Raw genomic sequence first — 57,671 nt, 5'->3', positions numbered from 1 at the left:
AATTGATAAAACCTGTCGGGTTTGCTGCTTTAAAGAAATAGTAATATTTCATTCCGTAGGAATGTCTCGTCGGTAGATATAATTTGATCTGGATGAGTTTACGTTCCATAGGAACGTTTGGTTAGAGAACAAATTATTATTGAGGTTAATTTCGTAAAAACAGGTGTCCCTACGGGACACAATGCAATACATTGTTTTTTTTGCTACCGATGAAATATTCCTACGGAATATAAACAATATAGGGATATTATTTTTGGTTAATTGATAAAACCTGTCGGGTTTGCTGCTTTAAAGAAATAGTAATATTTCATTCCGTAGGAATGTTTCATCGGTAGATTATAATTTGATCTGGGTGAGTTTACGTTCCATAGGAACGTTTGATTATAGGATAAATTATTGTTGAGGTTAATTCCGAAAACAGGTGTCCTACTGAATACAATTTATCACATTAATTTTTTTAGACCTATCAAATATTCCTGACGGAATACCGAATACAACATCATTTGAAATAATAAACAAAAAACCTAACAGGTTTTAAAACCTGTTAGGCTTGCTATTCGTTATAAAACTTAATTTTTCTTAATGTCTTAATGGTGGAAAAAAGAAAACCTAAATTTTCTTTCTCATTCTCGCAACCGGAATATCAAGCTGCTCACGATATTTTGCAATCGTTCTTCTTGCAATGGGATATCCTTTTTCTTTCAAGATTTCCGCCAATTGATCGTCTGGAAGCGGTTTCTTTTTGTCTTCTTCTTCGATTGTATTCTTCAGAATTTTTTTGATTTCCAAAGTCGAAACATCTTCACCTTGATCATTTTTCATCGCTTCAGAGAAAAATTCTTTGATTAGTTTTGTTCCGTATGGTGTTTCAACATATTTACTGTTCGCTACACGCGAAATTGTCGAAATATCCAAACCAACCATATCCGCAATATCTTTCAAGATCATTGGTTTTAGTTTGGTTTCGTCACCATCTAAGAAATATTCTTCCTGATAATGCATAATTGCATTCATCGTTACAAATAGTGTTTCCTGACGCTGTCTAATCGCATCGATAAACCATTTTGCAGAATCTAGTTTTTGTTTGATAAATTGAACAGCATCTTTTTGAGCCGATGATTTATCACGAGAATCTTTATACGTCTGCATCATTTCCTGATAATCCTTAGAAACATGCAGGGAAGGAGCATTTCTCCCGTTTAAAGTCAATTCAAGTTCGCCATCAACAATTCTGATCGCGAAATCAGGAACCACATTTTCAGTTACTTTATTGTTTCCAGTGTAAGATCCACCTGGTTTAGGGTTTAGTCTTTCAATTTCGTGAATTGCTTTTTTAAGCTGTTCGTTAGAAACGCTGTATTTCTGTAGTAGTTTATCGTAATGTTTTTTCGTAAAAGCATCAAACTGATTTTCGATAATATCGATCGCTAGATCAACATATTCAGTTGGTGTTTTGTGTTTTAACTGAAGCAGTAAACATTCCTGTAAATCTCGTGCGCCAACTCCAGAAGGTTCTAATTCGTGAATCACGGTCATCATTTTTTCGACCATTGCTTCATCAGTATAAATTCCCTGAGTAAAAGCCATGTCGTCTACAATATCTGGAACGCTTCTGCGGATGTAACCCATATCATCAATACTTCCAACAAGGAATTCGGCGATTTCGCGTTCTTCGTCGTTTAAAATAAAAGTATTCAGCTGATTGATTAAATCCTGATGAAAACTAATTGGCGAAGCAAAAGGTGTTTCGCGTTCCTCGTCTTCACTGTAATTGTTTACTTGCGTTTTGTAATCTGGCGTATCGTCGTCGCTTAAGTATTCGTCAATGTTAATATCGTCTGCTTCGATTCTGTCAGATTCTGCATCATCATAATCGTCGTAGTCTTCATTGGCAAATTCATCTGCTTCGTATTCATCTTCTTTTCCAGCTTCCAAAGCCGGATTTTCGTTCATTTCTTCTAATAAACGCTGTTCAAAAGCTTGCGTAGGCAATTGAATTAACTTCATCAGCTGAATTTGCTGTGGAGATAATTTTTGGGATAATTTTAAATTTAAAAATTGCTTTAGCATATTTTGGGTTAAGAGTTTTGAGTTAAAAGTTAGGAGTTGTCGTACCCGTAGCCTATAACTTAAAACATTTTAATATTTCTCTTAAATGATTATGAGTCAAGATTTAACTCCTAACTCATAACAAATAACTCATAACTTCTATTAAAATTCCGCACTACCAGGAGTTCTTGGGAAAGGAATTACGTCTCTAATATTTGTCATTCCTGTTACAAACAATACCAAACGCTCAAATCCTAATCCGAAACCTGCGTGAGTGGCAGAACCAAATCTTCTGGTGTCTAAATACCAGTATAATTCTTCTTCGTCGATGTTTAAAGCTTTCATTTTTTCAACCAAAACATCGTAACGCTCTTCTCTTTCAGAACCTCCAACGATTTCTCCAATTCCAGGGAAAAGAATATCCATTGCACGAACTGTTTCTCTTCCTGGTTCTGTGTTGTCGTTCAAACGCATGTAAAACGCTTTAATATTTGCTGGGTAATCGTATAAAATTACAGGGCATTTAAAGTGTTTTTCAACCAAGTAACGCTCGTGTTCAGATTGTAAATCAGCTCCCCATTCGTTAATTAAGTAGCTGAATTTTTTCTTTTTATTTGGAGTTGAATCTCTTAAAATATCAATTGCCTCAGTATAAGAAACACGTTTGAAGTTGTTTTCTAAAACGAAGTTTAGTTTTTCCAACAAACTCATTTCGCTTCTTTCAGCCTGTGGTTTTGATTTTTCTTCTTCTAAAAGTCTTCCTTCTAAGAATTTCAAATCGTCTTTACAGTTGTCTAAAGCATATTTGATTACGTACTGAATAAAATCTTCAGCCAAATCCATGTTGTCATCAAGATCGTTGAAAGCAACTTCTGGCTCAATCATCCAAAACTCAGCCAAGTGACGAGAAGTGTTTGAATTTTCTGCTCTAAACGTTGGTCCAAAAGTATAAATCTGACCCAAAGCCATTGCGAAAGTTTCGCCTTCTAATTGTCCCGAAACCGTTAAGTTCGTATGTTTTCCGAAGAAATCTTTTTTGAAATCAATGTTTCCTTCTTCGTTTTTTGGAAGATTATCCAAAGGCAGAGAAGTTACCTGAAACATTTCTCCAGCACCCTCAGCATCAGCACCAGTAATAATTGGCGTGTTTACATACACAAAACCTTTATCTTGAAAATATTTGTGAACTGCATAAGACAATACCGAACGCACACGCATAATTGCTCCAAAAGCATTTGTACGTACACGTAAGTGTGCATTTTCGCGTAAAAACTCCAAAGAGTGTTTTTTAGGCTGCATTGGGAATTTCTCCGCATCAGAATCTCCAAGGATTTCCAATTTAGAAACCTGAATTTCGTATTTCTGACCTGCACCTTTACTTTCGACCAAAGTTCCAATTACAGAAACCGCAGCTCCAGTTGTGATTCTTTTTAAAATCTCTTCTGGTGTATTTTCAAAATCAACAACACATTGTATATTATTAATGGTAGAACCGTCATTAAGCGCGATGAACTGATTATTTCTAAAAGTTCTCACCCATCCTTTTGCATTAACCTCCTGAAGCGTCGTAGTACTGTTTAATAAGTCTTTAACCTTTGTGTGTCTCATTTTAATTTTAGATTTATAGATTGCTGATTTTAGATCAAAATAAAACCAGTGTTTTTTATATCGAATTGCAAATATAAACGATAATAATTAATTTTTGAAGCTGTTTCCTGCTCTTCGCTGTATCTTTCTGTTTTTAAAGAAAAAACAGAAAGGATGCCGCTTCGATCAGGGCTAGGGCAGTCGTTTTTAAAAGAACTTTTTGTTTCTCATCTTTGTCATTTTGATCCAAAGGCTTCGGCATGGAAATGACAAACGATTCTGAGATTAAGTGTTATTCCATAACTAAGAGATAAAACCGTCTCCAAAAAACATTGTTGCTAAAATTGCTATTAATAATGAAATGGCAAATGCATTACGAGTTTGGTTTTTTACCAAAAGATTAGATTTTTGTAAAATGAATTTTATTATAATTCCTCCAATCATTGTATAAATAAAAATTGACAAAAAAAGAAATATGATATGGATGAACGTTACAAATCGCGCTAATCCATATTGTCCTTCGGCTAAACAATTGCTGCTATATAAAAGAAGAAATGCAATTGCTGTAATTCTTTTTTTTAACATTGTAATTCGTGTCAATTTGTGAAATTCGTGTCAAAAAAAATTACTTCTCTAAACTCTCCAATTCCTCTTTCTTAGTTTTCTTCTTTTCAAAAGTCAAAACCAGCGAAGGCAATACAACTAAATTAGCAAACATTGCAAAAGCCAGCGTACAAGAAATCAATCCTCCAAGTGCAATGGTTCCGCTAAAGCTTGATAAGGTAAAAGTTGCAAAACCTAGAATTAAAACTACAGAGGTATAGAATGTGCTGATTCCAGTTTCTCTTAAAGCACTAAAAACTGATTTTTTTACTTTTCCATTACTTTGAAGCAAGTCATGACGATACTTCGCCATAAACTGAATTGCGTTATCAACCGAGATTCCGAAGGCGATACTAAATACTAAAATCGTAGACGGCTTTAACGGAATTCCCAAATAACCCATTAGTCCAGACGTAATACAAAGTGGCAAAACATTTGTAATTACCGAAGCCATTACCATTTTGAACGAACGGAATAAATACAAAATTAAAACCGCGATCGTTAAAATTGCAAAAATTAAGGATTCGATTAAGTTTTCAACCAGATAAGAAGTTCCTTTTTGGAAAACCAATGCTTTTCCGGTAACAGTAACTTCGTAACGATCTTTTGGGAAAATTTCATCAATTTTAGAATGTAATTTTTTCTCGACTTTCGCCATTTCATCCGTTCCGATATCCTTCATGAAAGTTGTGATTCGCGCATATTGGCCAGTCGAATCAACGTAAGCTTTCATTAAATTTTCTTTACTGTTTTTAGTTGCATTTTTAGCATAACTCAAAATAAAAGTCTGCTCCTGCGAAGTCGGCAGTTGATAATATTCAGGATTTCCATTGTAGAAAGCCTGTTTAGAATATTTAACCAAATTTACAATTGAAACTGGTTTTGCCAATTCTGGAATCTCAGAAATTGTATTTTGCAATTCGTCCATTTTACGAATAGTCGAAGCTTTCATAACACCTTTTTTCTTTTTGGTGTCAATCATAATTTCTAATGGCATCACACCATTAAACTCTTTTTCGTAAAATAAAATGTCTTTAAAGAAAGAAGCGCTTTTTGGCATTTCACCAATCAAACTTCCTGAAACTTTCATTTGAGAAACACCGATTACACTAAAAACCAAAAGCAAGCCATAAATGATATAAACATATTTACGTTTTGTTCTCACTAAATCTTCTACAACATTCAGCAAAGTCGAAATGTAGGTTTTAGTCAAATGGTATAAATGTTTTTCATTTGGCAATGGCATAAAACTGTATACAATTGGCACAATAAAAAGCGTCAATAAATAAACAGATATTACATTGATTGAAGTTACTAAACCAAATTCAAAAAGTAAATCGTTTCCAGTAATCATAAACGTAGCAAAACCAATCGCTGTTGTTAAATTCGTCATTAAAGTAGAAACCCCAATTTTTGAAATAACGCGTTGTAATGCTTTTGCTTGATTATTGTGTAATTTAATTTCCTGCTGGTATTTATTGATCAAGAAAATACAGTTTGTAATTCCGATTACAATAATTAACGGCGGAATAATCGCAGTTAAAATTGTGATTTTATAACCAAATAACCCAAGCGTTCCAAACGACCAGATTACACCAACGATTAAAATACAAATTGAAATGAATGTCGCTCTAAACGAACGGAAAAAGAAAAAGAAAATCAAAGAAACGGTAAATAAAGCCGCACCGATGAACAATCCGATTTCGCCTTTCATATCGGCAGCATTGATCGTTCTGATGTATGGCATTCCTGAAACCTTAAGGTCAATTCCAGTTGTTTTTTCGAATTTATCGATTTTCGGAACTAAATTTTCAAGAATAAAAGTCTTTCTTTCTGCGGTATTTACCAGTTTTTTATTGATGTAAATTGCAGAACGAACGCTGCCACTTTCTTTATTAAATAAAAGTCCTTCGTAAAAAGGTAAATTATGAAACAAATCGTATTGAACACTTTTTAAATAAGCTGGATCTAAAACTTTGCTTTGATCGATAAAAGGCGTTAAAACAAATTTTTCGTTAACCGTATCTTTTTCAAGCTTTTTTAAATCATTTAAGGAAACTACCAAATCAACTTCTTTAGATTTTTTTAAACCTGTCATCAATTCATTCCACGCCGCATAATTTTTTGGCGTAAAGAATTTAGGATCTTTAAAACCAATAACGACAAGGTTTCCTTCTTCACCAAACTTATCCAAGAATTTTTGGTATTCTTTATTCGCAATATGATCTTTAGGAAGCAAGTTTGCTTCGGTATAAGTCATAGCTAGGTTTTTCCATTGAAAACCAAGGAAAATCGTTAAAGCTGATAGGACAACTAGAATTGTTATTCTGTTCTTAAGTATAATTCGGGCCAATTTCTCCCAAAATCCAACTTGAATCGCGTTTTTCATAAAATCTTTAAAAATGGTTGCAAATGTAGTGAAAAGTGCTCGAAATCATAAATAATCGATTGTATTTTACTTAACGTTAACACAAAAACTCCAATTTATGATTTGTGATATATTTCTTTCTTTTTGCGGTTTACTCATAAGCTTTTCTCATATTTGCACTAATTAAAACGAAGAATTTAAAAATTAGTATAAGTGCTCAACCTGTTCAATATTGTTCTGGTTGCTGAAAAATAAAAACGATAACAAAATGCAGGATAACAATACCACAACTTTTATTTTCTTAGCAATTCTGTTGCTCTTGATCGTCATAATTTGTTTTATGATGTATCAATTAATGCAGACTAAAAAAGCAAAAGAAGATGCAGAAAAAAGTTTTTATGCTTTAGAGGTAAAGGTGAATGATCTGCAGCTGGAGAATCTGGAGTCAAAATTAAATCCGCATTTATTCAAGAATATTCTAAATTCAATTCAGTCGCATGCATATCAGACTTATTTTGCTTTAGATAAACTCGCCAATGTTTTGGATTATATTCTATACGAAAGCAAAAAGAAATTTGTAACGGCAAAAGAAGAGATTGATTTTGCGTTGAATTTAATCGAAATCAATAAAATCAAAATCAGTCCACTTTTTGAATTAAAAGTTAAAACTAATATTAATCAAGATGATAAATTATACGATCAGCCACTATTGGCGCCGTTAATTTCAATTGATTTAATCGAAAATGCTTTTAAACATGCCGATCTTCAAAGTGCAGATGCTTTTATTTCTGTTGTTTTTGAGTTTAAAGACAATGCTTTTTTTATGACGGTTTCGAATAAAATCTCCGATAAAAAAGTGCTCAAAAAGGAGCGAAGCGGTTTTGGACATGCCACTCTGGAGCATCGTCTTCGAATTATTTATAAGAATAATTTCAAACTCGATAAGTTTATAGAAAACGATGTTTATATTGCTCATCTAAAAATTGATTTACTTGAATACAAAACTGAAATGCTTGCTTCTGGACGATGAGCTTCCTGGATTAACGTACCTTAAAATGCTTTGTGAACAAATTCCTGAACTGGAAATTGTAAAAACGTATAATAATCCGCAGAAACTTTTGTCTGATATTTCAGATCTGGATTTTGATCTCTTAATTTCTGATATCGAAATGCCAGGCATGGACGGTTTGCATTTGGCTGAAATGCTCGATGATAAATTGGTCATTTTTTGTACGGCTTATAAAGATTATGCCGCAGATGCTTTTAATATAGATGCAGTAGATTATATCACAAAACCTGTAAAATTGGAACGTCTGCAAAAAGCAGTCTCAAAAGCTTTTGAACGTTTTGATAAACCAGATTCGGCTAAAAAATTCATACAGTTGAATACAGATAAAGGAAAAACTTTGCTGTATTTTAATAAAATTCAATATATCAAAACGGCTGTAAGCGACAGCCGTGACAAAACGGTTCTGCTTTCTGACGGAAGTTTTCTGAATTTAAAAAACGTAAAATTCGACACCCTTTTAAACGAATTACCCGAAGCCGATTTCTGCAGAATAAATAAGAAAGAAATTGTGGCAGTAAAGGCAATAAAATTCTTTAATCATAATGAAATTGTATTGCATCATCTAGAAGAAAAAAATAAAAACACGACTTTAATTTTAAGCGAAACCTATCGTTCTGATTTTTTGAAGAAAGTGAAGATATAGAGTTATTTATGTGTCAGGCTGAGCGAAGTCGAAGCTTTGTTCTCGAAATAAAGCCTTAGATTCCATTCACATTGCTAGTAGATTTTTGTTGAGCTTTAGAACTTATTACAAAGTTTTTCCGACTTGTTACATACATTGAAAATTAGCAGGAAATTTGTTTTTTCACTTGAAGCTCACTTCTGATATTTGCGGCAATAAATTAAAAGAACGAGTTATGAATAACATTAAAAACTCTTTATTCTACGTAACAATTATTGGAGGTTTTACCGCTCTAATATATTGGATAATTTCAAAAGGCGCAGCATTAGAAGTTGGACGCGATATCGTCAAGAAAAAAATAGAAAGTAATCATTGGAATGATTTCCTTCATTCTATGGTCGAAAATTTACAGCATCCGCTGGCTATTTTATTGGCGCAAATCGTGACTATTATTTTAGTAGCGCGTTTATTTGGATGGTTTTTTAGAAAAATCGGACAGCCATCTGTAATTGGAGAAATGATTGCCGGAATTGTTTTAGGGCCATCTTTGGTCGGAATGTACTTTCCAGAATTCTCTGCGGCTTTATTCCCAAAAGAATCATTAGGAAATTTACAATTTTTAAGTCAGATTGGTTTAATTCTTTTCATGTTCGTTATCGGGATGGAGCTGGATTTGAAAGTGCTTAAAAACAAAGCACACGATGCAGTTGTTATCAGCCATGCCAGTATCGTAATTCCGTTTGCTTTAGGATTAACATTGGCCTATTTTATTTATCACACTTTTGCCCCAATTGGTGTTGAGTTTTCTTCTTTCGGATTATTTATGGGAATTGCCATGAGTATTACTGCATTTCCGGTTCTAGCCAGAATTGTCCAAGAGCGAGGCATGCAGAAAACAAAACTCGGAACTATTGCCATTACTTGTGCAGCGGCAGATGATATTACTGCTTGGTGTATTTTGGCAGTTGTAATTGCTATCGTAAAAGCAGGTTCATTTACAAGTGCATTATATGTAATTGGTTTAGCGATTCTTTATGTAATTATTATGCTGAAAATCGTTCGTCCGTTTTTAAAGCGTGTCGGAGATTTAAATTCAACAAGAGAAAGTTTAAATAAACCTGTTGTTGCTATCTTTTTTATCACACTTTTAATCTCAGCATATGCTGCAGAATTAATTGGAATTCATGCTTTATTTGGAGCTTTCCTTGCAGGAGCAATTATGCCTGAAAATAATAAATTCAGAAATATATTTATTGAGAAAGTAGAAGACGTTGCCATAATTGTATTATTGCCTTTATTCTTTGTGTTTACAGGTTTGCGTACGCAAATTGGTCTTTTAAATGATCCTGAATTATGGAAAATCACAGGATTAATTATAGCTGTTGCTGTTGCTGGTAAATTTTTTGGAAGTGCGTTGGCAGCAAAATTCGTGGGACAAAACTGGAAAGATAGTTTGGCAATTGGAGCTTTGATGAATACAAGAGGTTTAATGGAGCTTGTAGTTTTAAATATTGGCTATGATCTTGGAGTTTTGTCAACAGAGATTTTTACCATGATGGTAATTATGGCTTTGGTAACTACTTTTATGACAGGTCCGGCTTTAGATTTTATAGGCTTTATTTTTAAAGACAAAGCGACGAATGTACCGCAAGAAATAGGAAGTAAAAGCAAATATAAAATCCTGCTTTCGTTTGCAACTCCAGAAAGAGGGAAAAAACTTTTAAAAATTGCCAACAGTTTGGTTAAAAAACAACCAGACAATTCGATTGTAACAGCAATGCACTTGTCTTTAAGTACAGAAATTCACTCTTTTGATGTAAAAGATCATGAGCGTAAAATGTTAGTTCCAATTATCGAAGAATCCAACCGATTGAATCAAAATATTGTGAGTCTTTTTAAAGTTTCTAATGATATAGATACGGATATTATTGATTCGGCAAACCAAGGAGAATATGACTTATTATTGGTTGGTTTAGGACAATCTATTTTTGATGGAACTCTACTTGGAAAGATTCTTGGTTTTACAACCCGAATAGTAAATCCAGATCGTTTAATCGATAAATTCACAGGAAAAGAAGGATTGTTTGAAAATTCTCCTTTTGACGAAAGAACCCGTCATATTATTGCAAAAACGAGAATGCCGGTTGGTATTTTTATCGATAAAGATTTTGAAGAAATAAATCAGGTTTTCATGCCTGTATTCAGTAGAGAAGATGCTTTTTTAATTGATTATGCTAAAAAACTAATCAATAATAACGGTTCGCAGATTACAGTTTTAGATGCCAGCGGTGAAGTAAAAAATACTCGCGATATTCAGGAAACTATCCGATCTATAGAACAGATTGCGCCAAATCATATTATGATTATGCATGACAGAACCATTAAAAAAGAATTTTTAGATGGTCAAGACTTAATGATTATAAGTTTAGACAGCTGGAAAAAATTAATTGAATCTCAAAGTACTTGGCTGAACAATACACCTTCAGTTCTGATTTTGAAACCATAAATTTTTTAATAAAATATCAATTCTTTGAAATTCCAAATTCCAATTTTTATGATTGGGGTTTGGTTTTTTTTTTGAGGTAATATTATAGAGATAAATTATTTATTATAAATATAATTATTAATATTGTAGGAATATTCTTTTTTAAACATATTTATGGGAACTTTTGATGATACTCAGCTTTATAAATTATTATTTGAAAAGGATTTTTCGAAGATTAATGAATTCTTAGAAAAATTTGGTTTAGACAGTGTTGATAGAGAGGGACGAACCTTTTTAATGTCAGCTGTGATTGATGGTAATGAAGAAATGGTAAAAGACCTTTTGATTCTCGGTTGTGGCATAAATAATCAGGATAGTAAAGGTTTGACCGCATTGCATTTAGCTGCAATTAATGATAAAGTTGACGCTTTAAAAGTGTTGCTTTCATTTAATGCTGATGTAAATATTGTTGATGATAGTGGTAATTCAGCATTATGGCGTGCTGCCATGGAATTAGAGAGCGATTCGGAGATTATTAAAGTTTTATTAGAAAAAGGATCTGATATTAATTTAGAAAATAAGCATGGTGTTTCTCCTAAAGATTTATTAGAGTGATCTTTGTCAAAGTTAAAACTTTGACAAAGGTTTTTGATGTGCCTTTTGTAATGAACCACGGTATTTTGCGATCCTTCGTGAGGATGACAAGCATATCGTAAAAATGGAATTTGGTCCGGAAGCCTCGGGATAAAAATTTGAAATTTAATTCTTAAAGTCCAAGATCAAGTACATAAGAAATCTTAACTGCAATATTGTCTTCAAACTTCAATAATTGGTTTGGGCCATAACGATAGAATCCGCCGAGACCAAAACCTTTGTAGATTTTGTTTAGCTCAATTCCCGATTCAAAATAACCTTTATCAAGTGTTTTGTAATCGGGTCCAACATGTTGTTCTGGTTTTTCCATATTTCCCCAAGCCATTCTGGTTACTAAAACTAGCGACGGACGAACTTTTCTCATAATTTTAATACGGTCAAAACCATGCTTGATCTGAAACATAAGATATTGACTAGAGAAGAATTCATTAAAATACATGGTTTCAAAGGCATTTCTTCCTGCAAAAGTAATACGCTGAATAACAGTTTCTTTGGTTAAATTATTTGGAGAAGTGTTATACAAATGAGTAATAGGAACATCTCCCATTGCATAACCTGCCTGCAAAAGCAAACTCGTCTTCTGGCGATTTAAATATTGTTTTTCGTATTCGGCTTTAAAATCTATTTTGCTGAAAGTAAAATCATTATCAAATACATTTGGTAATGACTGTGTGTATTGAAACGTAAACCTTGGAAATTTTTTATCTGTTTCATTTCTTCCCGTTGGAGTCTGCATAAACTCGCTGAAAGGCGCCCATACAATCGACAGCATTGCTGTAGTCATTACATAGCTGGAATATAATTTTCCGTCATGATTAAAAAGATAATCAAATTTAGGTTCAATATAATTTCGCGAAACTTCTAAAACTGCTTCAGTTTTTGGAATAAATTTAGTCTGGATATTACCTCGCCATCCTGAATATTCGTAAAATGTACTAATATTAATTGGCCGCGGGTCATAAATTTTAAACACACGTTTGTCTACACTGAAAACGGTACTTGCAATTTCCCGTACGTCATCAGCATAATAACCATTCAGCCAGGTGTTGGTATATTTATCTAATAAAACGCCGGCTCCCACACTGTATTTAAAAACACCATCTTTGGTTCCGTACGCCGTATAACTTTCAAGTCTGAAGTTTTTCGAAAAGCGATCATTTGTAATTCCGCCTAAACCAATTCGGAAACCTTCATAATTATTAAAACTTATAATCTTCTTTAAATCCAGATCAACAGGACCAATAGGATAGAAACCATTAATAATTTTTCGGCCTATTCCTAAACGCTTTTCAACTCTATTGCTCACCGAAAGACTGTCTAGTAATAAATATGTTTTTTGGCTTTTTAAGTCAAGATTTTCTTTGCGGTAAGCTTCCCAAAACGATTCAGGTTTTTTGGCCGCATCGTCTTTAATTTCGATATAAAGCGATGGATTTTTTATAGCAGTATTGGTGTTGACACGAATATCGAAACTATTACTTTCTGAAAGTAAATAGGTGAAATCTGAAGCCACTTTTTTTCTGGGTTCAAAATTTTCTTCAACATCTCCGTCAAACTGAATTGTTCCTCCTAAAATTCTAATATCATCGTCATTTTTTCCTTTTACAATTTTGAATGTCGTATTGCTTTGGAACCAAATTTTTTCTTTCGGAATATATTCAAATTCGTGAATACCACTAATATCCAAAACACCTTTAATTCGCATTACCGCTTTCGCGACAGCAAAATTTTCTTTATCAATATACAATACACCTTCTAAGCCAGAAGATTTTCGCTTGAGTTTATTTTTGAAATAAATCATATACGTGTCGCGGCCTTTTATGCTGACAGTATCTAACAATTTATAATTATAACTCGATGGCGCTTGATTAGAAATCGGATTTTCATATTTCGTTTCAAACAATTCGTACTTCGGATCGTAGATGGAAATCGACTGAAGATTAAATGCCAAAACTTCGTAAATAGGCTGTTTAAAACCTGCTATTTTGGTGCCAAGAACAGTTTCTTTTAATTTGTTATTTCCAAATTGATATTCCGAAACTTTCTCGGTTTGAAATAAATGCTGTCTGCTTACAATTTCTCTAAACTTATAATCAGAAGAATCAACATTGATGATTTTCTTATTTAAATCTTTGTAAGACGCAGTAGAGTCGATTCTGCCGTCTATCGAATCCGGATTGGCAGTTACAATAAGTTTGTTGTATGTTTTGTACTCAAAATTATTGAGTTTTTTCTGCGGATCATTTAGCGGTTTATTGGCAATAACTTTTCGAATTATTGTCAATGCAGGATTTTCATTAGAAACCACAACTTCTTTCAAATCATCTGTCTGCTGTACAAGCGAAACGGCATAAAAAGTTTTATTGCTGATTAATGCAATAGTTTTAGTTTGAAAACCAATATAAGATACTGATAGAGTTGTAGCAGATGTGCTGATTTTAAAAATAAATTTACCATCAACATCTGTAATAGTATTGTTGTTTTCTGAGGTGGTAATTGTAGCAAACGGAAGAGGTTTGTTGTTTGAATCGGTTACGATTCCGTTTATTTGAAATTGCGCTTGAAGAGTAAGCGTAAAAAACAAAGTCAAAAAACAAAATAGCTTCATACAGAATGATATAGTTTCAAAAACGAAAAGAATTTAATTTTCGTATGCAAAAATAACAATAAAAAAATCCGTCTGGTACTATTCACCAGACGGATTTTTTAAATATCTCAGATCTTTGATTACACTTTCATGATTTCGGCTTCTTTTAAAACCAATAATTCATCAATTTTTTTAATAAAAGCGTTTGTCAAGTTTTGAACTTCTTCTTCAGCAGATTTGCAAATGTCTTCAGAAGTTCCTTCTTTTTCTAATTTTTTGATTTCAGTATTTGCATCTTTACGAGAGTTACGAATACCAATTTTAGCATCTTCAGCCTCAGATTTTGCTTGTTTAGCCAAATCACGACGACGCTCTTCTGTCAATGGCGGTACGCTGATAATAACCATATCACCATTGTTCATCGGGTTAAATCCGATGTTTGCAATTAAGATAGCCTTTTCAATTGCTTGCAGCATATTTTTTTCAAATGGCTGTAATGTAATTGTTCTAGCATCTGGAACGCTGATTTTAGATACCTGAGAAAGCGGTGTTGCAGATCCATAATAATCTACAAAAACACCTCCAAGCATTGCTGGAGAAGCTTTTCCTGCACGAATATTAAGAAATTCTTTCTCTAAGTGTGCAATAGTACCATTCATCGATTCTTCAGTACTTTCTAAAATAAAGTCTATTTCTTCAGTCATTTTTTTTTTAGTTTTCAGTTTTCATTCTCAGTTTTCAGTTAAAGTCTTATTTATGCGACTGTAAACTGTTACTGATGACTATATATTAACTACAGTTCCTATGTTTTCGCCTTCGCAGATTTTCAACAAGTTTCCAATTTTATTCATATCGAAAACTACGATTGGTAATTTGTTTTCTTGACTAAGGGTAAATGCAGTAGTATCCATTACATTTAATCCTTTTTTAATTACGTCGTCAAACGAAATAAAGTCAAATTTTACTGCAGAAGCATTTTTCTCAGGGTCAGAATCATAAACACCGTCAACACGAGTTCCTTTTAAGATAACATCAGCATTAATTTCGATTCCTCTTAAAACTGCTGCAGTATCTGTTGTAAAATATGGATTTCCGGTTCCGGCACCAAAAATTACGATTCTGCCTTTTTCTAAGTGGCGGTCTGCTCTTCTTTTAATGTATGGTTCTGCAATAGATTCCATTTTTAAAGCAGTCTGCAAACGCGTTTTCATTCCTTTATCTTCAAGAGCACCTTGTAAAGCCATTCCGTTAATTACAGTTGCAAGCATCCCCATGTAATCACCTTGAACTCTATCCATTCCAGAACTTGCTCCAGCAACTCCTCTAAATATATTTCCTCCTCCAATAACAATTGCAATCTCTACTCCTTTACTGTGAATCTGCTTAATTTCATCTGCATATTCGGCTAATCTTTTTGGGTCTATACCGTATTGTAAATCACCCATTAGCGCTTCGCCGCTAAGTTTTAGAAGAATTCTTTTATATTTCATGTGTGTGTCGCGTTAATTTGTGCAAATATAGACATATTCTGATTTTTAGAAATAATGTTTGTAAAATAATTTTGGGTTCACTTTATTATTCAGATTTTTTATTTTTGTAAGAAAAAACTAAAGATAGAAAGATGTTAATATCAGGATTCGATAATGATGATGTTGAGAGAGATATCAAAAATATTCAAAATCAATATGGTTTTGAATTTCCGGAGCAATACAATAATTTTTTACTAAAATATAATGGTGGAAAAACACCAGAAACAAGTTTTAGAATTAATAAAATCTCATCAGATATTAAGGGATTGTATGGAGTTGCTAAGGCAGATCCATTTTATAATTATAAATTTTATTTAGATAAACCATTTTTTTTAAACTTTTTAGCTGATGGTTTTGTTCCAATTGGTCATAATATTTTTGGAGATTTTATTTTGATTGGAATTGGAGAAAATAACATGGGTAAAATATTTTTTTATTACCACGATAGAGCAGGGAAATATATTGAATTAACTCAAAATTTTATACAATTTATTGAGAAATGTAAAAGTACTAAAATAGGGAAAATAAGATCAATTGAAGAACGGATAGAAGACATGAGAATACTTGGAAAAGAGGATAAAATTACCCCTGAAAAACTTCAAGGCTGGCAGGATGAAATAGATAGTTATGCTAACCTAAAACAAATAGAATTGGTTATTTAAAAGTTTAATTATTTTAGAATTAAGATTAAATATTGTTTGAAATCTGACAATTGTCATTATCCTCGTCTTTCTAAATTTTGTATTTTTATTCTATCCTAAAAATCAAACCAATATGAAAAGCATCGTAGCCAAAGCATTATTCAACAGTCATTCTTATGCTGAATACAGAAAATTAGTAACCGATTTATTGTCTGAAGGAAAGTCGACAGGAAACGAACAATCGGAAAGTTTGACTAATTATTCCAAATTAAACGAAGCGAGAATGAACAGACTGGAGAAAACCATACAAATTGCAGAACCTATTATTGATAAACTACAACATTTAGATAATCATTACATTTGGCTGGTACTTTCTGAAGGCTGGTGCGGCGATGCAGCGCAGATTCTTCCCATTTTAAATAAAATGGCTTTGGCTTCAAACAAAAAAGTGGATCTAAGAATAGCTTTGCGTGATGAAAATGATGATTTAATGAATCAATATCTTACAAATGGCGGAAGGGCAATTCCTAAAGTAATTGTTATTTGTAAAGAAGCCGGAATTGTTCGTGCCGATTGGGGACCAAGACCAAAAGGTGCCGCTGAATTAATGGCAAATCACAAAAGAGAGGTTGGCCCAATTGATGAAAAGATAAAAACAGATTTACAATTGTGGTATTTGGCAGACAAAGGAATCTCGGTTCAAGAAGAATTGCTTGAAATTATGGAGAATATTAAATATAATCGACTTTGATTTTGGTAATGTGTTGATAACAAATAATTTGGTTGATAAAATTATCTTAAAGTGTTTTTATTTTACTTCTTATTTTGTAACTTAGTAAATATAATCCCACTTCTATTATAACTTTCTGATTTACTCTTTTTATTGGTGTTTATTTATTGTCTAACATTAAAATACACTATTATGAAAAAGTTATTTGAAAGATTTTATGATTTCTTTTCTCAATTCTTATTTGGAGGGAAAAATGTGCCTCACTATTAACTCAAAGAATCAGTATGAGATAATTGTACTATTTGTTTAAAGAGTTGGCACATTACTATTTTCAAATTTGTAATGTGCTATTTTTTTTTTTTTACTGCAGGCTTTCCTCGAAAAGAGTAATATCAATCGCATTTTTTACATCGTAATTGCCAATTTTGGTGCGGCGTAATACAGTTAAATGTGAACCTGAATTCATCGCTTTCCCGAAATCGTAAGCTAGAGAACGAATGTAAGTTCCTTTACTGCAAACTACTCTAAAGTCGATTTCTGGCAGTGCAATTCTTGTAATTTCAAATTCATTAATAGTAGTTTTTCTACTTTCAATTTCTACAGATTCTCCAGCACGCGCATGCTCGTATAAACGAACTCCGTCTTTTTTAATAGCCGAAAAAATAGGCGGTTTTTGATCTATTTCTCCTAAAAACTGCTTTACTGTTTCGTGAATCAAAGCTTCATCGATATGATCTGTTGGAAAAGTCTGGTCGATTTCTGTTTCTAAATCGTAAGATGGAGTAGTGGCTCCAATGTAAAAAGTTCCCGTATATTCTTTTGCCTGACCTTGAAGTTCAGAAATTCTTTTGGTGAATTTTCCAGTACAAATCAATAAAAGTCCAGTCGCCAGCGGATCTAAAGTTCCGGCGTGACCAATTTTGAACTTTTTAGGAAGTCCAATTTTATTAATTAAAAGGTATTTTAATTTATTGACAGCTTGAAACGAACTCCATTTTAATGGTTTGTCAATCAATAAAACTTGTCCGTCTAAATATTCTTCAGGTGTCATTATATGATGGTAAGCGGGTGAATGAAAAAGTGAATCAATAATAAAATGATTCCAGCTAAGATTCGGTAATAACCAAAAACTTTAAAGCCATTTTTAGTTAAGAATCCGATGAAAGTTTTAATGGCCAAAAGTGCTACAATAAAAGCAACAATGTTTCCGATAACAAGCATGTTAATTTGATCGTGAGACAATTCAAATCCTGCTTTGTAATAATCGTAACATTTTTTTGCTGTTGCCCCTAACATAGTAGGAACTGCTAAGAAAAATGAAAATTCAGCAGCAGAAGTTCTTGTTAGTTTTTGTGACATACCACCCACAATACTAGCGCCGCTTCGTGAAACTCCAGGAATCATTGCCAGACATTGAAATAGTCCAATTTTAAAAGCTTTTGCATAAGTAATCTCAGTTGAGACTTCAGGATCGTTTGGTTTGTTGAACCATTCGTCTACTTTCAATAAAATAATTCCTCCAATCAAAAGTGAAATAGCAACTGTAACGGGATTTTCTAATAAGCCGTCAATAAAATCACTTAAAAGTAATCCTAAAACCACTGCAGGAATAAAAGCAACTAAAAGTTTAAAGTAGAAATCAAATGTTTGAAAGAAACGTTTGAAATATAAAATTACAACCGAAAGTATAGCACCAAGCTGAATTACAATTGTAAAAAGTTTAGTGAAATCGTCATGAGCGATTCCAAAAAATGAAGAGGCAATAATCATGTGTCCAGTTGAAGAAACAGGTAAAAATTCTGTAATTCCTTCAATAATGGCAAGAACGATAGCTTGTAATGTATTCATTTAAATTAGATTTTTAGATTTTAGTCCCGAAGCGTCGGGATAGACTTTTAGACTTTTTTAGAAAAGATTAATCTAATAATCTAAGATGTCTGAAAATTCTAAGTAGTCTAAGAAAGTCTATTTAGATTTTTTGAAAATAGAATAAATCGTAATTCCAAAACCGATTAAAACAGTTGTCGGTGCTAAACGGATACGTCTAAAACTAAAAATATCTTCGTTAAAAACATTCGGATCTTTACTTCCTCCGCCAGACATTAGAATAAATCCTAATGCAATAACAGCAATACCAATTAATAAGATTTTATAATTGATGCCGTCAAAAAGGAATTCCTGTTTTGGCTGTTCCTGAGCTTGTTCTTTGTTATTGTTGTTGTTTTTCATTTTGTCATTGCGAGGTACGAAGCAATCTCACCCTCTTTTGAGTTTATTTTTATCTAAAACAATCTAAAATCTAAAATTAATAAAGATCGTCAGTTCTTAAATTCAAGAAACGTTGTGTTGCAAAATGTGTGCTGATCCAAGTAATCAAAACACCTAATCCGAAAACAGCAACTAAAACCAAAGCGATTAAAACTTTGTCTTCTAAAATTCCTAAACCAGGGAAATTAGTTTCTACATAAATTAAAAGTGCAATCAAGGCGATAATTGCCAAACCAGCGCCCAGCATACCTAATTTTACACTTCGCATTACAAATGGTTTACGAATAAATGCTTTGGTTGCTCCAACCATCTGCATAGTTTTGATGATAAAACGATTAGAGTGAATTGATAAACGCAGTGAACTATTGATTAATAAAACAGCAATTATAGTAAGGAAACCACTGATTATTAAAATCCACATACTAACTTTTTTGATGTTGTCATTTACCAGATTTACCAATTGTTTGTCATAAACAATATCCTCAATCATCGTATTTTTTTTCAAATTACTTTCAATCTCTAAAATGCTGTCTCTTTCTACATAATCAGCTTTTAAGTGAATGTCGTATGAATTTAATAACGGATTTTCTCCTAAAAAAGTTAGAAAATCTTCTCCAATAATATCGGTATGTTCTTTGGCTGCTTTTTCTTTAGAAACATAAGCAAAAGATCTAGCGAATGGTGCTCTTTTCAATTCGGTATTAAAAGCTTTGATGACGCTGTCATTAGCTTCATTTTTAAAGAAAACGGTCATGGCGATTTTTTCTTTAAAATCGTTGGCCAGTTTTTTAGAATTAATAATGAATAATCCCAGTACTCCCAAAAGGAATAAAACCAAGAATACACTTAATACAACCGAAAAATAAGAGGAAATTAACCTGCGCTTTTGAAATTTATCAAAGTTAGAACTCATAGTTTGCTTAAATTATGTGGTAAAAATAATAAAGAATTTCTTTATTTAAAGTTAATAACGAACTTTTATACTATAAATGTACAATTTGATATTGAATAAAAGTTTATTTAACTGCAAACAAGAATAAGTTTTTTTAAGATTACTTATCGGAGGGCATAAAGCAGATTTTACCGCAAAGTACTCAAAGTAATTTAAATTGTATAAAACACAAAGCTGCGCAAAGTTCTAGCGGCATAAAGCTTTGTGAACTTATATGTTTTGAATCTACCGCTAAATAAAAACCTTAGCGAACTTTGAGGTTGAAAAAAACGGTGAACCTTAAAATTTACTTTCAAAAACTACATGAAATGCGACTCAATATTAAGTATTTTTAATAATTTGAATAAGTATTTTGATATTTTATTTGTTTGTCTATGAAATGCTTTGGTACAAACCACAATAAATGTAAATTTGCGGCTAATTAACTAGTGAAAAGCCTTAGAACCTTAGTCACTTAGAATCTTAGTCACTTAGAAATGAAATACAATCCAAACGAAATTGACGCCAAATGGCAAAAATATTGGGCAGAAAATCAAACTTTTGCAGCAAAAAATAACTCTGAAAAACCTAAACATTATGTACTCGATATGTTTCCTTATCCATCTGGAGCGGGATTACACGTTGGGCACCCGCTGGGTTATATAGCTTCAGACGTTTATTCTCGTTTCAAAAGACATCAAGGTTTCAATGTTTTGCACCCGATGGGTTACGATAGTTTTGGATTACCTGCAGAACAATATGCAATCCAGACAGGACAGCGTCCAGAAGATACAACGCGCGTAAATATTGACGGTGGTGTAGACAAAGAAGGAAAACAAATCGCAGGATATAGAAAACAATTAGATAAAATCGGGTTTTCGTTTGACTGGAGTCGTGAAGTGCGAACTTCAAATCCTGATTATTACAAACATACGCAATGGATTTTTATCCAATTGTTCAATTCTTGGTATTGCAAAAAACAAGGAAAAGCATTTGATATTTCAGAATTAATAACTGTTTTTGAAGAAAGTGGAAACGCATTAGTTGAGGCAGTTTGCGATGATAACGTAGTAATTTTTACTGCTGATGAATGGAATTCTTATTCTGATGATCAAAAAGAAAAAATCTTGTTGCAATACAGAATGACGTATTTGGCAGAAACCGAAGTAAACTGGTGTCCAGGCTTAGGAACTGTTTTGGCAAATGACGAAATTGTAAACGGAGTTTCAGAACGTGGAGGCTTTCCTGTTATAAGAAAAAAAATGACACAATGGAGTATGCGAATTTCTGCTTATGCCGAACGCTTGCTTCAAGGCTTAAATGATATTGACTGGAGCGAGTCTATAAAAGAATCACAAAGAAACTGGATTGGAAAATCAGTTGGTGCGTTGGTGACTTTTAATGTGAAAAATCATAACGAAGTTATCGAAGTGTTTACGACAAGACCTGATACTATTTTTGGAGTAACGTTTATGACTTTGGCTCCAGAACACGATTTGGTGGCTAAAATTACAACTCCAGAACAAAAAGCTGCTGTTGAAGCCTATATCGAAAAAACAGCAAAACGTTCTGAGCGTGAGCGTATGGCGGATGTAAAAACTATTTCAGGAGTATTTACGGGTGCTTATGCTGAACATCCATTTACAAAAGAAGCAATTCCAGTTTGGATTGGGGATTATGTTTTGGCAGGTTACGGAACAGGTGCTGTAATGGCGGTTCCTTGCGGAGACGAAAGAGATTACGCTTTTGCTAATTTCTTTAAAGGTCAAAAAGGAATGCAGGAAATCAAAAATATCTTCGCTAATGTTGATATTTCTGAAGCTGCTTATGGATCAAAAGATAATGTTGAAATCGCTGGTTCTGATTTCTTAAACGGGTTAAACTACAAAGAGGCGACAGCAAAAGCGATTTATAAATTAGAAGAGATCGGACAAGGAAAAGGTAAAACAAATTACCGTTTGCGTGATGCCGTTTTCTCTCGTCAGCGTTATTGGGGCGAACCATTCCCAGTTTATTATGTAAACGGATTGCCAAAAATGATTGATGCGCAACATTTACCAATTATTTTGCCAGAAGTAGAAAAATATTTACCAACAGAAGATGGTCTGCCTCCATTAGGAAATGCAGCAGTTTGGGCTTGGGATACAAAACAAAATAAAGTTGTCGATACTGATTTAGTTGATAATGTTTCGATTTTTCCTTTAGAATTGAACACTATGCCAGGTTGGGCGGGAAGTTCATGGTACTGGATGCGTTACATGGATGCACACAATGAAAATGAATTTGCAAGTAAAGAAGCATTGGCTTATTGGGAAAATGTAGATTTATACATTGGTGGAAGCGAGCACGCAACAGGTCATTTATTGTATTCTCGTTTCTGGAACAAATTTTTAAAAGACAAAGGTTTTGCTCCGACTGAAGAACCATTCAAAAAACTGATCAATCAGGGAATGATTTTGGGAACATCTGAGATGATGTTGAATACTTATTTGACGCAACCAAATTTCAATGGAACGGAAGAAGAATGGAATGATCTTTTGAAACATCCAGAACTTACAAATCATTTTGTGAGTGCTGATGCTATAGATGAATTTTTAGAAGAATATAAAGGCTTTGCATATCCTTCTTCCGAAAGAAATGTAGATATAAATCTTGCAAAATCATCTGAATTAGATGTGCCAGCATTTTTGAAATGGAGACCTGAATTTGAAAATTATAAATTTATATGTAAAGGTGGTTTTTGGCAAAATGGAATTTTTACAAGAACAAATCCTGGATCTGATAAGTTTAAAACAAAGTCAGTTGTTGAGAAAATGTCCAAATCAAAATGGAATGTTCAAACTCCAGATGAGGTTTGTGAAGAATACGGTGCTGATACATTGCGTTTGTACGAAATGTTCTTAGGCCCGTTAGAGCAGGCAAAACCTTGGAATACTGCTGGAATTTCGGGAGTTTTTGGTTTCTTAAAAAAAATATGGAGATTGTATTTTGATGATAATGGCTTAATCGTAAATAACGACGAACCGACAAAAGACAACTTAAAATCATTGCATAAAACAATCAAAAAAGTTGCAGATGATATTGAGAATTTCTCTTTCAATACTTCTGTTTCTCAATTTATGATTTGTGTGAATGAATTGTCTTCTCAGAATTGTCATTCGAGAGCAATTTTAGAACCTTTAGCAATTTTAGTTTCACCATACGCACCTCACATTGCTGAAGAATTATGGTCGCAATTAGGACATACGACTTCTATTTCTGAAGTTGCTTTCCCAATTTTTGATGAGAAACATTTAATTGAAACCAATAAAGAGTACCCAGTTTCTTTCAACGGAAAAATGCGCTTCACAATCGAATTGCCTTTGGATTTAACCAAAGAACAAATCGAAGAAATCGTAATGAAAGACGAAAGAACTCAAAAACAGTTAGATGGAAAAACTCCGAATAAAGTGATTATTGTTCCTGGGAAAATAATTAACCTAGTCGGTTAATTATTTTAAAATTCCAATATTAAAAATTCCAAATTCCAATTTTACGATTGGGGTTTGGGATTTTTTTTGCGCAATTATTTTTCCGCCACGAATTACAGTAATTTCCACAAATTTCACCACAAATACTCATAGTTTGTCATTTCGATCCCGAGGCTTCGGTAGAGAAATCTTCGCAAGTAACTCTACAAAGATTTACGATTTTCTTTATGGAGCTTCTAGCTTGGTCTTCGACTTCGCTCAGACTGACAATATGTATAGTTTGTCATTTCGAGGAACGAGAAATCTCCACAAGGAACTCGATAAAGATTGGCGATTTTGAATGTGGAGCTTCTCGCGAAGATTTCTCCTTCGTCGAAATGACAAAATCGTGGATTCTCTATGCTTATTTTGAACAAATTAAGCAAAATTAAATTCGTGGAAATTCGTGTAATTCGTGGCAAAAAAAAACTTTGCGACCTTGCGCCTTTGCAAGCAAAACAACCTAGCGTTCTTTGCGTAAACCTTCGCGCACTTTGCGGTTAAAACCCGCACTAACATTGGCGTTTTAAATTTTTTTCATTAAAAATTTAAAAACTTTTGTAACATTTTAATAGTCGTCGTATCAAAAGCATGGATCCGATTTAATTAACAACTTAAAACTATTAAAAATGAAAAAGTATATCATCTTAATTATCGCATTCTTATTCTCTGCATTATGTATCAATGTTTTTGCACAAACAAAATCATATCCTTTTGACGTTATCAAAACAGGAAAAGGAAAACAATCTATAATATTCATTCCAGGATTTGCTTCTTCTGGAGAAGTTTGGAACGAAACCAAAGCAGCTTTCGAAAAAGATTTTACTTGTTACACACTTACAATGGCTGGATTTGCCGGAGTAAAACCACAACCAAATCCTTCATTCGAAAACTGGAAAGTAGGAATTGCTAATTACATCAAAGACAATAAAATCGAAAAACCAATTTTAGTTGGCCATAGTATGGGAGGAGGATTGGCGCTTGCAATCGCATCTGATTATCCAGATTTAATTGGTAAAATTGTGGTTGTTGATGCATTGCCATGTCTGGCAGCTTTGAGCGATCCTTCTTTTAAATCAAAAGAAAATAATGACTGTTCGCCAATGGTTACTCAAATGGCAGCAATGAATGAAACGCAGTTTTATGATATGCAGAAACAAACGATGCCGAGACTTTTGCAAGATTCATCAAAATTAGAAATGGTTGTAGACTGGAGCGTCAAATCAGATCGAAAAACTTTTTCGGAAGTGTATTGTGATTTCTTTAATATCGATTTGAGAGAAAGAATTGCAACGATAAAATGTCCGTCATTAATTTTATTAGAATCTTATTTTATAAATTTAAAACCGGCAATCGAAGGGCAGTATAAAAACTTGAAAACAGCTAATTTTCAATATGCGGATAAAGGTTTGCATTTTATAATGTACGATGACAAAGATTGGTATTTGGCACAATTAAACTCTTTTATAAAATCTTAAAATGGAATTCGAAGATATCTACAAAACATATTGGGATAGAATTTTTAGGCTTTGCATGGGTTTTGTAAACGATTATGACGCCGCGCAGGATTTGACTCAGGAAACGTTTATAATTGTCTGGCAGAAACTGGAAACCTTTAGAAATGAATCTTCTATTGGAACCTGGATTTTTAGGATTGCTTCTAACAATTGCCTGAGGCAGATCGAAAAACAGAAACGTTTTCCAAAATCAGAACTGCCTGTTCATCTTTCAGAAGAAAAACAAACTTCATTAGAACCTCAAATTCAGTTTTTATATAAATGTATTGCTGAATTACCCGAAACAGAACGTATTATTATTTCGCTGGAATTAGAAGATGTAAAGCAGACAGAAATTGCCAAAATTGTTGGACTTTCTGATGCAAATGTGCGAGTAAAAATTCACAGGATAAAAGAAAAATTGACCGAAAAATTTAAAGAAAATGGACAACGATAACAATATAGATTTTAAAGATTTATGGAAAAAACAATCTGTAAGTCAGCCAGATATGAAGGATTTGCTGGCAAGAGTAACAAAATTTAAAAAAGCAGGATTAAGAAGTTTATGGATTGTTAATATATTGCTTTTGGCTACCTGTATGTTTATTGTTTGTATTTGGATATATTATCAACCGCAATTTATTTCGACTAAAATCGGAATTGTCATAACGATTCTGGCCATGGTGATTTATTTATTCACCTATAATAAATTACTGAGCAAGTATAAAAATATTGAAGCCACACAAACCAATCAAGAGTATCTTCAAAATTTAATTATAATTAAAAAGAAACAACAATTTCTGCAGACCAAAATGATGACGTTTTATTTTCTGGTGCTTACAGTTGGTATTTGTTTATATATGTATGAATATGCCAGTAGAATGACGCTTTTAGGAGCTGGTTTAACGTATGGTATTACTTTATCATGGATGTTGTTCAATTGGTTTTATCTTCGCCCGAAACAAGTCAAAAAACAGCAGGAGAAAATAAATAGTCTAATTGAGAAGTTTGAAGAAGTGAACAATCAATTAGAGTTATAAAAAAAGAAGCTTCGTAATATTACGAAGCTTTACTTTTTACCAAAAAACTAAAATCTAAATTTTAAAGTAAGATTTATAGAGGAAAAACGTAAGGAGTAAGAGATAAAACAATTATTCCGTCGCTAGTTGCTGTTGCAGTTAGTTCGTTTTGCAATTTTCCGCCAACATAAATTTTACCAGTTAAAGTTTGTCCAGCAACTCCGCCATATCCACTTGCGCTTAATGATGCTCCCATAGATTTTGCTTCAGCTGTAAATTCTTTAGTCCAAGGAAGCTTAGTAATGTCTTCATTTAATGCGTTCCCGCCTTTTTCAAAATAAACAGTAGATAATGTTCCTGTGTAATTTCCAGTTATTTCATATTTTACATCTCTTGAAGCTGTTCCAGTGTTATTATCGTCATTGTCGCTGCTGCAAGAAACTGCTGTAAAAGCAAGAGTCAATACAATTGCTAAAGTTTTTAAAATCGATTTCATAATAAAATTCTTAAATTAATATTCATAGTCAAACAAAATTAGACCCTTACTAAAGAGATATCAATACCTGATAAAATGTATTTTTTATTACCTGATATCAGGTAAAAGAGCTAATTTTTTTTTGAAAGTCGTTAAGCTTTAATAACTTTGAGTAAATACCCATTTATGAAGAAAATCTACGCCTTTATCTTTTTTTTATTTTTTTCTGCTATTTCCAATTCACAAGTAATCCTTTCATTAGATGACGATACGGTTTACATTGACAGTATTGTTAAGTCTACAAAAAATGTAAAGTCCGACAGCATTAAAAGTTTGAACAGTTTTAGACTGTCCAAATTATTTTTAATGGTTCAGGATGCCAAAAAATCCAAAGAATACCTCGAACAAGGAAATAGATTAAAAACAAAATTTCCTTTCTTACGGGATATTTCGCTTTATTATAACGCTTACAGTTTTATTGAAAAAGGCGATATAGATGGTTTCGAAAAAGCCTTATTAGAAGCCAATGAAAAACTTAAAAAATACCGCTATAAAGAAGCTTATAGGATTCGGGCAATTATACTTCAGAATTATGGCATTATGCAGCAGCGCAAGAATAATGAAAATGCTTATATGCGTCTGTTGGTGAATGAAGCAATTCCTATTGCCAAAAAAAGCGGTGATTATGAGTTAATCAGTGGTTTAAATAAAGCCGTTGCTATTATTTTTATGAATAATGGCGAAAGGGAAAAAGCTGCAGAATATCTCGATCAAGCCCAAAAATATATCGAAAATACTACTAAAAAGTCTCCGACGCTTGCAGAGTCTAAAATGGAAACTTATATCATAAATGCAGAGAATTTGGTAGAACTTAAACATTTTTATGATGCTAAAAGTATACTCGATAAAGCTTTTTTGACTTTAAAAAAATATCCAGAATCGAATTTGAATGATTCTTATTTTTATGCAGAAGGAATTTATTATGCTAAACAAAATAAACACAATGAAGCATTAATAAGTTTTGAGAAAGGTATAAATTCCTCTATAAAACATGGTAACTCTATCGCATTAAACAGATTAAAATTTGCGGAGTATGAAGTGCTTTTTAAACTCAAAAATTACGATAAAGCCAAAAGTAATCTAGAATATCTGGTGCAAAACACACCATTCATTGTCGACAAAAAAAATTATTATAAAGAATTATCGAAAGTTTATAATGCGACAAAAGAATACTCCAAAGCCTATTCGTATTCGCATAAATACAATGTTATAAATGATAGTTTGAACGATGCCAATCTGAAAAATGAAATTATAGAACTCGAGGCAAAATATAAAAAAGCAGAAAGTGAGAAAAAAATCTCTTTACTGCAGTCAGAAAATGAAAAAGCAGTTTTACAAGTCAATAATAATCGATTAAACACAATGCTTTTTGCAGCGCTTTCGTTTTTATTGTTCCTAATAGTTTTGTTTTTATGGATTTATAATAACTATCAAAAAAAGCTGAGCTTTCAGAAAGAAGTCAATTTGCAGCAAGAATTATCAGCGCTGGAAAATCAACAGAAATTATCGATTTCAAATGCATTGATTCAAGGTGAAGAAATCGAACGAAAGAGAATTGCCAGAGATTTACACGATGGATTAGGAAGTATGCTTTCTGGCTTGAAAATGCATTTGAGTCTTGTCAACCGAGAAAATAACGAAAACAGTTCGAACATTAATGAAATGCTAAACGACTCGATTAAAGAGCTTCGTAATATTTCTCAGAATTTAATGCCCGAAAGTTTAATGAAATTGGGACTTGAACATGCGTTGAAAGATTTGTGTGTTTCTCATTCTACTTTAGAAACTGCGGTTGAGTTTCAGTATTTAATTAAAAAATCAAAATTTCCACAGCATTTTGAAATTATGATTTATCGCATAATACAGGAACTTCTAAATAATGCTTTAAAATATGCTAAAGCTTCACAAATTTTAGTTTCCTGTTCGCAGAATAAAGATGTGTTCTTTATTACTGTAGAAGACAATGGAGTAGGATTTAATGTAAAACACGCCGAAAAAAGAGAAGGTATGGGACTGCGAAATATTAAAAACCGCGTCGCATTTTTGAATGGGAAACTAGAAATTGATTCGGTTGTCAATAAAGGGACTTCAGTATATATTGAATTAAAAATTTAAATCCAGACTATATAAATGATACATAAAACAGTAATTGTAGACGATCATCCGATTGTGATTTCGGGAATAGCAGGTTTGTTGTCGGATTTGGATGCTATTAAGATCGTAGAAAAATTTGAGTCGGGAGTATCTCTTTTAGAATATATCGAAGACAATAAAGTTGATCTTATCTTAATGGATATTTTCCTGCCGGTTATAAATGGCGTTGACTTGTGTAAAACCATTAAACAAAAACATCCTAAAATTGTAATTATCGGTATGAGCAGTCAATCTGAAAGAAGTCTGGTAATGCAGTTTATTCAAAATGGAGGGAATGGCTATATCTTGAAAAATGCCTCTTTTGATGAATTTAAAAATTGTATTTATAAAGCTATTGAAGGTGAAATTGTTTTTAGTGAAGAAGTAAAAACCATAATCAGCCAGCCTTTATCTGAAGACTTAGAACGCATTCCAGGTTTAAGCAGAAGAGAACGTGATATTGCATTATTGCTTTCGCAGGGAAAATCGACTCAGGAAATTGCAGATGATTTGTTTTTGAGTTTTTTGACAGTTCAAACGCATCGTCGAAATATTCTTCAAAAATATAAAATGAAAAACGTAGCAGAATTGATTGCTTTCCTGCTTAAAAATAATATGTTAAACTGAGACAAAACTAGTAAATAAATGTCAAAATGACATTTTGTTAAAATGGTTCATAATTTGCAGTTTGTTTTGTAAATTTAAAAATCAATCTAAAAACACTAGAAAATATGGGATCTGGATATCTAATTATTGCTGGAGCTATAATGTTGTTCAGCTGGCTGGTAAGTTCTCAGCTAAAGAGCAAATTTGAATTATATTCGAAATTGCAACTAAGAAACGGAATGAGTGGCGCCGAAATTGCCGAAAAAATGCTTGCCGATAACGGAATTACAGATGTTCGTGTTATTTCGACACCAGGTCAGTTAACAGATCATTATAATCCTTCAGATAGAACAGTAAATTTAAGTGAAGCCGTTTATAATCACAGAAATGCAGCAGCTGCAGCAGTTGCAGCACACGAATGCGGTCACGCCGTACAACATGCAATTGGTTACGAATGGCTGACAATGCGTTCGAAATTAGTGCCAATCGTAAGCGTTGCTTCAAACTACGTACAATGGATTCTAATTGCGGGAATCTTAATGATTAAGGTTTTTCCACAATTATTATTAATTGGGATTATCGTTTTCGCGGCAACAACCTTGTTTTCGATTATTACACTACCTGTAGAATACGACGCAAGTAACCGTGCGCTGGCTTGGTTAGAAAATAAACACATGCTGACACAAGAAGAACAGGCAGGAGCAAAAGATGCTTTAAAATGGGCTGCAAGAACGTATGTAGTGGCTGCAATTGGTTCTATTGCCACGTTGCTGTACTATATCTCGATTTATTCGGGAAGCAGGAGAAATTAATTAATTTAAATTTTCAATATTTTAAAATTCCAAATTCCAAATCTGTCAGGTTTGGAATTTTTTTATTCTTTCCGATAACGAATGAATCAGTAATACTTTTCGAATTTGGAATTTGGATTTTGAAAATTGGAATTTTAGATTGCTAAAGCTGAATCTGTCTATCAATCTGCTGATCTAAAGAAATAAAAGTTTCAGTTCTCGAAACACCTTCAATCGCTTGAATTTTGGTATTTAGCAACTGCATTAAATGTTCGTTGTCACGACAGATGATTTTAATTAAAACAGACCAGTTTCCAGTAGTATAATGGCATTCTAAAACTTCAGGAATTTTTCTAAGTTCTTTTACAGCTTCCGAATTTCGGGAAGCTTTGTCCAAATAAACTCCAATAAACGCCATTGTGTTGTAACCTAAAACCTTTGGGTTTACAGTAAATTTAGACCCAGAAATAACGCCGGATTGCTCTAATTTTTTTAATCTCTGATGAATTGCCGCACCAGAAATTCCGATTTTATTGGCGATTTGCAAAATTGGTTTTCGGGCATCGTCCATTAAATACCGAAGAATTTCTTTATCGATACCGTCAATTTCAATTAAGAGGGAGTTGATTTTCATAACTTACAATTTGAAACTATTTTTTGTGATTTGGGTTTAGAATAGAAATCAAATGTAATTAAAATGGCTTGTAAATAGAAATTCCAATGTAAAAAATCCAAATTCCAATTTAAGAAAATCCAAATGCGTTCCAGTGGTTGAAACCACTTGTTGTGTTTGATTTATGAAGTCGTTAAAACAAAAAACCCAAATCCCAGTGATTAGTTGGAATTTGGATTTTTAAAAATTATATTTCTTAAGGTTATTTTCCTTTGTTTGCTTCGGCAACGTATTTTTCTAGAGCCATTGTCATAGAAGGCGTTTCAGGAGTTGGAGCAAGAATATCAATTCTTAAACCATGATCTAGAGCCTCTTTTTGAGTTGTGCTTCCAAATACTGCGATTCTGGTGTCGTTTTGTTTGAAATCTGGGAAATTCTTAAACAAAGATTTAATTCCAGTAGGGCTGAAAAAAGCTAAAACGTCATAATAAACATCAGCTAAGTCAGACAAATCACTCATTACAGTTCTGTAAAAAATAGCTTGTGCCCAATCTACTTTAAGACTGTTTAATGTTATAGGAGCATCTGCATTTAATTGATCAGATGCAGGAAGTAAAAACTTTTCGTCTTTGTACTTCTTAATCAGCGGAGATAAATCTGCAAAATCTTTTGCTCCAACGTAAATTTTACGTTTTCTGTACACAACATACTTTTGAAGGTAAAACGCAACAGCCTCAGATTGACAGAAATACTTCAATCCTTCAGGAACTTTATAACGCATTTCATCAGCAACTCTAAAAAAATGATCTACAGCATTTCTACTTGTTAAAATGATCGCAGTGTAATGATTAAGATCGATTTTTTGTAATCGAATCTCTTTTGCGCTAACCCCTTCCACATGAATAAATGGTCTGAAATCAATTTTTATTTTGTGTTTTTGTTGGAGCTCAAAGTAAGGAGAATTCTCCACTTTAGGTTCAGGCTGTGACACCAAAATTGTTTTCACTTTCATATTATAAACATTTTCTAAGCACTCCCTTTTGTTATCCAATAATAAAGAAAATAATAAGGGGCTATTTCAAGAGCGCAAAGATATAAAATAAAATAAAATAACTTGCTGATAATTGCGTTTTGATATGTTTTAATTGAAATAAAGTAAGAGTATACACTAATACACAGGGAAATACCTATGATTATTATCGGTATGATTTGTGGAATATTATTGTAATAGAACAAAATAGCATTGATTGGAAGGATTAAAACGCCAATATATGTTCTGTAAGTTACTTTTTGTAAGTTAAAAAGCTCTACAAATTCATCAATGTTGAATGAAGTTGCTACGATTTTCTCGATTAAATACTTTCCTAAAATGAAATAAAGAAGGAAAGTTGCGATCTGAATAAACAAAACCCAATCAGTTTTAGAGGCCTGTCCAAAAATGTTCATCGTAAGCAAAATGAAAAATGCGTACGAAACAATTTGTACAAAAAATAAACCAACTGTAAAACTGCTTTTTAAATGGTTGTTGTCGCGATAAATTTTAGCATATTTATCAGAAAAAATAAGTTTACTAAATTCACTAAATCTAGTTTCATAAGCAGATTTTGTCATGGCAACAACAGCAAAGGTCAGCACAAACAAAAGTGTTGCCCAGTCTTTGTTTTCCAGAATTCGAGGATGAAGTTGTTCAATCATAGCGTTACAAAATTAGTAATTTTTTGATGCAATACTTTTATTATATATTTATTATGAATCAAATGCTATAAAAAGTTTACTTTTGCGGTGAAATTACCGAGAAAAAATGAATGATAGTATTGTCATAATTCCCACATATAACGAAATTGAGAATATAGAAAGTATAGTAAGAGCAGTACTTTCGCAGCATAAATCTTTTCATCTGCTGATTATTGATGACAATTCTCCTGATCATACTGCAAAAAAAGTGATTGCATTACAGGAAGAATTTCCAAATAAGCTTTTTTTAGAACAAAGAACCAAAAAATCAGGTTTAGGAACAGCTTATGTTCATGGCTTCAAGTGGGCTTTAGAACGCAATTATCAATTTATTTTTGAAATGGATGCCGATTTTTCCCATAACCCAAATGATTTAGAAAAGCTGTACGATGCCTGCCATTTTGGTGGCGCAGACCTTGCAATTGGTTCTCGTTATGTAACGGGTGTAAACGTTGTAAACTGGCCTCTAAGCCGAGTTTTGATGTCTTATTTTGCATCGGTTTACGTGAAATTTATCACAGGAATGAAAATTCATGATGCCACTGCAGGTTTTGTATGTTACAAACGAGAAGTTCTAGAAAAAATCAATTTGAATAAAATAAAATTTGTTGGGTATGCGTTTCAAATCGAAATGAAATACAGAACATATTGTGCAAAATTTCAAATTACAGAAGTTCCTATTATCTTTACAGATAGAACAAAAGGAGTTTCTAAAATGAGTAATGCCATTATTAAAGAAGCTATACTAGGCGTAATTTCACTTAGATTAAGAAAATTAGTCAATTCATTATAAACCAACATCATGAATAGGATTTTAATAAAAAATGCCAAAATTGTAAACGAAGGGACAATTTTTGAAGGAGATGTTTTAATAGAAAATGATTTGATTGTTGAAATTGCCGACAGCATTTCGTTAAAAACATCAGATTGTATAGTAATCGATGCCGAAGGAAGTTATTTAATGCCGGGAGCAATTGACGATCAAGTACATTTTAGAGAACCGGGTTTAACGCATAAAGGAGATATCGAATCTGAATCCAGAGCTGCTGTTGCTGGAGGGATTACTTCTTTTATAGAGCAACCAAATACGGTTCCTAATGCAGTAACACAAGAAATTTTAGAAGATAAATATCAAATTGCATCTCAAAAATCATTTGCGAATTATTCGTTTATGATGGGTGCAACAAATGATAACTTGGAAGAGGTTTTAAAAACAAATCCAAAAAACGTTGCCGGAATTAAAATTTTCTTAGGTTCATCAACAGGAAACATGCTGGTTGATAACGAAGCAGTTTTAGAAAAGATTTTTTCTAGCACACCAATGCTAATTGCGGTTCACTGCGAAGATGAAACTACAATTCAAAATAATCTTGCTGCTTTTAAAGAGCAGTATGGAGAAGATGTTCCCGTAACTGCGCATAATTTAATTAGAAGTGCAGAAGCGTGTTATATTTCTTCTTCAAAAGCAGTTGCTTTAGCAAAACGCACAGGAGCAAGACTTCATATTTTCCATCTTTCAACTGCAAAAGAAATGGAATTGTTTACGAATAAAATTCCGTTAGAGGATAAAAAGATTACTGCTGAGGTTTGTGTGCATCATCTTTGGTTTACAGACGAAGATTATAAAACAAAAGGTAATTTCATTAAATGGAACCCAGCCGTAAAAACTGCCGAAGATCGTGCTGAACTTTGGAAAGCTTTGAACGACGGGCGAATTGATGTAATTGCTACAGACCACGCACCTCATACAAAAGAGGAAAAAATGCAGTCGTATTTAAAAGCTCCTTCTGGTGGTCCGCTTGTACAGCATGCTGTTGTAGCTATGTTTGAAGCACATCATCAAGGTAAAATTAGCGTGGAGAAAATAGTAGAGAAAATGTGCCACAATCCAGCTAAAATTTTCAAAATCGAAAAAAGAGGTTTTATAAGAGAAGGTTATCACGCCGATTTGGTTATTGTAAATCCGAGCCTGCCTTGGAGTGTAAAACCAGAGAATATTTTATACAAATGCGGATGGTCGCCTTTTGAGAATTTTACTTTCAAATCAAGAATTACACATACTTTTGTAAACGGAGAATTGGTTTATAATAATTTCAAAGTAAAAGATACGAGAGCCGGAAAACGATTATTATTTGACAGATAAAAAACGACTATGAAGAACTTTATAGTAATAGTATTGGTTTTGTTTCTTTCTATAAGCTGCAAAAAAGAGCTGGTAAAACAGCCTGCGAAGCTTATTGAAAGAGAAAAAATGGTTGATATCATGTATGATTTATCGCTTCTTGAAGCAATGAGGTATCAAAAACCATTGTCTTTAGATTCGATAAACAGTGATCCAACAAAGTTTATTTTACAAAAATATAAAGTAGACAGTCTGCAGTTTGTTCAGAATAATATGTATTATGCTTCTGATTATGAAAGCTATAAAGATATGTTTGATGAGGTAAATAAAAGATTGGCTAAAAATCAAAGAGCAGCAGATTCTCTTGCAAAAATCGATGAGAAAAAAGCAGCAAAAGAGAATAAAAATAAGTCAAAGGAATTGAAGGAAGTTTCGAAAGATTCTGTCAAAAAAAGCATTCCAAAAATCAATATTGATTCTATAAAAATGGCGCAAAGAAAAAATAGAAGACAATTATAATTTTGAACTGTCTTTAATGTACTGATGAATATCTGTAAAAACCGTTCCTAGAGCGGTTTTTATTTTTTCATTACTATACAAATTCTTAGAGTAAGAGGCTTTTGCAGTTGCTTTGGTAATACTTCTTTCTCTAAAAAATAAGGTCGAAAATATTCCATCAGCAATCCATAAGAAATTCATAAAAAATGGTTTAGCATGGATATGTGGTCTTTTTGCATTTAATGCATCTGCAACGGTATTTAAAAGATCTCTAAAAACAATGTTATCTGCTATTAATGTAAAACGTTCATTTATAATGCTGCTTTTCATTAATTCAATAGTAGTTTTTATTACATCATCCACAGAAATAAATCCAGTACTTCCGAGTGTGTAAAACGGAAGACCATTAGAAACTTTTTGGTAGATTTTACTGCTTCCTTCTTCAAAAATCGTCATTTTGGGCGGACCTAAAATTACTCCGGGATTTACAATAATAACTTTTAAGCCTTCTTGCTGTCCGCGCCAAACTTCCATTTCTGCACCATATTTAGAAATGGCGTAATCGCTGTGTGGTTTTTCGGGATTCCAATCTGTTTCTTCGGTAATATGCGTTTCGTGTGCTGCAATATCGCCCAAGGCAGCGATTGAACTTATAAAACAAAATTTTTCTATGTTTTTGGCAATAGAAAAATTAACCATGTTTGCCGTTCCTTCGATATTTGTTTTTCTGAGTTTTTCCTCGTCTTTTGGATCAAACGAGATCAAGGCGGCGCAGTGATAAACCTGACTTATGTCGAGAAAAGCATTTTCTAAGGAAGGAACATCTAAAATATCAGCCTCAATCCAATTTATTTTTTCAAATAAATCTGGTTTTTTATAGAACTCAAAAACCGATTTTGTTTTTTCGATTTTACTTTTTGATCTATAAACAGCCCGAACATTTTCTCCATTTTCAATTAAATGAAGTAATAAATGTGCGCCGACTAAACCAGTTCCTCCAGTTACTAATACCATTTTGTAAAGATAAGTTTTTTGGTTTAAGGTGCAAAGAGACAAAGGTTCAAAGTTGCAAAGGTTTTGGTGTCGAAATAGATTTTGTAATTGACTTTTGCGATTGAAATTGATGTTGAAATTGAGTTTTACGATTGATATTGGAATTGCTTTTTGATATTGCCATTGCCATTGATTATATTTGCGCAAATTATTTTAAAAAATGAAGAATCTAGTTGAAGAATTAAAATGGCGCGGGTTATATCATGATAGTATGCCTGGAACGGAAGAACAATTACTAAAAGAGGCTACCACTGCGTATATTGGTTTTGATCCAACGGCAGATTCACTGCACATCGGAAGTATGGTTCAGATTATTTTATTGGTTCACCTAAAGAATTTCGGGCACAGACCTATCGCTTTAGTGGGTGGAGCAACAGGAATGATTGGTGACCCTTCTGGTAAATCTGATGAAAGAAATTTGCTTGATGAAGAAGCTTTGGCTAAAAACGTTGCAGGAATTAAAAGTGTCTTGTCTCGTTTCTTAGATTTTAGTTCGACCGAAGCAAATGCACCAGTAATGGTAAATAACTACGATTGGATGAAAGAATTCTCTTTTATCGATTTTGCACGTGAAGTTGGAAAAAGAATCACTGTAAATTATATGATGGCTAAAGATTCTGTAAAAAAGAGATTTAGCGGTGAAGGTGAGGGAATGTCTTTTACAGAGTTTACATATCAGTTAATTCAAGGTTACGATTTTTATCATTTATATAAAAACAACAACTGCATCTTGCAAATGGGAGGTTCTGACCAATGGGGTAATATTACCACGGGTACAGAATTAGTGCGCAGAATGGGAGGTGAAAATGCAAAAGCTTACGCTTTAACAACGCCTTTGATTACAAAATCGGACGGATCTAAATTTGGAAAATCTGAAGGAGGAAATGTTTGGTTGGATGCTGATAAAACTTCGGTATATAAATTTTACCAATTTTGGGTAAACACTACAGATGTTGATGCTGAGAAATATATCAAAATCTTTACTTTCTTAGATAAAGATACTATTGATGCATTAATTGAAGAGCATAAAACAGCTCCGCATTTAAGAGTTTTGCAAAAGAAACTGGCAGAAGAAATTACTGTTTTTGTTCACAATAGAGAAGAATTAGAAAAAGCGATTCAGGCCTCCAATATCTTATTCGGAAACTCAACTGCAGAAGATTTAAAAAAATTGGATGAAGCTACTTTTTTAGAAGTTTTTGACGGAGTTCCGCAAGCTGAAATCGCAAAAGCTGATTTAGAAAACGGATTGGATATTATTACTGTTTTGAATGAAAAAACAGGTTTTTTTAAATCGAACGGAGAAGCTAGAAGAGCTTTAATAGCTAATTCTATTTCTGTAAATAGAGAGAAAATAAAAGAAGATTTTGTATTAACATCAAATGATTTGATTAATAATCAATTTGTTTTATTACAAAGCGGAAAGAAAAATTATTTTGTGATTCGTGTTGTTTAATCGTTTAATCGAGTAGTTGTTTAATTGTTTAATCGGAATTTTGCGATTAAATAAGAGACATTTTTATAATATCAGAAATCCGAATATTCGAAAAGAATATTCGGATTTTTTCGTTTAACGAACGATTCATTCCGTAGGAATGTCTCATCGGTAGAATAAAAATTTGGATTTCGTTTTACGTTCCGTAGGAACGTTTGATTAACAGAGAGAGTATTGTATAATAACAAGTGTCCCTACAGGACACAATGCTAAATAATATTCTTTTTTCTACCGATGAGATATTCCTACGGAATATTAAAATAATGGTTGTTATGTACTGACCAAGTAAAAAGAGATTATTAGAACTGTATTTGTTCTGGATTGGTTAATTTATTCACTGAACCAAATTTATTTTTTTGGGACTTTTGCTCTTTAACTTCTACTATGAAAAAGTATATGTTTTTTTACTAAGTTTATCATCTTAAAACAAACATAAGATATGCTTCTAATTTTATTTATTTACTGGATTTGGAAAGGCTTTACTAATCTGGCCTTAGAATATGATAAGAACAAATGGGGTTATTTCGCTATTGGAATAATATATTATTATGCAGGAACTCTTCTTGCTGGATTTGTTGTAGGGCTTCTATCTGTTTTTATTGGAGGTTTAGATAGTATTGATGACAGTAGTTTTAGCAGTGCAGGATGGAATATACTTTTTGTACTTTGTGGAGTTCTGACTTGTTATGGAGTTTATAAATTATTAGAACATAAAGGTCAAAAAGAAAAACTACTACAGAAAAAAGAAGGTATAGAGAGTATTGGTGTAAGTGACGAAAATTAATTTTTGATTACGAGTTAATTGTTTAATCGAAAGTAAATATGATTAAACGGTTCAACAAATCAACGATTAAACTATAAAACCATCAAATTACAACCGCGAATATCAGAATTATCAAAACGTCCCAAAACCTCGAAAGAGTTGTTGGGATTTTTTTTGCCTAAATCCTGCGTAGCGATAAAAGAGCATGAATTAATATTCGCCAAGTCAATCACGTTGATGCCGCCCGTTTTTCCATCTTTCACATAAGTGAGAGCATCTTCTGGATCGCGAATTAAAATATTCATCCAAGACGGACATTCGAAAACACCTTCTCCTAAAGAATAAGCCTGCGCTAAAAGTTCTGTCATTCCGTATTCTGAATGAATAGAAGAAACGCCGAAACCTTTGCAAAGCTGTTCGTGCAATTCTTCTCGGATCATTTCTTTGCGTTTTCCTTTCATACCTCCAGTTTCCATTATAATGGTATTTTGAAGATTGAATTGATGTTTTTCGATCAAATCTAATAAAGCGTAAGTCACGCCAATTAAAATTACATTTTGACCCGAATTGTCCAGTTCAATTAGCTTTTGGGTAAGTTCTCCGTAGTTGTGTAAATAAAACCCACTTTCTGGCTGATTAGAGAGTTTAATTAAGTCATCGACCATATAGATTAAAGAAGATCCTTCACGTTCCAAATAAGACGGCAAAAGGGCTAAAACTACATAGTCTTCTATATTGCCATAAAACTGAGAAAATCCTTTGCGATAACTTTCTTCGTAAAGCGTAACATCTGTTACCAAATGCCTGCTTGTAATCATTCCAGTAGTACCGCTGCTGGTAAAAGTTACTTGCGCGGGATCATTGTTTGAAACTACTTCGTGGCTTTTAAAAAATTGAATAGGTAAAAATGGAATTTGCTGTAATGATTTTACCTGTTGCGGATTAACTTTTAGGAAATCACAAAAATCGCGATAAACCTTATTGTTTTCGTGCTGAAAACGAAACACTTTTAGAGCTATTTTTTCAAATTGTTTCTGACTCGAAATCGTAAATATATCGCTGGCTGTGATCAAAACTTTTTTTTTGCAAAGATATTTATTTTTTAGTCGCAGTCACAGTTTTCAGTTGCAGTTTGTAAACTGAGAACTGTGACTGGGACTGGAAACTAAAAAAGCTCCAATGGAGCTTTATCTTATAATGAGTTTTCGGGTTGCAGATGCGTTTTGTTCGCTTATCTTAATGATATAAACCCCTGAAGGTAATTCGGCAACATTTAATTCTCTAGAGGTTAAATGTGCTTGCAGTACTTTTTTTCCTAAAATATCAAACACAATAATTTCTTTCTCTAAATCGTTTTTAGAGGATATGTAAACTTTACCATTAGTAACAGGGTTAGGGTACAAGCTTAATCCCTCAATAGAAGTCGATTCTTGAGTTTTTGGTAATTGCTTGCTGTCTTGCGCCGAGACGCTCACAGTAAAGAAAAATGCCAATAAGAAAGTAATATAAAAGTAGTTTTTTGCCATCGCGTATATTTGGATATTGTAAATATACAAAAAAAATTACAAAAAGTGCGCCAAAAAAAAACATCCTAAATATTTAGGATGTTTTTAACATTATGTGTTCGAAGTTATTAAGAATGTTATTTTGATAATAACTTGATTTAGCAAAAAAAGCTGTCTGAAATATTTCGGACAGCTTTTTTGTTTTTTATGATCTAAATTTGGATTATTTAGTCCAGTTAGCCCAAGTTGGTAAGTCAGCACCAGCACCAGCACCAATTGCACCAGTAGTTGTTCCAGACAATTTAGGACCAGTTACATCAGTGATCTGAGCTCCAAAAGTATAGTTTGTGATAGTAAAGTTACCAGCAGCAATATTTGCAGTTGCACCAGCATCTGTAGATAATTTAGCAAGAGCAGCAGGCATATCGTTAGCAACATATAAGTTTGTGTAAGCTTGTTTTCCACCACCTTCTTTATAGTTGATTGCTTTTTCGTCAGCTGTAAAAGTAGCACCACCTTTAATGATAGAGATGTTAGTTATTTTAGCGTTAGTCATTGGAACAGCCCCACTTGGATCTTTAGCGTTAGTAGATCCTTCAACTCCTGCTTTACTTACACCTTTAATGTAAACGTTTGTAGCAGTACCTTGCCATCCGTCAGCAAAATCTAAAGAATCATCATAAGAGTTTATGATTGTTAAGTTAGTAGCATTTACTGCTCCACCGAAAAATTCGATTCCGTCATCACCACTTTCGAAAGTGTAGATGTCAGACACTATAGTTCCAGAACCTACTCCGAAGAAAGAGACTCCATTGTATTCTTTTTCAGAAGTGTATTTAGAACCTGTGTAAGAAATTTTCAAGAAGTTAATATTTCCAGAAGAATCTGAATTGTCATTTCCTCCGTAGCTTAAACCACCTACTTCAGAAGTACCATTGTCTCCAGTGTTTACTTTACCATTACCAGCGATAATTAATCCACCCCAGTCACTTTGAGCAGGAGTTGCTTTTCCAGATGTCATAATAACTGGTTTCGCAGCTGTACCATTGATGTTAATTTTAGCGTTTCTTTCTACAGCAATATATAAAGAAGTTGCTTCTGCAGTAGGAGAACTTTTAATTACTGTCCCAGCAGGAATTACTAAAGTAGCTCCACCTTTAACAACTAAACCTCCAGTTAAAGTATAAGTTTGAGTAGGATCTAAAGTTACAGTACCGTCTTTAATCTCTCCTTTTAAATCGTCAACTTTTAAAACAAAAGAACTGTTGTTTGTGTCTTTGTTATCATCAGAACTACAGCTTGTTAAAGCAAGTCCTAATATTGCAGCCATTGCAAATAAACTTTTTTTCATTTTTGTTGTGTTTTATTGTTTTATTTATTTAAGGCAAAGTAAATGAACATATGTTTTTGCTGAGTTAAGACGATATTAACAATCTATTAAGTATGATGGGGTAAAACCGTACCGTCTTAATATAAAATTTACATTGCGATTTTGGATAAAAAAAAGGTGATTAGTTATTGTCTAATCACCTTTTATAATTTATTGAAAATATCTCTCTTAGAAAGTGTAGTGTAAAGTAAGTCTTAGATCTGAACCAGCTTTGTATGAAGTCACTATAATATCACCAATAGCTTCTTTTCCTGGTACTTTCCCTTGCTCTTGTACACGCTCGAAAGTTGGGTTTAGAATGTTGTTGTAAATAAGGCCTAATTTTAAGCTTTTAGTCAAACTTGTGTTCAAGATAAAATCTAATTTATTCACAGCTTTGTCAACCATGTTTCCAACTCTTGAAGTTCCAATTACAGCAAGTTTATCTGAGAAATAAGAGTAAGATACTGTTGCTGAAATATCCTTACTTTCTGTAAATTGATTTAAGAATGAAATGTTAGCATTTGCTAAGAAGTTAGAAGCTCCGGTTAATTTACTTTCAGTAAATGTAAAGTTTGCTCCAAAATCATTTTCATTGTTTACTTTATCATTGCTTAGATCTTGGTTTGTGTATAAATATGATCCGTTTGCATCAAAAGAAAGTTTTGTTTTTAAGTTATCATTTTTTTCAATTTCAAAAATGTCTTTTCTAAATTCTACTTCAACCCCTGCTACTGTTCCTTTATCTCCTGTATTTGCATATGAAATGTCATTTGAAGACGAATTCAAGAACATTTCGTTGATTGGATTTTGAATGATTTTTCCAAATGCAGTTACGGAGATTAACTCACCTGCTTTCGGGAAAAATTCCCATCCTAAATCGAAATTATAATTTGTTGAAGCATATAAATTAGGGTTTCCTTCGTATGCTTGTGCTACATCTTCGTAAATAATTGGCACTTTTTCTTTAAACTGAGGAAGCGTATATGTTTTACTAGCAGAAAACTTTAAGTTTTGCTTGTCTGTTAATGTATACTTTGAAATTAAACTTGGTAAGATATTAAATTTAGAGTCATTTGAACTGTCTCCGCCTGGAACTGTTGTTGTGATATAGTAAACATTCTGAGTCAGTTGCTCTAATCTTGCACCTAATATCACACTCAATCTTTCAGTTAAAGAATATTGAACATTCAGGAATGCAGCATTGATATCTAAGTTTCCATTATATTCTTGGTGGATTCTATTTGAGTAAGATGAACCCCAGTGTGCAGGATCTAAATAGTTGTCTACGTGGTGAATATCTTCTTTAGGAAAAGAAATTGTGCTTCGGTCTGGGAAGAACGAATATTGTTCCATGTCGTAATCTACATCCTTAAATTTTCCTGAATAACCAACAGTTACCTTTCCCTTATAAGTATCATCACTGCCTTTTTTGAAGTTATAAGTAAGCGCAACATTTGCAGCGATTTCATTTTCCTTTAAATCTTGAAAAAATCGGTGATTATTGATGTTCGAATTAGTAAAGAAAGTATAGTCTATCGCATTAGGAGCATATACAAAAGAGTTTTGCATACGATCTGGAATTGCACTGTTAGAAATACTGTATCCTACTCCCCAATTTAAATTCCACTGATCGTTGAATTTGTTTTTTCCTGTTAATTGGTTTACAATTAATTGAGTTCTTTCAAAAGTTCCACGTTTAATAAAACCAGTAATTTGTTGAGTAGCATCTCCGCCACCGTCAAAATTTTGATTTGTTCCTTCGTACTCACTGTAATCCTGATCACTTGAATTTAAGAATAAAGAAGTAAAGAAGATCGAGTTTTTATTATTGATTTTATAATCAGCTGTACCCATAACAGTTGTTGTAGTGTTATGTTTGTAAGCCGTTCTAACAAAGTCAGAAAAGATATCTCCGTCAGAAGTAATTCCTCCTCTGCTGTAACCTTCAGTATATTTGTTTTTTGCACTGAAAGATCCTGTGACAAATGTACCAATTGAACTTTCGTCATTGATATTAAATTTCTTTCCTCCAGATAATGTGTAAAAAGCATTTAATACATTTTTGTTCTCTTGTCTATCCCAGCTTGTTGTATAACTATAAGGAAGTAAAGGAGCATCAGGAATACCTACTTTTTTAAATCCAGTGTAAGACGGTCCGTCTTGCAGGTAAAAATGATCTTGTCCTAAAACATTTGTGTTTGCTCCAGTACCGATAGAAAAAGTAATAAAAGGGCTTCCGCTGAATTTTTTAGCGCTGATGTCAATATTAGCTCCTCCAAAATCGGCATAGTTTTGAGCTTCAAAAGTTTTGCTGATTCCAATATTATCTACAATGTTTGTAGAGAAAATTTCTAAAAGAATGTTTTTGTTTGCCGGATTGTTTGATGGTAACGGAAGACCATTTAAAGTAGTTACATTGTAACGGTCACCTAAACCTCTAACAAAGACATTTCCTGAGTCATCTTGTTTAGAAACTCCACTAACTTTTGCAACTGCATTAGCCACATCATTAACTCCTTTTCTAGCTATTTCCTCAGCACCAATTGCAGCTTTAAAAGAAACTGCGTTTTTTTGATCTAATAATAATGCCGATTCTTTTTGTCTGTTAACGCCAGAAGATTGAACAACTACATCCTTAAGTGTATAACTTCCAGAAGAAAGAGTTTGATTGATAACTACAGTTTCATTTGCTTTTACAGCAACTGGAGCTTCTACAGATTCATATCCTAAAAAACTAAAAATAAGAGTATAATTTCCTGGATTTACGCTCAACGAATATTTTCCGTCTACGTCAGTGTTTACGCTAATATTTGTACCTTTAACTAAAACATTAGCAAATGGTAAAACTTCATTGTTCATTTCTTTGTCGGTTAGAACTCCAGAAATTGTACCTTTGTTTTGCGCGATCGAAATCGTACAGATAAATAATGCAATAAAGAGAAATCTTAAATTGAATTTCATTTCAGTGTTGTGTTTAATTTATTTTTGTGCAAAGAAATAACTGCGCCGTGAAGTCCATGTTACGAACTTGTTATGTTTTTGTGTGCTAAAGATTATCAAATTGTTACCAGATTAAATTACCGTTAACACCAATTTTTAAAGGTTCTTTTGTTAGTATATTTACCCTGTGAAATAAAAAACATCGGATAAATAATTAAAAAGATTTGATGTAAAAATCTCAATTTTTGCTATTTATGAAAAAAACACAAACTAAGATTTTATTAGTTGACGACGAACCGGATATCTTAGAAATCGTTGGCTATAACCTTGCTCAAGAAGGCTACCAGATTGTTACAGCTTCTAACGGAAAAGAAGCTATAGCAAAGGCTCAGAAAGAATTGCCAGAATTAATTATTATGGATGTGATGATGGCAGAAATGGACGGAATGGAAGCGTGCGAGCATATTAGAAAAATTCCTGAATTAAATAATGTTATCATAACATTCCTTACAGCAAGAAGTGAAGATTATTCTCAAGTAGCTGGTTTTGACGCTGGTGCTGATGACTATATTACCAAACCTATTAAACCAAAATTATTGGTATCGAAAGTAAAGGCTTTGTTAAGAAGGTTAAAAGAACAAGAAGTGGTTTCAGATACTTTAAATGTAGGCGGAATCGAGATTAACCGTGAAGAATATAAAATCATAAAAGGCAATGTAGAAATTGCTTTGCCAAGAAAAGAATTCGAATTATTTTATTTATTAGCTTCAAAACCTGGAAAAGTTTTTAAAAGAGATGAAATTCTGGATAAAGTTTGGGGTAACGAAGTTGTAGTTGGAGGAAGAACAATTGATGTTCACATCAGAAAACTGCGCGAGAAAATAGGCGAAGACCTTTTTAAAACTATAAAAGGAGTTGGTTATAAATTTGAAGTATAAACAGTCAATAAAAATTTGAACCATATAAGTGATATAATTTCATTTAAATTATAGAACGTACTTTTGGTTATACTATACTAAGTTCATCTTTGTCAAAGTTCAAACTTTGATAAGATGAACTTTTTAAATTCTTATTTTTATGGTAAGAATTATGAGCTTTGAATTTAAATGAACTTATATCACTTACATGGTAAAATATAATAATCTCTTAATGGTTAAATATTATCAATGAAAATTAATTTTAAAAAAACATACAAATTTGCTATAAAATCGGCATTGTATATTAGTCTCTTCTCTACTGGATTTGTGCTGATTCTAATGTCTTTATTTTATAAAAACCAACTGAAACATCAAGTAGCTTTTGGAATAATTTTCATCATTGCGATTTACATATTCTCGTTCTTGGTTATACAATATCGTGTAGAACGTTTCATTTATAGAAGAGTAAAGAAAATTTACGATGAGGTTTCGTTATTAGAATCAACAACGCTTATCAATCAGCCAATTAATACTGATATGGAAACGCTTTCGCGGGAAGTGAAAAAGTTTGCAACCGATAAAAAACTCGAAATCGAAATGCTCGAAATTCGAGAACAATACCGAAGAGAGTTTTTAGGAAACGTGTCGCACGAACTTAAAACGCCTTTGTTCACCGTACAAGGTTATGTTTCAACTTTACTTGATGGCGCAATGGATGACAAACACATTCGCAAAAAATATTTAAAACGTGCCGAAAAAGGTGTAGAGCGTTTGATATATATAGTTGAAGATTTGGATATGATCACCAAATTAGAATCGGGCGATTTAGATCTAAATATGACCGATTTTGATATCGTTGAGCTCATTCAAAATGTTTTTGATTTATTGGAAATGAAAGCCGATAAAAAGAAAATCAAATTGGCATTTGAAAGTAAAAATGTGCAGTCAGTTATCATTCGCGGAGATCAGGACAGAATTCAGCAGGTTTTAGAAAACCTAATTGTGAACTCCATTAAATACGGAAAAGAAGGCGGTTTAACAGAAGTCGGAGTTGTAAACTTAACCAAGAAAAAAGTCTTGATTCGTATTAGCGATAACGGAGAAGGAGTTGAAAAACAAAATATTCCAAGACTTTTTGAACGTTTTTACCGAGTTGATAAAAGCGGAACCCGTTCTGAAGGAGGTTCTGGTTTAGGATTAGCGATTGTAAAACATATTATTGAAGCGCATAAAGAGAAGGTTTATGTAGAAAGTGAGTTCGGAATTGGTTCAGAATTCTCTTTTACGCTCGAAAAAGCATTTAAAAATCAAAAAACAGACGTTAAAAAATCGTAACGTCATTTTTGCTGAAAGCCCTAAAATGAAGGTGTTTAACAATAAATCAACATTTCGTTTTAGGCCATAACATTAAATTTTTATTATAGTAACATCTGGTTAATGATTTCTTAACATAGGTGCTCCATCTTTGCATCCTGAAATTAAGGGAATTACAGAACTAATGATGAAAAGAAAAATAGCAGCCATTTTATTGCTGATAACTTGTGCCGCTAATGCGCAGGAAACAAACAAACAAGAACTAAATAAACAGGATGTAAAAAACGAAGTAATGCGTATTTTAGATTCTATCAACAAAGCAAAACTTCCGGAGACTAAATCTGGAGGAGGAGTTGAAGAACATTGGTATGACAGAATCTCTTTAAGAGGTTATGCGCAAATCAGGTACAACGGACTTTTTTCTACAAACGACAAAGTTTCTTGCGATCAATGTGATAAATCCTGGGGAACAACTTCTACAGCTCCAGATGCAAAAGCAAACAATGGACTTTTTATCCGCCGTGCGCGTTTAGTGTTTTCGGGTCAGGTTCATCCAAATGTGTTTTTCTATTTCCAACCCGATTTTGCGAGTTCGCCAAGTACAGGAATTCAAAATTTTGTACAAATTCGTGACCTTTATTTTGATCTTTCTTTTGATAAGAAAAAAGAGTACCGAGTTCGTGTTGGGCAGAGTAAAATTCCATATGGATTTGAAAACATGCAGTCAAGTTCACAGCGTTTGACTTTAGACCGTGCCGATGCTATAAATAGTTCAATAGCAAATGAGCGTGATTTAGGGATATTCTTTTACTGGGCACCAGCCGAAATTAGAGAGCGTTTTGCGATGCTAGTTAGAGATGGCTATAAAGGTTCGGGTGATTTTGGTGTATTTGCTTTTGGAGTTTACAATGGGCAGATTGCAAATAAACTGGACGGAAATAGAGATCTAAATGTGGTTGCAAGAGTAACGTATCCATTTGTAATTGGAAGTCAGATTATCGAACCAGGAATTCAGGCTTACACAGGGAAATGGGCTTTTACGGGAGAAATATCATCTGGAGTTATAGTAAACGATCCGCAGTATGTAAAAGACCAAAGGGTAGGAGCAACATTTGTTTTATATCCAAAACCATTCGGAATCCAGACAGAATATAACATCGGAACAGGACCTCGATACAATCCACAAACCAATACAGTTGATGAAACAGATTTGAATGGAGGATACGTTTTATTAAACTACAAATGGGACATCAAAAAACAACATGTTTATCCTTTCGCCAAATTTCAATATTATGACGGAGGAAAAAAATACGAGAAAGATGCCAGAAGTTATGTGGTTAGAGATTATGAATTAGGTGTCGAGTGGCAGCCAATTAAAGCTTTCGAATTAACAGCATCTTATGTAATTGCAGACAGAACTTTTGAAGACAGTGCACTCCCAATAAACAGACAGAAAGGAAACGTTCTAAGATTACAAGTGCAGTTTAATTTCTAAAGAATAAAAATAAATCCCTGTTAATTAGTGATTTTGCGAATAAAAATCCGTTTAATCTGTGTTCTAATTTTGACGCAGATTAAACGGATTCTCTATAGTAAAGACATGGATAAATACAGATTTTTAATGAGAATTATTCTCGAAAACAGTAAATAAGGAATCCCAGTCGATATTGTTTTCAAATTGGGACAATCCTTTAAAAGACTTTACTTTTGATAAATCTTCAATAGTAAAGTCGTCCTGCATGGCATACGGTACTAAATTTTCCTCTTGAAGTTTTATCGCCAGATATTCTTGTTCATATTGACCAGGAGTTGGAATAAAAAAAGCTTTTTTACCCAATTTTGCTAAATCCATAACAGTAGTATAACCTGAGCGGCATAATACAAACTCACTTTCGTTAAAAGTTTGTTCCAGCTGTTTTGAGTTCATGAAATTATAATACGTTATATTTCCTGCCTGCCATTTTTCCTGTGACTTTTGAATAATTCCCTGTACAAAAACTACTTTACCAGGATATTTAGCTGCTTCTTTCTGCAGCTTTTCATCTAAGTAAGTACGCTGCGGCTCAGGTCCCGATAATATAATCATTAGATCATATATTTTAGGAGTATCCTTTTTCTTCATGCGGCTCAGCGGTCCAATATATTTTAAATTGAGTTCGTTGCTTTTAAGATGACCTAAATCTCCAGTAAGATTTACTTCATCATTTGTATCAGGAACCCAGCATTCAGTATATTTTTTAATAAAATGCTGATGACATTTACTCGTAAACCAAGTAGTATTGCCAGTCATCACATTCAATTGATGCGTCATAAAAACAGAAGGCACTTTTTTGCTGAAAACCCCTAATCTGTTGTCTGAGATTATACCGTCAATACCGTATTTTTTGATCCAGCTATTGACCATTTTTTTCTCATCTAAAATAGCAGTAATCATTTTAGGAAGATTTTTGATCAGCTTCCATTTAAAGTTTTTACCATTCTTTGCATATTCAATATGATAAGAAGGCAGTTCTAAAGTTTGTATATAAGGAAACTCTTTTCGCAGCAAAGCCAAAGCAACACCATCTGAAGCGATAATGGGAATATAATTATTCTCCTGAAGCGCTTTAATGATGGGAATGCATCGAGTTGAATGGCCAAGTCCCCAATTTAATGGAGCTACTAAAATAGTTTTATTCGCAGAATAATCAATGCTCATTTTTAACGCTTTTTAAAAACGAAGATAAAGAAATATGTTTTCTATGTTATTTTAAGGATATTACTAAATTATTAACTCAATATTTTTTTTAAGGTTCTAAGGTGCTGAGGTACTATGGTTTTGAGTTTTTTAGATCAATAAAAAAGCCGAACAATAGTTCGGCTTCAAATAGTGTTTCTTAGATTCTCAGAACCTTAGTGCCTCAGCACCTTAGTCTCTCAGAGCCTTTTAAACTAATCCTGAATATAAGTTTTATTACCATTTTTGTTAATATAGTATTTACCGCCTCTTGGTCCAGTATATACTTTTTTGCCATTATATTCACCTGTAACTTTATCTGGAACAGCTGGTGCTTTTTCATTTGTTTCCTTCAAAGTCTTTGCAGCTGATTTTTTTGTAGCGTCAGCTTTTGCCTTAGTTTTCTTTGCATCAGCTTTTACATCGTCAGCTTTTGCAGCTGTTTTTTTAGCATCAGCTGTAGCTTTGTCTGCTGTTTTTTTAGCTTTGTCAGATTCAGTTGTTGCTTTTTTTGCATCGCTTTTAGCTTTTGCGGCTTCCTTGTCTGCAGTTTTTTTTGCTTTATCAGCAGTTTCTTTTTTTGCTTTTGCCGAAGCTTCTTTCGCATCGTCTGCTGCTTTTTTAGATTTTGAAGCTTCTTTTTTCGCATCAGCCGAAGCTTTATCTGCAGTAGATTTTGCTTTTTTTGCCGAAGCTTCTGTTTTGCTTTTCGCAGTTTTTGCAGTTGTTTCCTGAGCGTAGAAATTAGAGGAGAAAACAACTAAAAAACAGATTAATACTAATTTTTTCATAAGGTTATATGTTTAAATTCAAACTAAAATTAAACAATTTTTTGTCATCTTTTTCGCAGGGCATTAAAAATATGCACGAAGCTGAACATTTCCTGTATGAATGGTATTTCCTGTTTCGCTTTTACGGCCCTGATAATTTAAATTAACATCTAAGAAAGACGTAATATTCTTTTGCAGAAGAAGTTTCCAAACTAAATTTGATCCAGCCTGCAGTCCTTCAAGCATCTGAAAACCGACAGATGAAAATTCATTTCCGTCAAATTTATTTTCATAAAAAGAAAATTCACCATTTACGGTTACTTTCTTTTCTCCGGCATAAGAAAAAGAAGTTCCGATTCTGTTTTGTTTTAAAGTTTCAAAATTGCCAATTTTATTTTTTTTGTTTTGAAGTTCATAAAAGAAATCCAATTTGGTGTTTTTAGAAAATAAATAACTAATTTTTGGCGCCAGCTGCCAGCCATTAATGTCGTAATTCTTCTCAGTAAAATCTTCAGAAACCAAATCAGTTTTTATGGTTTTGCTAAAAAGATTAAACAGCCAGCTTTTTTGATACAAATGAGTGTATTGAAGCTGATGCGAATAATTGCGGACATTTTGCGAACCTATAGAAAGCAGGCTTTTGCCTTTATTTACAAGATAAGAATAAGTGACAGAATGTTTTTGCCGGCCTCGATTGTAAAACAAACTGTTTCTAAAACTCGAATTCAATCCTAAAATATTTTCTTCTGAAGAGTCAAACGGATTAAGTTCGAGCTTTTCGCCTTCACTTTTTACTTTTCGATCCATTATAAAGGACGTTTGATTATAAAAATAAGACAAAAGCTTTTTAAAACCTTTCTCATTCTGCCATTGCAGCGGATTTAATGTCAAAGACTGCGAAAACTTATTTTGGTTGGTTTTAATATAAATCTGGTTCGGTAAAAAGATTCGGACATATTTTGCCTGATCTTGAAAAACTGCAACTTCAAATTCCTGTAATTCCTGAATTCCGTTTCCGTTATAATCATTCCAAGTATAAACTCCCTGTCCGGTTGGAACTTCAACATACGTAAATTCCTGTTGTGCAATAGTTCCAGAACTTGTTTCGTAAGCTGTTCCAATCTGTATTAATTGATTGAAAAAACGATCATTATATAAAACTCTAGAATTTAATGAAGGCTCATTTTTTCTTGTGTTGTCTGTAAAATCTAAATTTCGATAACTTGCATAAACTGCTAAATCAGTTTTTTTGTTTTGAATTAATTTCGATTTTAAATAATACGTCTGCGAGTTATTAACGTGCTGCAGAAATCCGTTTTGTAAACTATCGTTGCGTCTTTGTAAAAAGCCGATTTCGACAAAAACTTTAGTACTGTCGCCTCTTCCTGTAAAAACGCCATATTCTGAGAATCTTTGGCTTAAAGCCGAAAACTGATTGGTAATTTTATCTTTTTCCTGATTGTCTTCTAATTGCATACTGCCTCCAATCCAGTTTTTACCAAAATGATATTTGGTTCGGGTTTGGTTTCGAATGAATTTTGAGGTTGAAGCAGTTGCATCAGAATTTAAAAAACTCCCATTGTTTTCGATCGTCCAGTTTTTTATTTTAAAGAGAGCTGTTGTTGTGTGTCTGGAGCCGGTATAACTTTCGCTGAAATCTAATTTCTCAAACTGATAATTTATTAATCCTATATTAGAAGTTTCCTTTTTAGAATATAAATCAAAATTTAAACCTGTAACCAGCAGACTTTGATTGCCCAAAAGTGTTCCCGTTAAGTTCCAGTCGCGGTTAAATTCAATATTATATAAACGCTCAACCGATTTGAAATTTTGCTGCACATATTGATAATTTCCAAAAACATCTAAATTCCAGCTTCTAGAAAAAAGACGTTTTTTAATATTTGTTTTAAAAGCAACGCCTTCATTATTGCCATCATCAATTTTAGAAAATAAATTTTGATCGTTATTGCTCACAGCCAATTCAAAATCGACTAAAGTTTTCTCATCCGGATTATATTTCCCCAAGAAAGTGGCGACTTGAAGTTTAATTGGTGCTACAAGCTGTACAATTGGTTCATAATTTCCCTGCAGAACTCCATTAACAGGCGCAGCATATTGATAAATTCGTTCGACAGAATTGTTGTTTTGAATGATATAATTTCCAGCATTTGCACCAACAAGACTAAATCTTACATTGTACAGAACATCGGCTGGATTATTAGAATATTCATAAACTTCCACTGAATTTACCAATGTTTTTTTATACAGGATTTTGTTGTCGGCATAACTATCTTCGTAGGCAGAAGGCGCTTTCATTAAATTGATGTTATCTCCAGCTTCACTCAAAATCTGGACTTGTTCTGTAGAAAGATTTTGCTGCAAAGGTTGATTTTTCATGTCATTTTCAGAATAGACATAACCACCAAAACTCCAGTTTTTATTTTCGTGTGTGGCACCGGCGTATGTTACCAATCGATTGTAATTTCTTTCTGAATATTGGTATTCTACATTAATCCTCATTTCAGAAGTTATGGTGAAAAGCGAAGTAAAAACAATTTCTCCCGCATTATAATCAATTACATAATCGTTGTTTTCGCCGCGTTTTAGCAAAACACCGTTTACATAAACACGTTCTGAACCTGAAATAACCAAAACATATAATTCACCATTTTGACCTTTTAATTTATACGGACCTTGATTTCCTTCCTGACCTATAAAAGTACTTTTAGCATATTGTCCTTTTACAAAAGCAACTGATGCAAAAACATTGGTTTTACTTTTTTCGGTATCAAAATCAAAGCTGGCAGAAATTCCCTGAACCTTTTTATTGAAACTTAAAAATTGTGTTTTCCGATTCTCTAAGAAAACATCGCCTGCGCGAATATTCCAATCATCACTGAAAAGTTCCATGAAAATATTATCGAACTGATCCAGCTTTTGCGAATAACCGCCATCCTGCAGGGGAATATTATTGTCTTGAAGAGAAGCTCTCAAGCTGACTTTATCTGAAATTTTACCCGTAATCTGTAAATCTAAATTGGAATTTAAAACCGTGCTCTGATTATTCCCAACTGTAATGCCTCGCGTAATGCTTCCAGAAGTGTTCAAACCATCAAAAGGCGTTACTTTTTTAGCATTTGCATTATTATCAATTCGGTACAATTTTTCGGTTCCAACGTCGCTGCTTACAATCTGATCCGATTTGTAAAGACTGTATTCTTTGGTTAAGAAATCTGGATATTTTAGATAATTGACAATTAAAGTGTCAGAAGCAGATTGGAATTTTTCATTTAAAAGTAAAAAGCCTTTTTGAAAATCAATTTTGTAGAAAGTCGAATCAATCGGTTCGTTTTTGGTATTTAAAAGCTCGAAGAAACTCGAATTAATACTCACTTTTTCCAGCCGAATGGTGTCTTTTGAGGTTACTATTTTTTTGGTTTTGTACAGCGATTCAGTTTCCTGAGCCTGAAGCGCAGAAAACCAGATGAAAACCGTCAAAAACAGTAATTTTTTCAACATAATACTTTAACTCTGAAAAGTCAAAAGTAGTATTTATAATTGGGAAAAATAGAAACAGAAATTTTGAGTTTTTAAAATGATGAAGTGCTTTGTTTTTCTTCATTTTTTTCGTTTCTCAATAGTTTCTTATAAGTTATAAAAACTGCAATAAATGTTAAGAAAGGACCAATTGAATTTCTGAAATCTGAAAATGAAATGTCATTTACATTTTCTTTTTTTAATATAGGACTTAAGTCTATACCAATGAATATGATAATGAAAACAAGTAAAAGGACTATTGTGAATTTTTTGGTTATCATATGATGAGATAAATTACTTTATACTTTGTGATAAAACTACTAAATATAATTAAAAAAAGGCTTCATCAATTAAGATGAAACCTTTTATAATGAATTGAAATAATTAACGCTTAGAAAATTAATTTAGTTCTTTAGTCACAATCTGCATCGTTTCGCGGCTGACTTGTTTTAATAAAACTTCTTTGTTGGCCTCAACAGTATGAGCAGCGTCTTCATTAAAGTGACGGATAGTGTAAAGTGTTACATTTTCATTGAAATCAACTTTGAATTTTTTCGAAAGAATCGCATTCAAATCGTTGAAATTTCCAAATTTATCTTCCACACAAACAGAGAAACTAATCGCCGAATTCTGAATCAAGTTCACTTTGATTTTAAATTCATGGAATAATCCAAAGATCTCACTGATATTTTCTTCCATTATAAAAGAAAAATCAATTGATGAAAGCGAAATTAAAAGCTGTTCTCTTTTTACAATAAAACATGGATATTGTGGTTCCAAATCAACTCCTTTAGAAACACAAGTTCCTTTTAATAACGGATTGATAAAAGATTTAACGTATAACGGAATTTCTTTTTTCTGTAATGGCTGTAATGTTTTTGGGTGAATTACCGTTGCACCGTAAAATGCTAATTCGATAGCTTCACGATATGAAATTTGGTTTAATAAACTCGCATTTTCAAAATAACGAGGGTCGGCATTCATAACTCCAGGAACATCTTTCCAAATTGTAACACTTTCAGCATTTAAGCAGTAAGCAAAAATTCCCGCAGTATAATCAGAACCTTCACGGCCTAAAGTTGTAGTGAAATTATTTTCGTCTGCACCCAAAAATCCCTGAGTAATATTTAATGTTTTTCTAGGAACATTTTTGCTGATAAGCTGTTGTGTAGTTTCCCAATCTACTTCTGCATCTCTATAATTTGCATTTGTTTTGATGAAATTACGAACGTCAAGCCATTGCGTCTGAATTCCCATGAAATTCATGAAATGACTTAAGATATTAGTCGAAATTAATTCACCAAAACTTACTACTTGATCGTAAACAAAGTTATAGTTTGGAGATTTATTATGCGATAAAAAATATTCCAATTCAGCAAACTGCGCATTTACGGCAGCAAAAACCTCATGTTTTTCGTCTTCAAATAAATCTAATAATATTTGATTGTGATATTTTTTTATTTCTTGTACAGAAGAACTTAATTCTGCCGATTTTTCAAAATAATTTTTGATAACAACTTCAAGAGCATTTGTAGTTTTACCCATCGCCGAAACTACCAAAATCACATCTTCATATCCCACTTTTTGTAAAACGTCGTATACGTTTTTAATTCCATCTGCATCTTTTACCGATGCTCCACCAAATTTAAATACTCTCATTTTTAATTAATAGATTTTAGATTTTAGATTTCAGATTCAAATCGAAACCTAGTATTTTTTAATTTTTTTGCCCGAATTATTTCAATTAAAAGGATTTAAATCTTTGTTAGTTCGCCACGAATTTCACAAATTGACACGAATTAATTAGTGAAAATTAGTGAAATTCGTGGCAAAAACCTTTTAAACTGTGCAAACTGCTTTTATAATTTTTCTAAGAACGAATTAACTCCAGCTTCATCCATTTGAACCACTTGCCAGTCTTCTAGAATTTTTGCGCCAGAATTCTTGTAAAAATTAACTGCAGGTGTGTTCCAGGCTAAAACATTCCATTCTACTCTTCTCACTCCATCTCTTTTACCTTGCTTCATGATTTCGGCATACAGAGCAGAACCTAAACCAGTACCGCGCATTTTCTCTTTTACAATTAAATCTTCAAGGTGTATTGTTTTTCCCTTCCAGGTAGAGTAGCGGTAATAGTATAAAGCGATTCCAACAATTTCTTTTTGTTTTTCGTCGTTTTCGATCTCTGCAACAAAAACATGAAATAATGGTTTTTCCCCAAAACCATCACGCACTAAATCCTCTTCTGTAATAACAACCGCTTCGGGTTCTTTTTCGAATATTGCCAGCTCCTGAATTAGCCCCAACACCGATTTCATATCTTCAGGATTTCCTTTTCTAATATTCATAATTGGTAAACGTTATTTTTTTGTCCTTTATAGTATTGCTTTTTCCTAATGCAGCATTTGTTTTCACCAAGACATGCAAGAGGCAATTTCATGTATTCGTATTTTTATCTACATATTATCAAAGAAAACAGAGCTTTGATTGTTGCTTTGTGTAAAATATTAGCAAATATACAATAGTAGCAAACTAACAAAATAATTTTTAAATCATTCTCACAAAATAAGCGATATTTGTGACTTAAAATTAAAACTATAACGATTTAGCAATGGAAGAACGCAATAAAACACTGGGAGAGTTTATTATTGAGAACCAAAAAGCATTTCAGTATTCGTCGGGAGAGCTCTCGCGAATTATCAACTCTATTCGATTGGCAGCAAAAGTGGTCAATCATAAAGTAAACCAAGCGGGTTTAGTGGATATTATCGGCGCTGTAGGCGAGCAGAATATTCAGGGCGAAGACCAGCAAAAATTAGATGTCTATGCAAACGAAGTATTTATCCAGACGTTAATAAACCGTGAGATTGTCTGTGGTATTGCTTCTGAAGAAAACGACGATTTTATTACAGTTCAGGGGAGCGACAACTGTCATAATAATAAGTACGTGATCTTAATGGATCCGCTTGACGGATCTTCAAACATTGATGTTAATGTTTCTGTGGGAACTATTTTTTCTGTTTTCAGAAGAATTACTCCAATAGGAACTCCGGTAACTAGCGAGGATTTTTTACAACCGGGAATCAATCAAGTTGCAGCAGGCTACGTAATTTATGGAACTTCGACAATGCTGGTTTACACAACAGGTTATGGAGTAAATGGGTTTACGTTAAACCCGGCGATTGGAACATTTTATCTTTCACATCCGAATATGAAGTTTCCGAAAGACGGACATATATATTCGGTCAACGAAGGTAATTATGTTCATTTTCCGCAGGGAGTAAAAAATTACATTAAATACTGCCAGCGCGAAGAAGGGGACAGACCTTATACTTCTAGATATATAGGAAGTCTGGTTGCCGATTTTCATCGAAATATGATCAAAGGCGGAGTATATATTTATCCGACAAGTTCAAAAGCGCCAAAAGGAAAATTACGTTTATTATATGAATGTAATCCAATGGCATTTCTTGCAGAACAAGCTGGAGGAAAAGCCACAGATGGTTTTGGAAGAATTATGGAAATCCAACCGACCGAACTGCACCAAAGAGTTCCGTTTTTCTGCGGAAGCTATAATATGGTAGAAAAAGCTGAGGAGTTTATGGCAGCTGAATAAAGTATTCAGTTTTCAGTCACAGTCACAGTCACAGTTTTTAGAGACTGTTTAACTCTAGCTTACATTTCAAACCCGACAGGTTTTAAAAACCTGTCGGGTTTCTTTTGCGGAAAAATTAAGATTCAGTTTAAAACAGAAAACCCGAAAGATTTAATCTCTCGGGTTTTTTATTTTATTTCAATTTAAGCATCAGTAAAAAACTGAATACTGTGACTGTAAACTGAATACTGAAAAATTACTTGTTCATATTTTCCATTTCGAAAAGGAAAGTATCTAAGTCTACTTTTTTGTCAACTAAAGAAAGAGCTTTAGCAACAATGTAGTTTACGTTTCCTGGAGTAAATCCTAATGCTAATCCCATACGAGTTAACATAACTTCTTGCTGGTCTCCTAAATGATGATCTACATGAACCATTCTTGCTAAATCATATAAACGCTCCAAACGTTGAGTATATAAATAAGGTGGGTTTATTGGATGTTTCCACGGATCTTTA

General features: G+C 33.0%; 48 protein-coding genes (1 of these 48 only partly in view). 22 read left to right on the top strand and 26 right to left on the bottom strand.

Annotation, left to right across the window (positions count from 1 at the left end; all coding sequences use genetic code 11):
• Positions 1 to 609: 609 nt before the first annotated feature.
• The 4 genes from rpoN to EDB96_RS19310 all read right to left on the bottom strand — a co-directional run bounded on the left by rpoN (position 610) and on the right by EDB96_RS19310 (position 6,628).
• Positions 610 to 2,070 (bottom strand): RNA polymerase factor sigma-54, encoded by a 1,461-nt coding sequence (gene rpoN / locus EDB96_RS19325; RefSeq protein ID WP_134142642.1) that lies wholly within the window; start codon positions 2,068 to 2,070, stop codon positions 610 to 612.
• 141 nt (positions 2,071 to 2,211) lie between these two features.
• Entirely contained in the window at positions 2,212 to 3,657 is a 1,446-nt protein-coding gene (gene asnS, locus EDB96_RS19320) for an asparagine--tRNA ligase (protein ID WP_057115137.1), read from the bottom strand.
• Between the two features lie 282 nt (positions 3,658 to 3,939).
• Positions 3,940 to 4,221, bottom strand: a complete 282-nt coding sequence (locus EDB96_RS19315; protein ID WP_134142641.1) for a hypothetical protein — start codon at positions 4,219 to 4,221, stop codon at positions 3,940 to 3,942.
• Between the two features lie 40 nt (positions 4,222 to 4,261).
• Positions 4,262 to 6,628, bottom strand: coding sequence for an efflux RND transporter permease subunit (locus EDB96_RS19310; RefSeq protein WP_134142640.1), 2,367 nt, complete (start codon positions 6,626 to 6,628; stop codon positions 4,262 to 4,264).
• A gap of 247 nt (positions 6,629 to 6,875) precedes the next feature.
• On the opposite strand from EDB96_RS19310, the gene EDB96_RS19305 reads away from it, so the two are divergent.
• From EDB96_RS19305 to EDB96_RS19290, 4 genes are all read left to right on the top strand, one after another.
• Positions 6,876 to 7,637 carry a sensor histidine kinase gene (locus EDB96_RS19305; protein ID WP_057115958.1) on the top strand — a complete coding sequence of 254 codons (762 nt, stop codon included), beginning with the start codon at positions 6,876 to 6,878 and terminating at the stop codon, positions 7,635 to 7,637.
• Positions 7,600 to 8,319: a LytR/AlgR family response regulator transcription factor gene (locus EDB96_RS19300; RefSeq protein WP_057115135.1), complete on the top strand. Its 720-nt coding sequence runs from the start codon at positions 7,600 to 7,602 to the stop codon at positions 8,317 to 8,319. Before EDB96_RS19305 ends, EDB96_RS19300 begins: the two co-directional genes overlap by 38 nt.
• Before the next feature lie 214 nt (positions 8,320 to 8,533).
• Positions 8,534 to 10,804: a cation:proton antiporter gene (locus EDB96_RS19295; protein ID WP_057115134.1), complete on the top strand. Its 2,271-nt coding sequence runs from the start codon at positions 8,534 to 8,536 to the stop codon at positions 10,802 to 10,804.
• A gap of 153 nt (positions 10,805 to 10,957) precedes the next feature.
• Positions 10,958 to 11,398 carry an ankyrin repeat domain-containing protein gene (locus tag EDB96_RS19290; protein ID WP_134142638.1) on the top strand — a complete coding sequence of 147 codons (441 nt, stop codon included), beginning with the start codon at positions 10,958 to 10,960 and terminating at the stop codon, positions 11,396 to 11,398.
• Between the two features lie 151 nt (positions 11,399 to 11,549).
• On the opposite strand, the gene EDB96_RS19285 is transcribed toward EDB96_RS19290, so the two are convergent.
• The 3 genes from EDB96_RS19285 to pyrH all read right to left on the bottom strand — a co-directional run bounded on the left by EDB96_RS19285 (position 11,550) and on the right by pyrH (position 15,514).
• Entirely contained in the window at positions 11,550 to 14,045 is a 2,496-nt protein-coding gene (locus tag EDB96_RS19285) for a DUF5686 family protein (RefSeq protein WP_134142637.1), read from the bottom strand.
• A gap of 119 nt (positions 14,046 to 14,164) precedes the next feature.
• Positions 14,165 to 14,728, bottom strand: coding sequence for a ribosome recycling factor (gene frr / locus EDB96_RS19280; protein WP_057115132.1), 564 nt, complete (start codon positions 14,726 to 14,728; stop codon positions 14,165 to 14,167).
• Positions 14,729 to 14,806: 78 nt separating this feature from the next.
• Positions 14,807 to 15,514, bottom strand: a complete 708-nt coding sequence (gene pyrH / locus EDB96_RS19275; protein WP_057115131.1) for a UMP kinase — start codon at positions 15,512 to 15,514, stop codon at positions 14,807 to 14,809.
• Between the two features lie 131 nt (positions 15,515 to 15,645).
• Between pyrH and EDB96_RS19270 the strand changes: the two genes are divergently transcribed.
• Together EDB96_RS19270 and EDB96_RS19265 are read left to right on the top strand one after the other, a co-directional pair.
• Positions 15,646 to 16,215 carry an SMI1/KNR4 family protein gene (locus tag EDB96_RS19270; RefSeq protein ID WP_134142636.1) on the top strand — a complete coding sequence of 190 codons (570 nt, stop codon included), beginning with the start codon at positions 15,646 to 15,648 and terminating at the stop codon, positions 16,213 to 16,215.
• A 112-nt stretch (positions 16,216 to 16,327) separates the two neighbouring features.
• Positions 16,328 to 16,945, top strand: a complete 618-nt coding sequence (locus EDB96_RS19265; RefSeq protein WP_134142634.1) for a thioredoxin family protein — start codon at positions 16,328 to 16,330, stop codon at positions 16,943 to 16,945.
• A 340-nt stretch (positions 16,946 to 17,285) separates the two neighbouring features.
• On the opposite strand, the gene truB is transcribed toward EDB96_RS19265, so the two are convergent.
• From truB to EDB96_RS19245, 4 genes are all read right to left on the bottom strand, one after another.
• On the bottom strand, positions 17,286 to 17,975 hold the full coding sequence (gene truB / locus EDB96_RS19260) for a tRNA pseudouridine(55) synthase TruB (protein ID WP_134142633.1): 690 nt from the start codon (positions 17,973 to 17,975) through the stop codon (positions 17,286 to 17,288).
• Positions 17,975 to 18,772 (bottom strand): undecaprenyl-diphosphate phosphatase, encoded by a 798-nt coding sequence (locus tag EDB96_RS19255; protein WP_057115127.1) that lies wholly within the window; start codon positions 18,770 to 18,772, stop codon positions 17,975 to 17,977. Before EDB96_RS19255 ends, truB begins: the two co-directional genes overlap by 1 nt.
• Positions 18,773 to 18,889: 117 nt before the next feature.
• A complete protein-coding gene (locus tag EDB96_RS19250) occupies positions 18,890 to 19,153 on the bottom strand; it encodes a DUF3098 domain-containing protein (RefSeq protein WP_134142632.1) in 264 nt (87 codons plus the stop codon).
• A 76-nt stretch (positions 19,154 to 19,229) separates the two neighbouring features.
• Complete coding sequence (locus EDB96_RS19245) at positions 19,230 to 20,105, bottom strand: cell division protein FtsX (protein WP_057115125.1); 876 nt, start codon at positions 20,103 to 20,105, stop codon at positions 19,230 to 19,232.
• Between the two features lie 515 nt (positions 20,106 to 20,620).
• Between EDB96_RS19245 and EDB96_RS19240 the strand changes: the two genes are divergently transcribed.
• The 4 genes from EDB96_RS19240 to EDB96_RS19225 all read left to right on the top strand — a co-directional run bounded on the left by EDB96_RS19240 (position 20,621) and on the right by EDB96_RS19225 (position 26,168).
• Positions 20,621 to 23,614: a leucine--tRNA ligase gene (locus EDB96_RS19240; protein ID WP_134142630.1), complete on the top strand. Its 2,994-nt coding sequence runs from the start codon at positions 20,621 to 20,623 to the stop codon at positions 23,612 to 23,614.
• A gap of 647 nt (positions 23,615 to 24,261) precedes the next feature.
• Complete coding sequence (locus EDB96_RS19235; RefSeq protein WP_134142629.1) at positions 24,262 to 25,110, top strand: alpha/beta fold hydrolase; 849 nt, start codon at positions 24,262 to 24,264, stop codon at positions 25,108 to 25,110.
• A gap of 1 nt (position 25,111) precedes the next feature.
• On the top strand, positions 25,112 to 25,585 hold the full coding sequence (locus EDB96_RS19230) for an RNA polymerase sigma factor (protein ID WP_057115121.1): 474 nt from the start codon (positions 25,112 to 25,114) through the stop codon (positions 25,583 to 25,585).
• The gene (locus EDB96_RS19225) at positions 25,572 to 26,168 is read left to right on the top strand and encodes a hypothetical protein (protein ID WP_134142627.1); all 597 of its coding nucleotides are present in this window, start codon (positions 25,572 to 25,574) and stop codon (positions 26,166 to 26,168) included. Before EDB96_RS19230 ends, EDB96_RS19225 begins: the two co-directional genes overlap by 14 nt.
• Positions 26,169 to 26,241: 73 nt before the next feature.
• Here EDB96_RS19225 and EDB96_RS19220 read toward each other — a convergent pair whose 3' ends face one another.
• Positions 26,242 to 26,643, bottom strand: coding sequence for an MmpS family transport accessory protein (locus EDB96_RS19220; RefSeq protein WP_057115119.1), 402 nt, complete (start codon positions 26,641 to 26,643; stop codon positions 26,242 to 26,244).
• Positions 26,644 to 26,808: 165 nt separating this feature from the next.
• On the opposite strand from EDB96_RS19220, the gene EDB96_RS19215 reads away from it, so the two are divergent.
• From EDB96_RS19215 to EDB96_RS19205, 3 genes are all read left to right on the top strand, one after another.
• On the top strand, positions 26,809 to 28,797 hold the full coding sequence (locus EDB96_RS19215; RefSeq protein WP_134142626.1) for a sensor histidine kinase: 1,989 nt from the start codon (positions 26,809 to 26,811) through the stop codon (positions 28,795 to 28,797).
• A 15-nt stretch (positions 28,798 to 28,812) separates the two neighbouring features.
• Entirely contained in the window at positions 28,813 to 29,442 is a 630-nt protein-coding gene (locus EDB96_RS19210) for a response regulator (RefSeq protein ID WP_057115117.1), read from the top strand.
• Positions 29,443 to 29,546: 104 nt separating this feature from the next.
• Positions 29,547 to 30,233, top strand: a complete 687-nt coding sequence (locus tag EDB96_RS19205; RefSeq protein WP_134142625.1) for a zinc metallopeptidase — start codon at positions 29,547 to 29,549, stop codon at positions 30,231 to 30,233.
• Positions 30,234 to 30,375: 142 nt separating this feature from the next.
• Here EDB96_RS19205 and EDB96_RS19200 read toward each other — a convergent pair whose 3' ends face one another.
• From EDB96_RS19200 to EDB96_RS19190, 3 genes are all read right to left on the bottom strand, one after another.
• The gene (locus EDB96_RS19200) at positions 30,376 to 30,846 is read right to left on the bottom strand and encodes an Lrp/AsnC family transcriptional regulator (protein ID WP_012022648.1); all 471 of its coding nucleotides are present in this window, start codon (positions 30,844 to 30,846) and stop codon (positions 30,376 to 30,378) included.
• Between the two features lie 241 nt (positions 30,847 to 31,087).
• Positions 31,088 to 31,837, bottom strand: a complete 750-nt coding sequence (locus tag EDB96_RS19195; RefSeq protein ID WP_012022647.1) for a uroporphyrinogen-III synthase — start codon at positions 31,835 to 31,837, stop codon at positions 31,088 to 31,090.
• A 14-nt stretch (positions 31,838 to 31,851) separates the two neighbouring features.
• Positions 31,852 to 32,520 carry a DUF4271 domain-containing protein gene (locus EDB96_RS19190; RefSeq protein WP_057115115.1) on the bottom strand — a complete coding sequence of 223 codons (669 nt, stop codon included), beginning with the start codon at positions 32,518 to 32,520 and terminating at the stop codon, positions 31,852 to 31,854.
• A gap of 106 nt (positions 32,521 to 32,626) precedes the next feature.
• Between EDB96_RS19190 and EDB96_RS19185 the strand changes: the two genes are divergently transcribed.
• The 3 genes from EDB96_RS19185 to EDB96_RS19175 are packed head-to-tail and all read left to right on the top strand — an operon-like array spanning position 32,627 to position 35,200.
• Positions 32,627 to 33,352, top strand: a complete 726-nt coding sequence (locus EDB96_RS19185; protein WP_134142624.1) for a polyprenol monophosphomannose synthase — start codon at positions 32,627 to 32,629, stop codon at positions 33,350 to 33,352.
• Between the two features lie 9 nt (positions 33,353 to 33,361).
• The gene (locus EDB96_RS19180; RefSeq protein WP_134142622.1) at positions 33,362 to 34,702 is read left to right on the top strand and encodes a dihydroorotase; all 1,341 of its coding nucleotides are present in this window, start codon (positions 33,362 to 33,364) and stop codon (positions 34,700 to 34,702) included.
• A gap of 9 nt (positions 34,703 to 34,711) precedes the next feature.
• Positions 34,712 to 35,200 carry a DUF4296 domain-containing protein gene (locus EDB96_RS19175; protein ID WP_134142621.1) on the top strand — a complete coding sequence of 163 codons (489 nt, stop codon included), beginning with the start codon at positions 34,712 to 34,714 and terminating at the stop codon, positions 35,198 to 35,200.
• On the opposite strand, the gene EDB96_RS19170 is transcribed toward EDB96_RS19175, so the two are convergent.
• Positions 35,195 to 36,193, bottom strand: coding sequence for an NAD-dependent epimerase/dehydratase family protein (locus tag EDB96_RS19170; protein ID WP_134142620.1), 999 nt, complete (start codon positions 36,191 to 36,193; stop codon positions 35,195 to 35,197). The two genes, EDB96_RS19175 and EDB96_RS19170, sit on opposite strands and share 6 nt — an antisense overlap.
• Before the next feature lie 199 nt (positions 36,194 to 36,392).
• Between EDB96_RS19170 and tyrS the strand changes: the two genes are divergently transcribed.
• Together tyrS and EDB96_RS19160 are read left to right on the top strand one after the other, a co-directional pair.
• Complete coding sequence (gene tyrS / locus EDB96_RS19165; RefSeq protein WP_134142619.1) at positions 36,393 to 37,688, top strand: tyrosine--tRNA ligase; 1,296 nt, start codon at positions 36,393 to 36,395, stop codon at positions 37,686 to 37,688.
• A gap of 478 nt (positions 37,689 to 38,166) precedes the next feature.
• Positions 38,167 to 38,511 (top strand): hypothetical protein, encoded by a 345-nt coding sequence (locus EDB96_RS19160; RefSeq protein WP_134142617.1) that lies wholly within the window; start codon positions 38,167 to 38,169, stop codon positions 38,509 to 38,511.
• A 71-nt stretch (positions 38,512 to 38,582) separates the two neighbouring features.
• On the opposite strand, the gene EDB96_RS19155 is transcribed toward EDB96_RS19160, so the two are convergent.
• The 4 genes from EDB96_RS19155 to EDB96_RS19140 all read right to left on the bottom strand — a co-directional run bounded on the left by EDB96_RS19155 (position 38,583) and on the right by EDB96_RS19140 (position 44,328).
• Complete coding sequence (locus EDB96_RS19155; RefSeq protein ID WP_134142616.1) at positions 38,583 to 39,563, bottom strand: acyl transferase; 981 nt, start codon at positions 39,561 to 39,563, stop codon at positions 38,583 to 38,585.
• 114 nt (positions 39,564 to 39,677) lie between these two features.
• Positions 39,678 to 40,016: a T9SS type A sorting domain-containing protein gene (locus EDB96_RS19150; RefSeq protein ID WP_057115107.1), complete on the bottom strand. Its 339-nt coding sequence runs from the start codon at positions 40,014 to 40,016 to the stop codon at positions 39,678 to 39,680.
• A 202-nt stretch (positions 40,017 to 40,218) separates the two neighbouring features.
• A complete protein-coding gene (locus EDB96_RS19145) occupies positions 40,219 to 41,346 on the bottom strand; it encodes a hypothetical protein (protein ID WP_057115106.1) in 1,128 nt (375 codons plus the stop codon).
• A gap of 207 nt (positions 41,347 to 41,553) precedes the next feature.
• A complete protein-coding gene (locus tag EDB96_RS19140; RefSeq protein WP_134142615.1) occupies positions 41,554 to 44,328 on the bottom strand; it encodes a TonB-dependent receptor in 2,775 nt (924 codons plus the stop codon).
• A gap of 233 nt (positions 44,329 to 44,561) precedes the next feature.
• Between EDB96_RS19140 and EDB96_RS19135 the strand changes: the two genes are divergently transcribed.
• The 3 genes from EDB96_RS19135 to EDB96_RS19125 all read left to right on the top strand — a co-directional run bounded on the left by EDB96_RS19135 (position 44,562) and on the right by EDB96_RS19125 (position 48,033).
• Positions 44,562 to 45,245 (top strand): response regulator transcription factor, encoded by a 684-nt coding sequence (locus tag EDB96_RS19135; protein ID WP_017496206.1) that lies wholly within the window; start codon positions 44,562 to 44,564, stop codon positions 45,243 to 45,245.
• Positions 45,246 to 45,473: 228 nt separating this feature from the next.
• A complete protein-coding gene (locus tag EDB96_RS19130) occupies positions 45,474 to 46,559 on the top strand; it encodes a sensor histidine kinase (protein WP_057115103.1) in 1,086 nt (361 codons plus the stop codon).
• Between the two features lie 163 nt (positions 46,560 to 46,722).
• Positions 46,723 to 48,033, top strand: coding sequence for a porin (locus EDB96_RS19125; protein ID WP_134142614.1), 1,311 nt, complete (start codon positions 46,723 to 46,725; stop codon positions 48,031 to 48,033).
• 123 nt (positions 48,034 to 48,156) lie between these two features.
• Here EDB96_RS19125 and EDB96_RS19120 read toward each other — a convergent pair whose 3' ends face one another.
• The 5 genes from EDB96_RS19120 to EDB96_RS19100 all read right to left on the bottom strand — a co-directional run bounded on the left by EDB96_RS19120 (position 48,157) and on the right by EDB96_RS19100 (position 55,909).
• Positions 48,157 to 49,236, bottom strand: coding sequence for a glycosyltransferase (locus EDB96_RS19120; RefSeq protein ID WP_057115101.1), 1,080 nt, complete (start codon positions 49,234 to 49,236; stop codon positions 48,157 to 48,159).
• A gap of 233 nt (positions 49,237 to 49,469) precedes the next feature.
• Positions 49,470 to 50,045: a hypothetical protein gene (locus EDB96_RS19115; protein ID WP_134142612.1), complete on the bottom strand. Its 576-nt coding sequence runs from the start codon at positions 50,043 to 50,045 to the stop codon at positions 49,470 to 49,472.
• A gap of 63 nt (positions 50,046 to 50,108) precedes the next feature.
• A complete protein-coding gene (locus EDB96_RS19110; protein WP_134142611.1) occupies positions 50,109 to 53,543 on the bottom strand; it encodes a hypothetical protein in 3,435 nt (1,144 codons plus the stop codon).
• Between the two features lie 417 nt (positions 53,544 to 53,960).
• Entirely contained in the window at positions 53,961 to 55,220 is a 1,260-nt protein-coding gene (locus EDB96_RS19105) for an aspartate kinase (RefSeq protein WP_057115097.1), read from the bottom strand.
• Positions 55,221 to 55,420: 200 nt separating this feature from the next.
• Entirely contained in the window at positions 55,421 to 55,909 is a 489-nt protein-coding gene (locus EDB96_RS19100) for a GNAT family N-acetyltransferase (protein ID WP_057115096.1), read from the bottom strand.
• A 263-nt stretch (positions 55,910 to 56,172) separates the two neighbouring features.
• Here EDB96_RS19100 and fbp point away from each other — a divergent pair, with 263 nt between their 5' ends.
• Positions 56,173 to 57,177: a class 1 fructose-bisphosphatase gene (fbp, locus tag EDB96_RS19095; protein ID WP_057115095.1), complete on the top strand. Its 1,005-nt coding sequence runs from the start codon at positions 56,173 to 56,175 to the stop codon at positions 57,175 to 57,177.
• 235 nt (positions 57,178 to 57,412) lie between these two features.
• Here the strand turns inward: fbp and EDB96_RS19090 are convergent, their stop codons facing one another.
• Positions 57,413 to 57,671 carry the 3' portion of a TerB family tellurite resistance protein gene (locus EDB96_RS19090; RefSeq protein ID WP_057115094.1) on the bottom strand. 173 nt of this gene lie beyond the right edge of the window, so the window shows 259 of its 432 coding nt (coding positions 174-432); the start codon falls outside the window, past its right edge; it ends in the stop codon at positions 57,413 to 57,415.

Origin of the sequence: Flavobacterium sp. S87F.05.LMB.W.Kidney.N (assembly GCF_004366435.1) — a bacterium.
Classification (GTDB): domain Bacteria; phylum Bacteroidota; class Bacteroidia; order Flavobacteriales; family Flavobacteriaceae; genus Flavobacterium.
This window is presented reverse-complemented; position numbering and strand designations above follow the sequence as displayed.

Coding starts and splice junctions, on each gene's coding strand:
- EDB96_RS19140 (WP_134142615.1), bottom strand. CDS start 44,328: ATGAAATTCAATTTAAGATTTCTCTTTATTGCATTATTTATCTGTACG.
- EDB96_RS19290 (WP_134142638.1), top strand. CDS start 10,958: ATGGGAACTTTTGATGATACTCAGCTTTATAAATTATTATTTGAAAAG.
- EDB96_RS19240 (WP_134142630.1), top strand. CDS start 20,621: ATGAAATACAATCCAAACGAAATTGACGCCAAATGGCAAAAATATTGG.
- EDB96_RS19160 (WP_134142617.1), top strand. CDS start 38,167: ATGCTTCTAATTTTATTTATTTACTGGATTTGGAAAGGCTTTACTAAT.
- EDB96_RS19245 (WP_057115125.1), bottom strand. CDS start 20,105: ATGAGTTCTAACTTTGATAAATTTCAAAAGCGCAGGTTAATTTCCTCT.
- EDB96_RS19265 (WP_134142634.1), top strand. CDS start 16,328: ATGAAAAGCATCGTAGCCAAAGCATTATTCAACAGTCATTCTTATGCT.
- EDB96_RS19225 (WP_134142627.1), top strand. CDS start 25,572: ATGGACAACGATAACAATATAGATTTTAAAGATTTATGGAAAAAACAA.
- EDB96_RS19100 (WP_057115096.1), bottom strand. CDS start 55,909: ATGAATATTAGAAAAGGAAATCCTGAAGATATGAAATCGGTGTTGGGG.
- EDB96_RS19250 (WP_134142632.1), bottom strand. CDS start 19,153: ATGAAAAACAACAACAATAACAAAGAACAAGCTCAGGAACAGCCAAAA.
- EDB96_RS19255 (WP_057115127.1), bottom strand. CDS start 18,772: ATGAATACATTACAAGCTATCGTTCTTGCCATTATTGAAGGAATTACA.
- EDB96_RS19180 (WP_134142622.1), top strand. CDS start 33,362: ATGAATAGGATTTTAATAAAAAATGCCAAAATTGTAAACGAAGGGACA.
- EDB96_RS19215 (WP_134142626.1), top strand. CDS start 26,809: ATGAAGAAAATCTACGCCTTTATCTTTTTTTTATTTTTTTCTGCTATT.
- EDB96_RS19285 (WP_134142637.1), bottom strand. CDS start 14,045: ATGAAGCTATTTTGTTTTTTGACTTTGTTTTTTACGCTTACTCTTCAA.
- EDB96_RS19205 (WP_134142625.1), top strand. CDS start 29,547: ATGGGATCTGGATATCTAATTATTGCTGGAGCTATAATGTTGTTCAGC.
- EDB96_RS19310 (WP_134142640.1), bottom strand. CDS start 6,628: ATGAAAAACGCGATTCAAGTTGGATTTTGGGAGAAATTGGCCCGAATT.
- EDB96_RS19115 (WP_134142612.1), bottom strand. CDS start 50,045: ATGAAAAAATTAGTATTAATCTGTTTTTTAGTTGTTTTCTCCTCTAAT.
- EDB96_RS19135 (WP_017496206.1), top strand. CDS start 44,562: ATGAAAAAAACACAAACTAAGATTTTATTAGTTGACGACGAACCGGAT.
- EDB96_RS19190 (WP_057115115.1), bottom strand. CDS start 32,520: ATGATTGAACAACTTCATCCTCGAATTCTGGAAAACAAAGACTGGGCA.
- EDB96_RS19210 (WP_057115117.1), top strand. CDS start 28,813: ATGATACATAAAACAGTAATTGTAGACGATCATCCGATTGTGATTTCG.
- EDB96_RS19125 (WP_134142614.1), top strand. CDS start 46,723: ATGATGAAAAGAAAAATAGCAGCCATTTTATTGCTGATAACTTGTGCC.
- tyrS (WP_134142619.1), top strand. CDS start 36,393: ATGAAGAATCTAGTTGAAGAATTAAAATGGCGCGGGTTATATCATGAT.
- fbp (WP_057115095.1), top strand. CDS start 56,173: ATGGAAGAACGCAATAAAACACTGGGAGAGTTTATTATTGAGAACCAA.
- EDB96_RS19305 (WP_057115958.1), top strand. CDS start 6,876: ATGCAGGATAACAATACCACAACTTTTATTTTCTTAGCAATTCTGTTG.
- pyrH (WP_057115131.1), bottom strand. CDS start 15,514: ATGAAATATAAAAGAATTCTTCTAAAACTTAGCGGCGAAGCGCTAATG.
- EDB96_RS19150 (WP_057115107.1), bottom strand. CDS start 40,016: ATGGCAAAAAACTACTTTTATATTACTTTCTTATTGGCATTTTTCTTT.
- EDB96_RS19175 (WP_134142621.1), top strand. CDS start 34,712: ATGAAGAACTTTATAGTAATAGTATTGGTTTTGTTTCTTTCTATAAGC.
- EDB96_RS19110 (WP_134142611.1), bottom strand. CDS start 53,543: ATGTTGAAAAAATTACTGTTTTTGACGGTTTTCATCTGGTTTTCTGCG.
- rpoN (WP_134142642.1), bottom strand. CDS start 2,070: ATGCTAAAGCAATTTTTAAATTTAAAATTATCCCAAAAATTATCTCCA.
- frr (WP_057115132.1), bottom strand. CDS start 14,728: ATGACTGAAGAAATAGACTTTATTTTAGAAAGTACTGAAGAATCGATG.
- EDB96_RS19185 (WP_134142624.1), top strand. CDS start 32,627: ATGAATGATAGTATTGTCATAATTCCCACATATAACGAAATTGAGAAT.
- EDB96_RS19105 (WP_057115097.1), bottom strand. CDS start 55,220: ATGAGAGTATTTAAATTTGGTGGAGCATCGGTAAAAGATGCAGATGGA.
- EDB96_RS19195 (WP_012022647.1), bottom strand. CDS start 31,837: ATGAAAGTGAAAACAATTTTGGTGTCACAGCCTGAACCTAAAGTGGAG.
- EDB96_RS19230 (WP_057115121.1), top strand. CDS start 25,112: ATGGAATTCGAAGATATCTACAAAACATATTGGGATAGAATTTTTAGG.
- EDB96_RS19295 (WP_057115134.1), top strand. CDS start 8,534: ATGAATAACATTAAAAACTCTTTATTCTACGTAACAATTATTGGAGGT.
- asnS (WP_057115137.1), bottom strand. CDS start 3,657: ATGAGACACACAAAGGTTAAAGACTTATTAAACAGTACTACGACGCTT.
- EDB96_RS19130 (WP_057115103.1), top strand. CDS start 45,474: ATGAAAATTAATTTTAAAAAAACATACAAATTTGCTATAAAATCGGCA.
- EDB96_RS19145 (WP_057115106.1), bottom strand. CDS start 41,346: ATGAAAAAAAGTTTATTTGCAATGGCTGCAATATTAGGACTTGCTTTA.
- EDB96_RS19170 (WP_134142620.1), bottom strand. CDS start 36,193: ATGGTATTAGTAACTGGAGGAACTGGTTTAGTCGGCGCACATTTATTA.
- EDB96_RS19235 (WP_134142629.1), top strand. CDS start 24,262: ATGAAAAAGTATATCATCTTAATTATCGCATTCTTATTCTCTGCATTA.
- truB (WP_134142633.1), bottom strand. CDS start 17,975: ATGACACCTGAAGAATATTTAGACGGACAAGTTTTATTGATTGACAAA.
- EDB96_RS19200 (WP_012022648.1), bottom strand. CDS start 30,846: ATGAAAATCAACTCCCTCTTAATTGAAATTGACGGTATCGATAAAGAA.
- EDB96_RS19120 (WP_057115101.1), bottom strand. CDS start 49,236: ATGAGCATTGATTATTCTGCGAATAAAACTATTTTAGTAGCTCCATTA.
- EDB96_RS19270 (WP_134142636.1), top strand. CDS start 15,646: ATGTTAATATCAGGATTCGATAATGATGATGTTGAGAGAGATATCAAA.
- EDB96_RS19220 (WP_057115119.1), bottom strand. CDS start 26,643: ATGAAATCGATTTTAAAAACTTTAGCAATTGTATTGACTCTTGCTTTT.
- EDB96_RS19315 (WP_134142641.1), bottom strand. CDS start 4,221: ATGTTAAAAAAAAGAATTACAGCAATTGCATTTCTTCTTTTATATAGC.